54 protein-coding genes are annotated in these 52,560 nt (G+C 64.0%); 26 read left to right on the forward strand and 28 right to left on the reverse strand.

Annotation, left to right across the window (positions count from 1 at the left end; translation table 11 throughout):
* Window positions 1-123 precede the first annotated feature (123 nt).
* Entirely contained in the window at window positions 124-651 is a 528-nt protein-coding gene (locus D7S86_RS25060; RefSeq protein ID WP_121090572.1) for an NADPH-dependent FMN reductase, read from the forward strand.
* Between the two features lie 8 nt (window positions 652-659).
* Here the strand turns inward: D7S86_RS25060 and D7S86_RS25065 are convergent, their stop codons facing one another.
* Together D7S86_RS25065 and D7S86_RS25070 are read right to left on the reverse strand one after the other, a co-directional pair.
* Window positions 660-1,355 (reverse strand): P-loop NTPase family protein, encoded by a 696-nt coding sequence (locus tag D7S86_RS25065; protein ID WP_121090574.1) that lies wholly within the window; start codon window positions 1,353-1,355, stop codon window positions 660-662.
* Window positions 1,356-1,455: 100 nt separating this feature from the next.
* Window positions 1,456-2,055 (reverse strand): TetR/AcrR family transcriptional regulator, encoded by a 600-nt coding sequence (locus tag D7S86_RS25070; RefSeq protein ID WP_240648401.1) that lies wholly within the window; start codon window positions 2,053-2,055, stop codon window positions 1,456-1,458.
* Window positions 2,056-2,213: 158 nt separating this feature from the next.
* Between D7S86_RS25070 and D7S86_RS25075 the strand changes: the two genes are divergently transcribed.
* Window positions 2,214-3,119: an aldo/keto reductase family oxidoreductase gene (locus D7S86_RS25075; RefSeq protein WP_121090578.1), complete on the forward strand. Its 906-nt coding sequence runs from the start codon at window positions 2,214-2,216 to the stop codon at window positions 3,117-3,119.
* 24 nt (window positions 3,120-3,143) lie between these two features.
* Here D7S86_RS25075 and D7S86_RS25080 read toward each other — a convergent pair whose 3' ends face one another.
* Window positions 3,144-4,598 (reverse strand): CoA transferase, encoded by a 1,455-nt coding sequence (locus D7S86_RS25080; protein ID WP_121090580.1) that lies wholly within the window; start codon window positions 4,596-4,598, stop codon window positions 3,144-3,146.
* A gap of 103 nt (window positions 4,599-4,701) precedes the next feature.
* Here D7S86_RS25080 and D7S86_RS25085 point away from each other — a divergent pair, with 103 nt between their 5' ends.
* A complete protein-coding gene (locus tag D7S86_RS25085) occupies window positions 4,702-6,003 on the forward strand; it encodes a citrate synthase family protein (RefSeq protein WP_121090690.1) in 1,302 nt (433 codons plus the stop codon).
* Between the two features lie 279 nt (window positions 6,004-6,282).
* On the opposite strand, the gene D7S86_RS25090 is transcribed toward D7S86_RS25085, so the two are convergent.
* On the reverse strand, window positions 6,283-6,486 hold the full coding sequence (locus D7S86_RS25090; protein ID WP_121090582.1) for a cold-shock protein: 204 nt from the start codon (window positions 6,484-6,486) through the stop codon (window positions 6,283-6,285).
* A 147-nt stretch (window positions 6,487-6,633) separates the two neighbouring features.
* Complete coding sequence (gene infA, locus D7S86_RS25095) at window positions 6,634-6,900, reverse strand: translation initiation factor IF-1 (protein ID WP_121090584.1); 267 nt, start codon at window positions 6,898-6,900, stop codon at window positions 6,634-6,636.
* 179 nt (window positions 6,901-7,079) lie between these two features.
* Here infA and D7S86_RS30350 point away from each other — a divergent pair, with 179 nt between their 5' ends.
* On the forward strand, window positions 7,080-7,805 hold the full coding sequence (locus tag D7S86_RS30350) for a HigA family addiction module antitoxin (RefSeq protein ID WP_240648402.1): 726 nt from the start codon (window positions 7,080-7,082) through the stop codon (window positions 7,803-7,805).
* 97 nt (window positions 7,806-7,902) lie between these two features.
* On the opposite strand, the gene D7S86_RS25110 is transcribed toward D7S86_RS30350, so the two are convergent.
* The gene (locus tag D7S86_RS25110; RefSeq protein WP_121090588.1) at window positions 7,903-8,289 is read right to left on the reverse strand and encodes a VOC family protein; all 387 of its coding nucleotides are present in this window, start codon (window positions 8,287-8,289) and stop codon (window positions 7,903-7,905) included.
* Between the two features lie 334 nt (window positions 8,290-8,623).
* Between D7S86_RS25110 and D7S86_RS25115 the strand changes: the two genes are divergently transcribed.
* On the forward strand, window positions 8,624-9,049 hold the full coding sequence (locus D7S86_RS25115; protein WP_121090590.1) for a hypothetical protein: 426 nt from the start codon (window positions 8,624-8,626) through the stop codon (window positions 9,047-9,049).
* On the forward strand, window positions 9,016-9,726 hold the full coding sequence (locus tag D7S86_RS25120; protein WP_147432469.1) for a hypothetical protein: 711 nt from the start codon (window positions 9,016-9,018) through the stop codon (window positions 9,724-9,726). The genes D7S86_RS25115 and D7S86_RS25120 overlap by 34 nt, the downstream gene beginning before the upstream one ends.
* On the opposite strand, the gene D7S86_RS25125 is transcribed toward D7S86_RS25120, so the two are convergent.
* The 3 genes from D7S86_RS25125 to D7S86_RS25135 all read right to left on the reverse strand — a co-directional run bounded on the left by D7S86_RS25125 (window position 9,684) and on the right by D7S86_RS25135 (window position 12,150).
* Window positions 9,684-10,175, reverse strand: coding sequence for a hypothetical protein (locus D7S86_RS25125; protein WP_121090594.1), 492 nt, complete (start codon window positions 10,173-10,175; stop codon window positions 9,684-9,686). The two genes, D7S86_RS25120 and D7S86_RS25125, sit on opposite strands and share 43 nt — an antisense overlap.
* A gap of 368 nt (window positions 10,176-10,543) precedes the next feature.
* A complete protein-coding gene (locus tag D7S86_RS25130; RefSeq protein WP_121090596.1) occupies window positions 10,544-11,257 on the reverse strand; it encodes an SDR family oxidoreductase in 714 nt (237 codons plus the stop codon).
* A 161-nt stretch (window positions 11,258-11,418) separates the two neighbouring features.
* Window positions 11,419-12,150 (reverse strand): glutamine amidotransferase, encoded by a 732-nt coding sequence (locus D7S86_RS25135; RefSeq protein WP_121090598.1) that lies wholly within the window; start codon window positions 12,148-12,150, stop codon window positions 11,419-11,421.
* 349 nt (window positions 12,151-12,499) lie between these two features.
* Between D7S86_RS25135 and D7S86_RS25140 the strand changes: the two genes are divergently transcribed.
* Window positions 12,500-13,408, forward strand: a complete 909-nt coding sequence (locus D7S86_RS25140; protein WP_121090600.1) for a ketopantoate reductase family protein — start codon at window positions 12,500-12,502, stop codon at window positions 13,406-13,408.
* Between the two features lie 184 nt (window positions 13,409-13,592).
* The gene (gene surE, locus D7S86_RS25145) at window positions 13,593-14,381 is read left to right on the forward strand and encodes a 5'/3'-nucleotidase SurE (protein ID WP_121090602.1); all 789 of its coding nucleotides are present in this window, start codon (window positions 13,593-13,595) and stop codon (window positions 14,379-14,381) included.
* Window positions 14,382-14,390: 9 nt separating this feature from the next.
* Here surE and D7S86_RS25150 read toward each other — a convergent pair whose 3' ends face one another.
* The 6 genes from D7S86_RS25150 to D7S86_RS25175 all read right to left on the reverse strand — a co-directional run bounded on the left by D7S86_RS25150 (window position 14,391) and on the right by D7S86_RS25175 (window position 22,718).
* Complete coding sequence (locus D7S86_RS25150) at window positions 14,391-14,585, reverse strand: YqaE/Pmp3 family membrane protein (RefSeq protein ID WP_121090604.1); 195 nt, start codon at window positions 14,583-14,585, stop codon at window positions 14,391-14,393.
* Window positions 14,586-14,699: 114 nt separating this feature from the next.
* Entirely contained in the window at window positions 14,700-18,320 is a 3,621-nt protein-coding gene (locus D7S86_RS25155; RefSeq protein WP_121090606.1) for an AAA family ATPase, read from the reverse strand.
* Window positions 18,317-19,537: an exonuclease subunit SbcD gene (gene sbcD, locus D7S86_RS25160; RefSeq protein WP_121090608.1), complete on the reverse strand. Its 1,221-nt coding sequence runs from the start codon at window positions 19,535-19,537 to the stop codon at window positions 18,317-18,319. The genes D7S86_RS25155 and sbcD overlap by 4 nt, the downstream gene beginning before the upstream one ends.
* Window positions 19,538-19,756: 219 nt before the next feature.
* On the reverse strand, window positions 19,757-19,978 hold the full coding sequence (locus D7S86_RS25165; protein ID WP_121090610.1) for a hypothetical protein: 222 nt from the start codon (window positions 19,976-19,978) through the stop codon (window positions 19,757-19,759).
* 212 nt (window positions 19,979-20,190) lie between these two features.
* Window positions 20,191-21,309: a GGDEF domain-containing protein gene (locus D7S86_RS25170; protein WP_121090612.1), complete on the reverse strand. Its 1,119-nt coding sequence runs from the start codon at window positions 21,307-21,309 to the stop codon at window positions 20,191-20,193.
* 116 nt (window positions 21,310-21,425) lie between these two features.
* A complete protein-coding gene (locus D7S86_RS25175) occupies window positions 21,426-22,718 on the reverse strand; it encodes an NCS2 family permease (RefSeq protein WP_121090614.1) in 1,293 nt (430 codons plus the stop codon).
* Window positions 22,719-23,080: 362 nt separating this feature from the next.
* Between D7S86_RS25175 and D7S86_RS25180 the strand changes: the two genes are divergently transcribed.
* Window positions 23,081-24,067 carry a tyrosine-type recombinase/integrase gene (locus D7S86_RS25180; protein WP_121090616.1) on the forward strand — a complete coding sequence of 329 codons (987 nt, stop codon included), beginning with the start codon at window positions 23,081-23,083 and terminating at the stop codon, window positions 24,065-24,067.
* A 17-nt stretch (window positions 24,068-24,084) separates the two neighbouring features.
* Complete coding sequence (locus D7S86_RS25185) at window positions 24,085-24,801, forward strand: YceI family protein (RefSeq protein ID WP_121090618.1); 717 nt, start codon at window positions 24,085-24,087, stop codon at window positions 24,799-24,801.
* 32 nt (window positions 24,802-24,833) lie between these two features.
* Here the strand turns inward: D7S86_RS25185 and D7S86_RS25190 are convergent, their stop codons facing one another.
* A complete protein-coding gene (locus D7S86_RS25190) occupies window positions 24,834-25,091 on the reverse strand; it encodes a YgdI/YgdR family lipoprotein (protein ID WP_240648403.1) in 258 nt (85 codons plus the stop codon).
* Between the two features lie 324 nt (window positions 25,092-25,415).
* On the opposite strand from D7S86_RS25190, the gene trpS reads away from it, so the two are divergent.
* Window positions 25,416-26,447 carry a tryptophan--tRNA ligase gene (trpS, locus tag D7S86_RS25195; protein ID WP_121090620.1) on the forward strand — a complete coding sequence of 344 codons (1,032 nt, stop codon included), beginning with the start codon at window positions 25,416-25,418 and terminating at the stop codon, window positions 26,445-26,447.
* Window positions 26,448-26,677: 230 nt separating this feature from the next.
* Here the strand turns inward: trpS and D7S86_RS25200 are convergent, their stop codons facing one another.
* The gene (locus D7S86_RS25200) at window positions 26,678-26,881 is read right to left on the reverse strand and encodes a hypothetical protein (RefSeq protein ID WP_420813304.1); all 204 of its coding nucleotides are present in this window, start codon (window positions 26,879-26,881) and stop codon (window positions 26,678-26,680) included.
* Window positions 26,882-27,385: 504 nt separating this feature from the next.
* On the opposite strand from D7S86_RS25200, the gene D7S86_RS25205 reads away from it, so the two are divergent.
* The 3 genes from D7S86_RS25205 to D7S86_RS25215 all read left to right on the forward strand — a co-directional run bounded on the left by D7S86_RS25205 (window position 27,386) and on the right by D7S86_RS25215 (window position 29,270).
* The gene (locus D7S86_RS25205; RefSeq protein WP_121090631.1) at window positions 27,386-28,027 is read left to right on the forward strand and encodes a TIGR00645 family protein; all 642 of its coding nucleotides are present in this window, start codon (window positions 27,386-27,388) and stop codon (window positions 28,025-28,027) included.
* 112 nt (window positions 28,028-28,139) lie between these two features.
* Window positions 28,140-28,616, forward strand: coding sequence for a MarR family winged helix-turn-helix transcriptional regulator (locus D7S86_RS25210; RefSeq protein WP_121090633.1), 477 nt, complete (start codon window positions 28,140-28,142; stop codon window positions 28,614-28,616).
* A gap of 228 nt (window positions 28,617-28,844) precedes the next feature.
* Window positions 28,845-29,270, forward strand: coding sequence for an organic hydroperoxide resistance protein (locus D7S86_RS25215; protein WP_121090635.1), 426 nt, complete (start codon window positions 28,845-28,847; stop codon window positions 29,268-29,270).
* An 80-nt stretch (window positions 29,271-29,350) separates the two neighbouring features.
* Here D7S86_RS25215 and D7S86_RS25220 read toward each other — a convergent pair whose 3' ends face one another.
* Window positions 29,351-29,683 (reverse strand): hypothetical protein, encoded by a 333-nt coding sequence (locus D7S86_RS25220; RefSeq protein WP_147432470.1) that lies wholly within the window; start codon window positions 29,681-29,683, stop codon window positions 29,351-29,353.
* A gap of 430 nt (window positions 29,684-30,113) precedes the next feature.
* Here D7S86_RS25220 and D7S86_RS25225 point away from each other — a divergent pair, with 430 nt between their 5' ends.
* Complete coding sequence (locus D7S86_RS25225) at window positions 30,114-30,530, forward strand: hypothetical protein (RefSeq protein ID WP_147432471.1); 417 nt, start codon at window positions 30,114-30,116, stop codon at window positions 30,528-30,530.
* Between the two features lie 68 nt (window positions 30,531-30,598).
* Window positions 30,599-32,752, forward strand: a complete 2,154-nt coding sequence (locus D7S86_RS25230) for a phosphocholine-specific phospholipase C (RefSeq protein WP_121090641.1) — start codon at window positions 30,599-30,601, stop codon at window positions 32,750-32,752.
* Between the two features lie 190 nt (window positions 32,753-32,942).
* Here D7S86_RS25230 and D7S86_RS25235 read toward each other — a convergent pair whose 3' ends face one another.
* The gene (locus D7S86_RS25235; RefSeq protein WP_240648404.1) at window positions 32,943-35,093 is read right to left on the reverse strand and encodes a S46 family peptidase; all 2,151 of its coding nucleotides are present in this window, start codon (window positions 35,091-35,093) and stop codon (window positions 32,943-32,945) included.
* Between the two features lie 70 nt (window positions 35,094-35,163).
* Here D7S86_RS25235 and D7S86_RS25240 point away from each other — a divergent pair, with 70 nt between their 5' ends.
* The gene (locus D7S86_RS25240; RefSeq protein ID WP_121090643.1) at window positions 35,164-35,781 is read left to right on the forward strand and encodes a nucleoside/nucleotide kinase family protein; all 618 of its coding nucleotides are present in this window, start codon (window positions 35,164-35,166) and stop codon (window positions 35,779-35,781) included.
* A 65-nt stretch (window positions 35,782-35,846) separates the two neighbouring features.
* Here the strand turns inward: D7S86_RS25240 and D7S86_RS25245 are convergent, their stop codons facing one another.
* From D7S86_RS25245 to D7S86_RS25255, 3 genes are all read right to left on the reverse strand, one after another.
* Window positions 35,847-36,803 (reverse strand): NAD-dependent epimerase/dehydratase family protein, encoded by a 957-nt coding sequence (locus tag D7S86_RS25245; RefSeq protein WP_121090645.1) that lies wholly within the window; start codon window positions 36,801-36,803, stop codon window positions 35,847-35,849.
* Between the two features lie 125 nt (window positions 36,804-36,928).
* Window positions 36,929-37,564 (reverse strand): LysE family translocator, encoded by a 636-nt coding sequence (locus D7S86_RS25250; RefSeq protein WP_121090697.1) that lies wholly within the window; start codon window positions 37,562-37,564, stop codon window positions 36,929-36,931.
* Window positions 37,565-37,620: 56 nt separating this feature from the next.
* Window positions 37,621-39,405, reverse strand: coding sequence for a methyl-accepting chemotaxis protein (locus D7S86_RS25255; RefSeq protein WP_121090647.1), 1,785 nt, complete (start codon window positions 39,403-39,405; stop codon window positions 37,621-37,623).
* A gap of 440 nt (window positions 39,406-39,845) precedes the next feature.
* On the opposite strand from D7S86_RS25255, the gene D7S86_RS25265 reads away from it, so the two are divergent.
* From D7S86_RS25265 to D7S86_RS29660, 3 genes are all read left to right on the forward strand, one after another.
* Complete coding sequence (locus D7S86_RS25265) at window positions 39,846-40,556, forward strand: YceH family protein (RefSeq protein ID WP_121090650.1); 711 nt, start codon at window positions 39,846-39,848, stop codon at window positions 40,554-40,556.
* A 44-nt stretch (window positions 40,557-40,600) separates the two neighbouring features.
* The gene (locus tag D7S86_RS25270; protein ID WP_121090652.1) at window positions 40,601-41,020 is read left to right on the forward strand and encodes a TOBE domain-containing protein; all 420 of its coding nucleotides are present in this window, start codon (window positions 40,601-40,603) and stop codon (window positions 41,018-41,020) included.
* A gap of 98 nt (window positions 41,021-41,118) precedes the next feature.
* Window positions 41,119-41,256, forward strand: coding sequence for a hypothetical protein (locus tag D7S86_RS29660; RefSeq protein WP_158602088.1), 138 nt, complete (start codon window positions 41,119-41,121; stop codon window positions 41,254-41,256).
* A gap of 37 nt (window positions 41,257-41,293) precedes the next feature.
* Here D7S86_RS29660 and D7S86_RS25275 read toward each other — a convergent pair whose 3' ends face one another.
* Window positions 41,294-42,658: a sensor histidine kinase gene (locus D7S86_RS25275; protein WP_147432472.1), complete on the reverse strand. Its 1,365-nt coding sequence runs from the start codon at window positions 42,656-42,658 to the stop codon at window positions 41,294-41,296.
* 267 nt (window positions 42,659-42,925) lie between these two features.
* Here D7S86_RS25275 and D7S86_RS25280 point away from each other — a divergent pair, with 267 nt between their 5' ends.
* On the forward strand, window positions 42,926-43,600 hold the full coding sequence (locus D7S86_RS25280; RefSeq protein WP_121090656.1) for a response regulator transcription factor: 675 nt from the start codon (window positions 42,926-42,928) through the stop codon (window positions 43,598-43,600).
* Window positions 43,601-43,620: 20 nt separating this feature from the next.
* On the opposite strand, the gene D7S86_RS25285 is transcribed toward D7S86_RS25280, so the two are convergent.
* The 3 genes from D7S86_RS25285 to gabD form a co-directional block, all read right to left on the reverse strand.
* Entirely contained in the window at window positions 43,621-44,238 is a 618-nt protein-coding gene (locus D7S86_RS25285) for a cupin domain-containing protein (protein WP_205962893.1), read from the reverse strand.
* A 27-nt stretch (window positions 44,239-44,265) separates the two neighbouring features.
* Window positions 44,266-44,454 (reverse strand): hypothetical protein, encoded by a 189-nt coding sequence (locus D7S86_RS25290; RefSeq protein WP_147432473.1) that lies wholly within the window; start codon window positions 44,452-44,454, stop codon window positions 44,266-44,268.
* 342 nt (window positions 44,455-44,796) lie between these two features.
* Window positions 44,797-46,275 carry an NADP-dependent succinate-semialdehyde dehydrogenase gene (gene gabD / locus D7S86_RS25295; protein WP_121090660.1) on the reverse strand — a complete coding sequence of 493 codons (1,479 nt, stop codon included), beginning with the start codon at window positions 46,273-46,275 and terminating at the stop codon, window positions 44,797-44,799.
* 410 nt (window positions 46,276-46,685) lie between these two features.
* On the opposite strand from gabD, the gene D7S86_RS25300 reads away from it, so the two are divergent.
* The 5 genes from D7S86_RS25300 (at window position 46,686) to D7S86_RS25320 (ending at window position 50,359) form a co-directional block, all read left to right on the forward strand.
* Window positions 46,686-47,756, forward strand: a complete 1,071-nt coding sequence (locus D7S86_RS25300) for an alpha/beta fold hydrolase (protein ID WP_121090662.1) — start codon at window positions 46,686-46,688, stop codon at window positions 47,754-47,756.
* A 106-nt stretch (window positions 47,757-47,862) separates the two neighbouring features.
* On the forward strand, window positions 47,863-48,276 hold the full coding sequence (locus D7S86_RS25305; protein ID WP_121090664.1) for an organic hydroperoxide resistance protein: 414 nt from the start codon (window positions 47,863-47,865) through the stop codon (window positions 48,274-48,276).
* Between the two features lie 77 nt (window positions 48,277-48,353).
* Window positions 48,354-49,313, forward strand: a complete 960-nt coding sequence (locus D7S86_RS25310; protein ID WP_121090700.1) for a LysR family transcriptional regulator — start codon at window positions 48,354-48,356, stop codon at window positions 49,311-49,313.
* 316 nt (window positions 49,314-49,629) lie between these two features.
* Window positions 49,630-49,971, forward strand: a complete 342-nt coding sequence (locus D7S86_RS25315) for a BON domain-containing protein (protein WP_121090702.1) — start codon at window positions 49,630-49,632, stop codon at window positions 49,969-49,971.
* A gap of 184 nt (window positions 49,972-50,155) precedes the next feature.
* A complete protein-coding gene (locus tag D7S86_RS25320) occupies window positions 50,156-50,359 on the forward strand; it encodes a hypothetical protein (RefSeq protein WP_147432474.1) in 204 nt (67 codons plus the stop codon).
* A 98-nt stretch (window positions 50,360-50,457) separates the two neighbouring features.
* Here the strand turns inward: D7S86_RS25320 and D7S86_RS25325 are convergent, their stop codons facing one another.
* Window positions 50,458-51,246 carry a sulfite exporter TauE/SafE family protein gene (locus tag D7S86_RS25325; RefSeq protein ID WP_121090668.1) on the reverse strand — a complete coding sequence of 263 codons (789 nt, stop codon included), beginning with the start codon at window positions 51,244-51,246 and terminating at the stop codon, window positions 50,458-50,460.
* Window positions 51,247-51,416: 170 nt separating this feature from the next.
* A complete protein-coding gene (locus tag D7S86_RS25330; RefSeq protein ID WP_166444161.1) occupies window positions 51,417-52,349 on the reverse strand; it encodes a dienelactone hydrolase family protein in 933 nt (310 codons plus the stop codon).
* Window positions 52,350-52,560: the final 211 nt, after the last annotated feature.

A 52,560-nucleotide genomic window follows, 5' to 3' on the forward strand; every position in this document is an offset into this window, starting at 1 on the left:
GTATGCAAAACAGGGGGGCGGCTCGCTCGACGGATCGATAACGAACCCATGACGGACGATGACGGATAATGGCCCTCGATCCGCACGAACAAACCGTCGAACCCACGTAAGGACAGCGTCGCGATGCGTCTCTTGGCTATTTCCGGCAGCGCCCGGCAACGTTCGACCAACACGGCCCTGCTCGAAGCGATGAAGGCGCTCGCGCCCGACGGCATCGAGATCGTCGTGCTGCACCGGCTCGATCGTTTGCCGGTCTTCTCGCCCGACCTCGAACACGACACGCCGGCCGAGGTGAGCGCGTTCCTCGACCACGTATCGCGTGCCGACGGGCTCATCGTCGCGAGCCCCGAGTATGTGCATGCCGTGCCCGGCGGTCTCAAGAACGCGATCGACTGGCTGGTCTCACGATTCGAAATCATCGGAAAACCCGTCGTTCTCGCGCACGCGTCCCATCGCGGCGACGAGATGCTCGCCTCGCTCAGGCGGATCCTGTCGACGGTCAGCAGCCGGTTTTCGCAGGACCTGTTCCTGCGAATCCCGTTGATCGGCAAAACGCCCGAAGACATCGCGGCCTTGCTCCGCACGCCGCCCTATGCGGCTCAGATCGACACATTTCTACGCGATTTCGCGTCGGTCGTTGCGGATGCTTAGTGCACAACTTAGGGCGCAACCTTGTCGATCTGCTCATAGGCTCGACTGAGCCAGACCTTGACGCGTTGACGTTCGAGCATGCCGAGACCGACGCTCGCGCGATCCGGATGATGCGCGGCCGCCCAGAAGCTCAAACTGTTCTGGTCGATCTTCTGCATCGTCGTATCGGGAAGGTGGCGTAACGAAACGAACGCCGCGCCCAGCGCCTCCGCACGCTGACGCTCGCCCGACGCTTCGAGTAACTCGAAACGCTCGCCGCGAATTTCATTGAGCACGATGATCAAACGCATCGTCTCGCCGAACTGATCGAGCCACTGCCGCAGCAGATCGACGGAATCGCGGCCCGCATCCATCACGTGCCACCAGGTGAACGTCACGCCGCTTTCATGCGCGACACCGAGCACGTCGGCGTCGTCGAACCACTTCGAGACCGACTGCTGCGTCTGTGCCGCGAGATCGACGAGGATGCGGCGATCCGGCTGTTCGATGGCGGCTTCGAGTACGGGATCGAGGCTATCGTGGCCATCGAGCACGGCGGGCGCGGCGAATTCGCCGTAATAACGCAGGAGCGCGCCATGCGAGCGGTCGGTGTCAAAGCCGACGAACGGCAGGTTGCGGTCGATGAAGTACTGCGCCAGCACGCGGGCCACGAGCGACTTGCCGACACCACCCTTTTCCCCTCCGATCAAATGCACGATGCTCATCGCGTCGAATCCCCTTTGTGCGGACTGTGTCATCGCGCCCACGCGCGGTGTGCATATAGGTTAGCCGGGCAAAACGCCCGCGTGCATCTTTTTCTTCGTATCAGATCGCCACGGCCGCTCGGCGTTTCTGTGCCGCCTTCGGACGCGCTTCGCGTTCGAGATACCCAAGGCAAAGCGATTCGAGCTGACGCGAGAGTCCGTGCACCATCGATCGCGGCGACTTCGACTGAAGCAGCAAACGCAGGGGGCCGACCATCGCGCCCATGAACATGAAGGCCGTCGTGCCGATGTCGTCGAATCGCGCATCCGACGCCGTCTTGAGCATCGCTTCGAGCGCGGCGTGATTACGGGCCTCGACTTCGCGCACATAGGCACTCGAATCGAGTTGGTAGGACACGGCATACAGCGCGCGCGATTCGTCGAGACTATCCGTTTTCGCGCTGACGAATGCCGCGACGACCGTCTGCACCATCGTCTCCAACGACGCGCCGTGCACCGATGCGGCGGCCCGTTCGAGATCGCCGACGATCCGTTCGAGGTGCCGCTGCAGCACGGCGAACAACAACGCCTGTTTTTGCGGAAAGTATTGATAAAGCGTTCCGACGGACACGCCCGCGCGCTCCGCCACGCGTATCGTCGTCAGGCGCTCGAGGCCTTCGCCCAGCAAAACCTGAATAGTCGCGTCGAAAATGGCGTCCACGGTGGCGACGGAACGCGCCTGCCTGGGCTGTTTGCGGGCATCCAACCCGCCCGGGTGACTCGCGCGCATATGCGAATTTCCAATCTGAATAATTATTCGTATTCTACTCAGATGCCATCGCGGCCCACATGACACAGGACACAGGAAAAGGAACGGCAATGACCGACGCAACGCATGCGGCGACTTTCAAACTGGGCACACGGAGCGTCACGCGCATGGGATACGGCGCGATGCAGCTCGCGGGACCTCACGTCTTCGGTCCGCCGAAGGATCGCGCGGCCGCGGTGGCCGTATTGCGCGCCGCCGTCGAGCGCGGCATCACGCATATCGACACGAGCGACTTTTATGGCCCTCATGTGACAAATCAAATTATTCGCGAAGCGCTCGCCCCGTATCCCGATACGCTGACGATCGTCACGAAGGTCGGGGCAAAGCGCGGCGACGATGCATCGTGGAATGTCGCGTCGTCGGCGGCCGAGCTTGAATCGGCCGTCCACGACAATCTGCGCAATCTGGGCCGCGATGTGCTCGACGTCGTCAATTACCGCGCGATGTTCAATGTGAGCGGACCGGGCGAAGGCGATATCGAAGCGCCCTTGACGGCGCTCGCCGAACTCCAGGCGAAGGGTCTGATCCGCCATATCGGTCTGAGCAACGTGACCGCGCGGCAGATCGCACAGGGACGCACGATCACGGACATCGTCTGCGTGCAGAACCTCTACAACCTCGCGCATCGACACGACGAGGCGCTGATCGATCAACTGGCCGGCGACGGCGTCGCCTATGTCCCGTTCTTTCCGCTCGGCGGTTTCACGCCGCTGCAAGCCGACGCGTTGAGCCGAACCGCCGAGCAATGCGACGCGACGCCGATGCAGGTCGCCCTTGCATGGCTGTTGCAGCGCGCGCCGAACATGCTGCTGATCCCGGGCACCTCATCGGTCGCGCATCTCGAACAGAACATCGCAAGCGTGGATCTGCGCTTGCCGGACGATGCGCTTGCGGCGCTCGATACGATCGCCGCCGCGAACGCGCAGGGCAGCGGCGCATCGCACGAACGTCATTGAACCCGAGTCGAGCCGGATACACGCTCAGAGATCCGTATTCGACGCGAGCCACTGCGGTTCATACGAACCCAGGGCACGCGCCGGATACGACCACGCAAGCGGCGCGCCTTCGATCTCGAGCGGCGGCAACAGTCTGACGGCCGGTCCCCACGACGTCGACTCGACATGCAAGGCGCGATCCGTCGGGCCGTCCATGGCGAGCGCGACCACCTCGCTCATCGGTTCCGAACGCAGCTGCAATTCGGCCGCCGTGCGCGCGAGCGATGCACGCGCCTCGATGCCGACACCGTGCTTCAAGCGCGTCGTCAATCCGCGCACGGCGGCCGTCGCCATCAGGTAGCCCGTCGCATGATCGATGGCCTGAACGGGCAAGCTCACCGGTTCGTCGCTGCCCATCACGGACATGCCCGCTTCGGCGATGCCCGTGCTCATTTGAATGAGGCTATCGAAGCCGCGCCGCTCGCGCCACGGCCCGGTCCAGCCATACGCATCGAGCGACACGTCGATCAGCGACGGATTCAGCATACGCCGCTGTTCCGCATCGAAGCCGAGATGCGCGAGCGCGTCGGCTCGATATCCGTGGACCACGATATCCGCTTCGCGAAGCAAGCGTTTCAGCGTGTCGAGATCGGCGCGCTCCTTGAGATTGAGCCGCGCGCACCGTTTGCCGAGCACGACGTCGGGCACCGTGTTCGGCTCTTCCCAGCCATAGGGATCGATCCGCAGCACCTCGGCGCCCAGACCCGCGAGAAATCGCGTCGCGACAGGTCCCGCGAGAATGCGCGTCAGATCGAGCACGCGAATGCCGCGCAGAGGCCGATCCTTGGCCGGACGCCATGCATGCGCGGCGATGCCCGTCGCGCCCTGGGTCGCGTACGTCGCATCGCGAAGATGCAGCAGGGGCTCGGTCGCGACCGAGCGGCCTTGCGGATGTTCGGCCCATTCCTTCCTCGAATACATCATCGCCGCGCAGCCGCCCCGTTCGACGATCGCCGTTTCGAGCGCGCCCGCATCCCATCGGCTGACGGCTTGCGCGACCGACTCCGCGTCCGCCGCGCAACCGAGCACGGCCAATGCAGCCTCGCGATGATGCGGCGCGTTCGTGTGAAGCCGGATCCAGCGATCGCGCGCGCGATAGTTGCCCGCCACGACGTCCCAGATCGGCGGCAGCTTCCATCCTTGCGGACGCAGCGACACGCCGAACCAGAGCGACGTCAAACGCTGATCGACGCGAACCGGCGGCAATTCACCCGTCGCCGCGAGCAGCAATTCGGCGACGGCGGCGCCGGCCGCGCCCACTGCGGCGGTGGCGAAGTCCGTCACGCGAAACGGGGAGACGCGTTCGCCGATGCCGTGCACCCGAACGGCGTCGAGCAGCGGCGCATGACCGCCTGCGGCTTCCCAGAACGTATGCAGATGACGCGATACCGGACGCCGTTCGGCCGTGTCCTCGTTGGAGATGATCGAATCGCTGCGCATGCTGACCTCGACTGGATTGGGTCAGGCAAAGATCGTCTTGCTCGTATTGATTGTCAATGTTGATTATCCTGATCAACGTATCGAACGAAACGACCTCCATGCCATGTCGAACTACCTGAACTCGATCGAAGCGGCGGCGCGCCTCGGCGTATCGCGCCAGACGCTTTACGCGTATGTCAGCCGCGGTTTGCTTCGCGCGGAGCCCGGCGAACAGCAACGCGAAAGCCGCTATCTCGCCGCCGATGTCGATCGGCTCGCGGGGCAACGCGCACGCGGCCGGAAGCCGAAGGAAGTCGCGAAAGCCGCGCTGAACTGGGGCTCGCCGGTGCTCGAATCGAGCATCACGTTGATCGAAGCCGGGCGGCTCTGTTATCGCGGCATCGATGCGCTCGAACTCGCTCGTCACGCAAGCTTTGAAGACGTCGCCGCGCTGCTATGGCAATGCGATGCGAACCAGGCATTCGGCCATCGCGCGCCCACGATCCCCGCAGTATTGCGGCCGCTCTTCAAGCACTACGCCGATCAACGCGCCGAACAGGCGTTGCTGCCGCTGTTCGCGGTCGCGAGCGACGACGCGTCCACGGCGATCTGGCAGCGCGCGGCCGAACGTCAGGCGCAGGGATGCGGCGATCTCGTCCGCATTCTGGCCGCATGTCTGTTGCGCACGCGGCCCGATACGACACCGATCCATGAGCAATGCGCGCGCGCGTGGGGCGTGGGTCCGCAAGGCGCCGAGCTGATCCGCATGACGCTGATCCTCTGCGCCGATCATGAATTGAACGCATCGAGCTTCACGGGGCGATGCATCGCATCGACGGATGCCAGCCTGCGCGCGGTCGTCATCGGCGGACTCGCGGGTCTGTCGGGCGGCCGTCACGGCGCGACCACGGCACGCGGCGAGGCGCTTTGGGACGAACTCGGCAACACGCATATCGAACGCAAAATGCGCGATCGTCTCGCGCGCGGCGAAGATTTGCCGGGCTTTGGACATGCGCTCTATCCCGACGGCGATGTGCGGGCGGCGTTTCTGTTATCGCGCGTATTGCCGCGTCATCCCCAATGGAAGGCCATGATCGATACGGGAAGCGCGCTCGTCGGTCAGAAGCCGACCGTGGATCTCGCGCTCGTGGCCGTGCGCAGACACTTGCGGCTGCCGATCGGCGCGGCATTCGGTTTGTTCGCGCTCGGGCGATCGATCGGCTGGATTGCACATGGACTCGAACAACGTACGCATCCCGATCTGATCCGACCGCGTGCCGTCTATACGGGTATTCGCCCCGTCGGACTCGACGAGGACACGGCGTTGCACGAGTCAGGGTCGCGCAAGCGCTCGGGGCGAAGCATAACCGCCCCGCTTACGTCACCCGGCCACGATCTGTTTGCGACGTTTTTCAAGGCGCGATAGCGCGAAGCAAGGGGCCGTGGTCAGCGGTCGTCAGGGGTCGTCGGCGATACGGAAGTGCGGAAGTGCGGAAGTGCGGAAGTGCGGAAGTGCGGAAGTGCGGAAGTGCGGAAGTGCGGAAGTGCGGAAGTGCGGAAGTGCGGAGCAGTATCAAGACGCGGCGGAAAAGCGCAAGCGCTTTAGTTCGAAATATATGTGTGTATGTTCGACACATATTCATTCGCGCGCTCAAAACGTGCGCGAGCGCGATCTGTCGATCGGCTCGCGCGCTAAGCCGCGGCGTCAAATCACCTGAATATTGGCGGCTTGCTTGCCCTTCGGTCCTTGCTTGACTTCGAAGCTGACCTTCTGGTTCTCCTTGAGCGATTTGAAGCCTTCGCTCTTGATTTCCGAAAAGTGAGCGAACAGGTCTTCGCCCCCGCCGTCAGGCGTGATGAATCCGAAGCCCTTTTCGTCGTTGAACCACTTCACAGTGCCGGTAGCCATGATCTTGATCCTCAATACGGGGGTGCGTCGGATGGGGTCGTACGCTGCGCTCGACGCGTCGCGCGCTGATTTCGGAACGATGCCAAGTCGAACGGCCGCGTCACGCACTCGAAGCATAGCGCGCGCAAGCGGCAGCGCAAGGTCTCGTCAGCGTCTGCGCATCGGCGCGGGACGCGGCATGCTTGTGGCGCGTTCGTCCTTGTGACGAAAGTTGATACGCCCTTTCGTGAGATCGTAGACGGACAATTCGAGGGTCACGCGGTCTCCCGCGAGAATTCGAATATGGTTCTTGCGCATTCTGCCGGACGCATAGGCGGAGATGATCGCGCCGTTGTCGAGCGTGACCCGATAACGGCTATCGGGCAGGACTTCGTCAACAACGCCATCGAGTTCAATGAGTTCTTCTTTCGCCATGCAGGGCTCCAATTTGAAGGGCGGGAGTCCAGGGCGCCAGCGTATGCGTTCGTGCAATACGAGGTGCCCCTAGAGGACGCTTTGGGCGGGCGAATGACCAGTCGGCGACTGGCTTATCTAGCGCAACGACGTGGAGGTAGAGTGGCTTGGAGAGCCGAAACTGCGGATCACGGCGGGTAGTGGACGTATCCACCGAGGCGAAGTATGGGCTCTTCCGAGCCTTTTTGCCATCGACGATCTGCATCGCCTGCTGTTTCGGACGACCGGATCGCCCGCCTCAAGCGCATAAGCCGATCGATTCGGTCGAAATCGCCGATTTCGATGACCCCGCAATTTTTTCCGAATCGCGCGGCATGCATCGACAGATGTGGATGCAGGTACGGCTGCGGCTGCGGCTGCGGCTGCGGCTGCGGCTGCGGCTGCGGCTGCGGCTGCGGCTGCGGAATTATTGCAAAGCCCTCGCGTACGCGACGCCAATTTCGCGCAATCCGCCGCGTGAATTCCACCCTAAATCAACGCGTCAAAACGTGTCGATCGCCTATTCGACAAGCGTCGCTTGTCAATTGACGCATCCGAATTTGCCCGATATTGTCTCGTCCATGGCGAATTCCGAGTTCATTCATCCTGGCGTGATCGTTCGGCAGCACTGTCTAGAACGCTTCAACCTGTCCGTCACCGAGGCTGCGGCGGCGCTCGGCGTCAGCCGGCAAGCGCTGACCAATTTGCTTGGCGGAAAGGCATCCATTTCGCCGGAAATGGCGTTGCGGCTCGATAAAGCATTCGGCGGCGGCGCCGAAACCTGGCTCCAGCGCCAATTGCTTCACGACCTCGCGAAAGCCCGCCTCCGCCTCAACGAACTCAACGGCGTTCGCATGGTGACCGAACAACAATCCAGTTTGTTCTGAGGATGCGTCGGCATTCTTCGCGCTTCGCCCATCACGCCGAGCAAGACGCGCTTCGCCGACGGATCGGCTCGCAAACGCCTCTAAGCCGTCGCGAGACCTAAACCGCCGCGTGACACACCGCTTCGATATTGTGGCCATCGGGATCGCGCACGAACGCGCCGTAGTAATGCGGATGATAGTGCTCGCGCACACCTGGCCCGCCATTGTCACGGCCGCCCGCATCGATCGCCGCGCGATAGAACGCGTCGACCCGCGCGCGCGTGTCGACGCGAAACGCGATATGCACGGGCGGATCATTCGGCGTGCCGCGCGCCACCCAGAAATCGGCCTTGCCGTCCTCGCCATATCCCGCGACATCGGTATCGCCCGTCACCGCCGCCGGATATTCGGCAATCAACGCATAGCCGATCGCGCCCAATGCCGCCGAATAGAAAGCCTTGCTGCGTTCGAAATCGCTGACGACAACACCCGTGTGATCGATCATGCCCGCTCCTTGAGCCTGAAATCCGCTTGAATCCCGCTTGAAACCCGCCTGAATCGCACTCGCCCGTCTCTGCGCGTCGATACACGTATCCGCGTGACGCCGAATGCACGACATCGTCCGATTCGCCCGCCGAATCGGACCCGGGCGACGACCCTCGCGCGCGCCACGCACACGCCGTCGGCACGCGGCCAATCCCGCGCGGAATCTTCCGATCCTCTCGTAGCAAAACAAGCTCGCCGATCGAGCCTCGATGACCCGCCGGTGTCGCGCGGCGACATGCCACGATGTGTTCCATCCCAGTGCAACGGAACCCCTTTCGCGAGGCGCAACGAGTATGACCCATTCACGCTGGCCCCGGCCCAATACGACGCTTCGATATCGCAAGGGCGAACATCGCCGCAAGCATCGCGGCACATCGATGTCGCCGAGGATGGTGCTTCAAAAGGGCAACTATTGGATCGCGAAGTGTCCGCACACATTCTGCGAAGCGCACGCCGAGATGCTGCTTCAGCATGCGATCCCTGAATTCAGGCGCACGCTGCCCGATACGCCCTATCGCCTGTGGGCCTATTTCGACGGCGCGATCTACGCGGCCTGCTCGGACGACGGCGGCGCGACTTGGCACGGGTTTCCGCATGGTCCGCCCATGATGCCCCCGCCGAGACCGATCCTTCGCGAACTCGAATATCGAGCCGAATCCCTTGGAGAAACCGCAAGGCTGAACGCGTGGCTAAACACAACGTGGAAAACCCGACGCTGACGTTCGGCGCGCCCGACGGTCTGCATGGCGCGCTCCGATGGCGCAGCGGCTACGGGACGCAAGGTCCGGTCGGCAGGACTTGGGGCGATCTGTCGATCTCGATCGGCTCCGTCGATATCTGGGGTCGATCCGGCGCACACGCCGCATACGGCGCAACCGACACGATGACCTGGTGCTGGATCGATATGCTCGAATTCCTGCGCCGCGCATGGCCGTACCTGATCGAAGACGATACGTGTCCGATCCCCCTCGACCGCGACGATGCAAGGGCGGCGTCGCTCGTCGGACTCCGTACGCGCGCGTTCGAGCGCTGGCACGCGCAGCGCGACGCGATGACCGACGCGCAGATCGACGACGAAGACGCGCGGCTGCGCGACTTCATGGTGGTTCACGACCTCGGCGAAGCGCTCGCGGGCGCGTGCGCACCGCCGTTGATCCTGCTTAGGGATGGCGAGCGCATGCATGTGGCTTCGTCGAAGCAAGCGTGGTCGTTGCCTTTCGGCAGCACGATGTCGACGCTCGCGCAGCTCGGCGACGTCATCGCCGCACGCGTGCGCACGCTCATCGATCCAAGGTCGATACGCCTCTGCGCGCAATGGGATGCGCGCGGCACGCGAACGCGCGCGCCGTCGAGTCAATGCTCGCCGTCGCCGCCGAGCCAGACTTCAGGCAAATAAACGAAGGTGTCGGCGAGAAAGCCGGAATGGAAAAAGCCGCTCATCGCGTAGGTCACCGCGCGATCGAGCTGCGCATCGGCGGGACGTACCTCACGACTCGAGCGGCTTCGTGTGCCGGGCGCCGCGCCAGCGGCGCGGAATGTACAAACGGTCGTGGTTTCCAAGGCCGATGCGGCAGGCGATCCGACGACGCGATCGATCCCGGCCGATGCATCGGAGCCGTCGCCCGCCCGCATACCCGACAAGGCAGCGGCCGGCGCGCTCGATGCCTTGCGCATCTTCGCGGCCTCTTTGGCGGCGAGCTGTTTGGCGCGCGCTTCGGCGCCCGCGCGTTCGATACGGGCCGCCACCGCGCATGGGCATTCGGACGCCCCGTCATCATCCAGGCCGAGCCAGCGCTGGACGCGCGCGAGCAACGATATCGACTGGGGCGAGACGGGTGTCGGCATGGCAAATGCCCTCCACAACGGATATGGCTAATCTAGTCGCCCTAAATTAAAACTACAAACAAGGAATTCGAAATTCCATTCCTTGAATCCGACCCGAACGGTGTTTTCGTCGCGATGCATGGGGTTCGTTCGTTCATTTCGCCTCAAAACCCCATGCCGCACTCGCAATTTCACCCGATACCGCCGTATTCACATCCCTCCAATATCCGTGCCATTGCTTCGGATGAGGTTCACCGCGCTTGAATACCTCGGTCTTGCGGGGCGACTTTCAATGCGGGTCGGCATGCGCCGCGACGGGCCGCGAATCAGGGTCCCGACTCCGGGACACCGACTCAACATCACGGCTCGACCTTTCGTATCAGCGACCGCTAGATAATCGCGCCGCCGCCGTCGATCAGCACGGTGGAACCCGTCGCGAACGGCGTCGATGCGAGATAGACCACCGCGTTCGCGACATCCTCGGGTTCACCGACACGCTGAGCGGGCAAGCGCGCCGCGGCGCTCTCGTACATCGCCTTGCGCGCATCGTCGTTGAGCTTTTCCCAGAGCGGCGTCGCGATCAGTCCCGGCGAGACGGTGTTGACGCGTACGGGCGCAAGCTCGAGCGCCAGGCCGCGCGCGAGCGCCTCGACGGCCGCGTTGATCGCGCCTTGCAGCACCGATGTCTTGCTCGGCCGTATGCTCAGGAAGCCCGACACGAACGTCAGCGACGCGCCCTCGTTGAATCGCGCGGCGCGCGCGATCCGGTACGCGCCCCAGAATTTGCTCTCCATCGACGCATGCGCTTCGTCGAGCGTCAATTGCCGGATCGGTCCGGTCGACGTCTGCGCGGCCGAAATCACGATATGGTCGAACGCGCCCGCGCTTGCGAAAAACGCGTCGATCGCGCCCGCATCGACGGTATCGAGCACCACGGTCTGCGTGTTCGCGCCGATGCGCGCAGCCGCATCCTTGAGCTTCGCGGCACTGCGCGACGCAATGGTCACGTTCGCGCCTTGCGTGGCGAATGCCTTCGCCGTCGCTTCACCAATCCCCGAACTTCCGCCGACGACGAGCACTTTCTTGCCGGAAAACTGAGCCATATTCGACTGACCTCGTTCAAAGCGGTGCGCCCGATTGCGTACCGATGCAGAAAAGTACGCGAAATTCGATCACGGCGTGCGAACGCGATGTAGCAGTCATTTCACCGGCTGCAAGTACTCACTCACATCTTTGAAACCGCGCCGAGCGATACCCGAGCCGGCTAGCGCGTGGACTGCACCTCGCCGTCGAACGCGGCGGTCAGCCATTGCTGCCATAGCAGTTGGGCGGCGGTTTCGAGCACGGGCGCAAACGCATGGCTCTGCGAGCGCAGCGCATGAATATCGGTCCGCGCCTGCGCGAGTTCGCTTGCATGACCGACAAGCCAGCGTTCGAGGCGCTGCGCGGTGACCTCGGGATGAAATTGCAACCCGAGCGCGTAATCCCCGACCGCAAAAGCCTGATTCCGATATTGAGCGGTCGAAGCGAGCAACGTGGCCCCATCGGGAAGATCGAACGTATCGCCATGCCAATGCAGCACGCGCAAGCCGGGTTCGAGCACCGAATCGAACCACGGCGGCGCGACGACGCCCGGCACCGCTTGCACGGGCGCCCAGCCGATTTCCTTGCCCGCCGTCCCCGGATACACCTTCGCATCGAGCGCGGCGGCGAGCAGTTGTGCCCCGAGACAGATGCCGAGCGTCGGCAGACGCGCGGCAAGACGTTCACGGATCAATTCGATTTCTGGTCCGATAAACGGATAGGTTTCGCGCTCGTAGACGCCGATCGGACCGCCGAGCACGACGAGCAGATCCGCTTCCTCGGGATCGATCGCACGCAAATCGGCGGTACACGCATCGATCGACTCGATATCGAATCCCGCTTCGAGTAACGCGGGTTCGAGCGAACCGAGATCCTCGAACGCAACATGAGTAATGGCCAGGGCTCTGCGCATGATCGTGGAAATAGAAAGAGGTTCGATCCAGTGTAGGACCGATAAGCGAGCAAATATATTCGAATCGACGATTCCGCCAAATTTGCCGGACATTCGTTTTTTACGGGATGTCACACATCGCGACGCGACGTGAGACACCATGCGGTCCAAACCCGGACCCGATCTCAGTGTTCTGCGAAAACCCGCTTGGGTCGCGTACGATAGATTCGGGACGGCTTCGCGTTTTGCATAAACCGGTTTCGTGCGGACCTCATGCGAAGCCGACGGCGGCGTATCGCGCAGACGGACACGGTCCGCTTCGAATCCGATGCACCGCCGTCGAATACACCGAACAACAAAAGGAATCACCATGAAAATAGCGGTCATGGGCGCCGGCGCGGTCGGGTGCTACTACGGAGGCATGCTGGCGCGCGCGGGACACGAGGTCGTACTGATCGGCCGGCTCGAACACGTGATGGCCATCTCGAACGAAGGACTGCGGCTCCAGACGCAGACGTTCGACGAGCGCATCGGCGTCGCGGCCAGCACGCACGCGAGCGCGGCGCACGGTGCGGAACTCGTGCTGTTCTGCGTGAAATCGACCGATACCGAAGCGGCCGCGTGCGAACTCGAACCCCACCTGTCCGACACCACCCTCGTGCTCACGTTGCAGAACGGCGTCGAGAATGCCGAGCGCCTGCGCACGATCCTCAGGCAACCTGTCGCGGCCGCCGTGGTCTATGTCGCAACCGAAATGGCGGGCCCCGGTCACGTCCGGCATCATGGCCGCGGCGAACTCGTGATCGAGCCCTCGGAAAAAAGCGAAGCCGTCGCGCAGATGCTCACGGCCGCGCACGTGCCGACCACGATCTCGACGAACGTACGCGGCGAGCTCTGGGCGAAACTCGTGCTCAACTGCGCGTATAACGCGCTGTCGGCGATCACGCAAATGCCCTATGGCCAGCTCGCGCATCTGCCCGGCGTCGCGGCGTCGATGAACGATGTCGTCGCCGAATGTCTGGCCGTCGCGCAGGCCGACGGGGTGGTCATTCCAGGCGACGTCAACGCGGCCGTGCGCGGCATCGCCGAAACGATGCCCTCTCAGTATTCTTCGACGGCGCAGGATCTCGCGCGCGGCAAGCATTCGGAGATCGACCATTTGAACGGCCTCGTCGTGCGTCGCGGCGATGCGCTCGGCGTGCCGGTCACGGCAAACCGTCTGCTCCATACGATCGTCAAGGCGATCGAACGCAAGCACGAACGGGATGCGCGTCGTTAAGCGATGCAGCGGCTGCCGTTCACGGTTGAACCGGTTGCCGCTCACTGCGCCTACGCCGTGATCGTGACCACGTTGCACGGCCCGGCTTCGAAGCGCACACGGCCATCCGCTTTCATCGTGTCGGCAGTGTGCGCCCGCTTACTTCTGCAATAATCGCCGCTTACCCCTACCAGGAGTCCTTCGAATGTCCGCTCGTGACCGTATCGTTTCGCGTGTGCTGTTGACCAACGACGACGGCATCGACGCGCCGGGTCTCGCGGCGCTCGAAGCCGTCGCCGCGGACATCGCGGACGAAGTCTGGGTCGTCGCGCCCGAACACGATCAGAGCGGCACCTCGCATTCGATCAGTCTGCATTCGCCGCTGCGCGTAAGTCAGCAGGGCGAACGTCGCTTCGGCGTGGCCGGCACGCCCGGCGATTGCGTCGTGATGGGCGTGCGTCACCTGATGCTCGACGCCCCGCCGACGCTGATCCTCTCGGGGATCAATCGCGGCGGCAACCTCGGTGTCGAGACGATGTTTTCGGGGACCGTGGGCGCCGCGATGACGGGGCTGCTGCTCGGCCTCCCGTCGATTGCATTGAGCCAGACGTATCGCGACCCCGATCGCGTGCGCTGGGACACGGCCCGCGCGCTTGCGCCCGATGTCATCCGGACCTTGCTCGCGATCGCGCACGATGCGCCGACGTGCCTGAACGTCAATTTCCCCGATATCGACGCGGCCGACGCAGGCCCGTTGACGCCGACCCGGCAAGGCACGGGCCTGATCAAAGGCGTCAACGTGCTGCGCGAGGTCGACCCGCGCGGCATTCCGTATCACTGGCTCCAGTTCGAACGTGAACGGCGCGAGAACGCGCCCGATAGCGAGACCGCCGTCGTGGCCTCGGGACGCATCTCCGTCACGCCGCTGCACTTCGACCGCACGGCCGGCGACACCTTCGACGCGCTGCGCAGCGCCCTCAAGCGCGGCGACTAAAGCGCCTCGTCAATCGCGCCGCTCGAACGCGCGCTCGATCTTCTTGTCGGTCGTGTACTGGCTCAGCGCATAGACGGACCAGATGGCCGCCGGAATCCAGCCGATCACGGTCAGTTGGAGCACGAGGCAGATGAGTCCGGAAATCGGCCGGCCGATCGTGAAGAACTGCAGCCAGGGCACAATCAGAGCAAGCAAAAGTCGCATAAGGGTCCTTGGTGTCGCGAGGGCCGCCTCGATCGTGTCGCGGCGTCCTCGGTCGGATGAGCCATCAAAAGGTATGTGTGACGGATACAGACCATCCGTCTCATTCGCGCCGCGTCAACCGCTGACCTCGATATCGGAGAATCCCACGCCCGCGCGCTTGCGCACCTTGATCTGCACGGGGATCCGTTCCTTGAGGGCTTCGACATGACTGATCACGCCGATCATCTTGCCGCTCGCGTTCAGTGCATCGAGCGCATCGAGCGCGATGTCGAGCGTTTCGCCGTCGAGTGTACCGAAACCTTCATCGAGAAACAGCGAATCGATCGACGTCTTGTGACTCACAAGATCCGATAGCGCGAGCGCGAGTGCAAGACTCACGAGAAAACTCTCGCCGCCCGACAACGTTCGCGTATCGCGCGCGATATCGCCCTGCCAGGTATCGACGACTTCGAGCTCGAGTTCGCCGCCGAGCTTGCGATTCAACGCATACCGTCCATGCAACCGCACGAGCTGGCGATTCGCGAGATGAATCAAGTGATCGAGTGTGAGGCCCTGTGCAAACTTCCGGTATTTCGCGCCATCGGACGATCCGATCAGGCTATTGAGCCGCTGCCAGCCATCGACCGACACGCGCCGCGCGGCAAGCTGCTCGAACAAGGTCTTTCTCGCCTCGCGCTGTTGGTCGTCGGCCTGCAGTTGGGCCTTGATCTCGCCCTGGCGCTCCGTCAGATGACGTATCGCGGCCGTCAATGTGTCGCGTTCGCCCGACAGCGCATCGAGCGCAGCCTCGGTCTTCGCCTCGGCGCGCAATGCGTCGAGACGCCGGATCGCTGCCTGCCGGACGGCCTGGGTGTTGGAGACCGCCTCGTCGACACGTTTGCGCAATTGCTGGAGACGATCGCGCGCATCCGGCTCGATCAACGCCTGCGCGAACGCCGCTTCGTCGGCAAACGGACTCGCGGTCAACGCGCCGTCCCATTGCCGACGCGCCGATTCGTGCTCGCGCGCAAGCGCCTCGACACGCGCCGCCAGGCTTTGCACGGTGCCCGCGCACTCGCTGGCTCGACCCTGTGCGCGATCGAGCGCCACTTCGGCTTCGCCGAATGCGGCACGCGGATCGTCGACAGGCTCGATCGCATTGAAAACACGTGGGATCGCATCGGCACGCGCCTCATCGCCCAGAGCGTGCGAATCCAGCGTCGTTTCGCGCACCGATACGGCATCTTCATTGACAGCCGGCGTGTCCCGCGCGTCGTCGAGCCACAACGATCCCTGACCGTGTTCGTCGACGGCGATCTCGCGCCGCGCACTCGCGGATTCGCGCCGCACGCGTTCGGTGTCTCGCTCGGAGACGAACGCGTCCCAGCGCGCGCGCCATTTCTGCGCGCTCTGCCGCGCATCGTCGAGGCGTTGCGCGAGCACGTCCGCTTGACGCACGATCGACTGGCGCCGCTCGACGCGTTGCTGCCACGCGCTCCATTCAGCCTCGCGCTCCGCGAGCCATGCACGGGAATCGCTCCAGTCGTCGCGCTCGGCATACCCCGCCACGCCGACCGATGCGTTGAGCGCATGGGTGCGTGCATCGAGTTCAGTTCGGATCGCGGCCAGATTCGACATCGTCAACGTGTGCTGGTCGACAGCGCCCGAGCGCGCTTGCTCGATCAACTGAACCGCGTGGCGCGCATCGCCATCGGCCTTCTCCGCGGCAACGCGCGTGCGCGCCGCGACTTCCACCGCATTGCGCAGCGTCTCGATCTGCTTGAGCGTGGCCGCGATGTCGTCCACCGCGCGCGCATTGACGTCAATCGCCGCGATCAGACTCGCGCGGTCCGCGAGTTCGATACCCGATGTCTCGCGAAGCGCGGCCGCGCTCGTCGTATGGTCGGCATCCTCTTTGGCAAGCGATGCGCGACGCTGTCCGGTCGCTTCGATTTCGCCTTTCAACGCGGCAATCGCCTGCACGAGCGCGCGCACCCGCGCCTCGATCTCGGCAAGCTTGCCCCGCCGTTCATCGAGTTCGCGCTGCGTTTTCGACAGATCGAGCGCGTCGTATTCGGTGATCGCCGGATGCTCGGTCGAGCCGCAGAGCTCGCACGGCTCACCGGGCCGAAGCCATGCGCGGTACGCCGAAAGCTCGTGAATCCGGCGCTCCTGCTCGATGAGCTTTTCCTTGTCGCGTATCTGTTCCGCGATGCCGCGCCATTGCACGTCGGCCTGCTGATGCGCGTGCGTCTTGTCCGCCAATTCGCGTTCACGTCTCGCGAGCAGCGTATCGACTTCGGCGAGCGTGCGACGGATTTCTTCTTGTTTCGTCTCGATCTGTAACACTTGCTGCAACACACCGCGCCGCGTCTGAAGCGCTTGCCATTGCTCGCGCAGCGACGCCTCGTCGCGGCCCGCAAGCACCGCATTCAACGCGCTTTGCTGCTCGGCCTCGGCGTGGTGCGCGGCATCGCGTGCCTTCGACGCATCGGCCAGCGCCGACTGCGTCTGCTTGAGCTTCTCGTCGAGCGTGACGATCTGCGCGCCCTGTGCGCGCGCGCGCGCATCGCCGGCCTCGGCCTCCGCGATCCGCTGGCGGCGCAGATCGAGTTGCGCGCGCCAATCGGCGAGCGCCTCCCCGAGTTTCGCGCGCGCCGGATGTGCCGCGAGACTCGCGTCGATCGATGCGATATCGCGCCGCGCGTCGCTCACGTCGCGTTCGGCCTGCGTCGCGATCTGTCCGCGCAACTCGGCCGCGCGCCAGAGCGTGGCGGCCACGGTATCGATGGCTTCGCGCCGCTCGCGCCGAGCCTGTGCAAGTGCATCGACGGCCGACGTATGCGCACGCGACGCGCTCTGCCACGCCGCATGCACGGCGCGCAACTGCTCGGCGGGCTCGCTCGCCGCGAGTCGGTCGAGATCGGGCCGCGCCTCGGCAAGCGCCGTACGTGCGCGTTGTTCGGCATCGGCGGCCTGCCGATGTTCGAGGTCGGCTTTCGCGAGATCGTCGCGCCACTGAATCAGCGCCTGTACGGTCTGAAGCCTCGCGGTCTGCTGCGCCTCGGCCTTGCCGAGCTCGCCCGCCTCGTTCATCAGCGCGGCGCGTTGCGTGTCGTCGAGCAGGACGACGCCTTCGACGCGCGCCTGCAATGCATCGAGCGCCGACTTCTCTTCTCTTGCGCGCTCGAACACGCGCGTGGAAATCTGGCCGTAGATATCCGTACCGGTCAGCTCTTCGAGCAACTCGGCGCGTTCATTGGCCTTCGCATCGAGAAACGCGGCAAAGCCGCCTTGCGCGAGCATCATCGATTTCGTGAACCGGCCGAAATCGAGCCCCGTGATCGACTCGATCGAACGCAGCTTTTCCTGGATCTTGTCGGTGACGATCGTGCCGTCGAGATACGCAAGCTCGACCTTCGGCGCCTGCAGATTGCCGTCGGCCTTGTCGCGCGCGCGACGCTGGCTCCAGAACGCGCGATAACCACGGCCCTTGACCTCGAATTCGACCTCGGCCAGACACTCGAACGCGTGCCGCGTCATCAGCTCGTTGCCGCCCGCCGACACCGTTTCCATGCGCGGCGTGCGGTGATAGAGCGCGAGGCAGATCGCATCGAGCAGCGTCGTCTTGCCCGCGCCCGTGGGTCCAGTGATCGCAAACAGGCCATTACCCCGGAACGGTTCGCGCGTGAAGTCGATCTTCCACTCGCCTCTGAGCGAGTTCAGGTTCCGCAAACGCAATGTGAGGATTTTCATGCGCGCGGCGCCCCCGCCTCAGCGACGATTTCGCGGTAAAGCGCGGTCAATTGCGCGCGCACGGCATCGTCGAGCGTCTCGGTGTCGAGCCGCCGCGCAAACACGTCGTCGGGCGAAAGTTCGTCGAGCGTTTCTTTCGCATCGCCGCGCAGCGCCGCGACACTCGCGCCACGATCGCGCCGGATGCGCAGCACTTCGATCGGCAAGCCGTCGGTCAGCGCATCGATTCGCGCCTGCAGATCGCTCAGGTAATCGTCTTCGGCGACCACGACTTCGAGCCAGGCCGAACGACCCTCGCCCGCTTGTGCAGCCACCGACGGAAGCTGTTCCGCGAGCTGTTTCAAGGAGCCGCGAATCGACGCGAGCGGCTGGAAACACGGCACCGCGAGTGGCGTCACCGCGCGCAACGCGCCGTCCGCGAGTTCGACGATCAGCATTTCCTTTTGCTGGCGGGCCTCGTCGAAGCCGAGCGGAATCGGCGAACCGCTATAGCGGATATGGTCAAGGCCGCCGACGCGCTGAGGACGATGAATATGGCCGAGCGCGATGTAGTCGGCCGGCGGAAACGCGGTCGTGGGAAACGCTTCGAGCGAGCCGACGTAGATCTCGCGCACCGATTCGCTCGCGCTCGCGCCGACCGTGGTCAGATGCCCGGTCGCGACGATCGGCACGTGCACGCCGAGCGATTCGCGCTTGCGCACCGCCGACGCGAAAACGGCCTCGTAGTGGGCACGAATCGCTTCCTGCAGCGAGACCTGCTTGTCTTGCGCGGATTGCCCCGCGACGCTGAGCAAGACGTCGCGCGGCCGAATAAACGGAATCGCGCAGAGGATCGCGCCGGGATTGCCGTCACGATCGGCGAGCAGATGGACTTCGCGCGCGGGATCGTCCTCGACGGCCGGCACCACGACGGTATTCAGACGCTCGAGCAGCGCCCGCGATTCATGCATCGTCGCGACAGAGTCGTGATTTCCGGCGAGGATCGTGAGGCTCACGTGCGCATCGCGCAGCGCAACGATGAGCCGGTTATAGAGCTCGCGCGCATAGCTCGGCGGCGCGCCCGTATCGAAGATATCGCCCGCGATCAGCACCGCGTCGATATCGTGCGCGCCGACTTGCTCGACCAGCCATGCGATCAGCGACTCGTGCTCGGGCTGGCGGGACTTGCCCATGAAGTACTGACCGAAATGCCAGTCGGAGGTGTGCAGGATGCGCATCGATCGAGACTCAAGCGAAAACGAAGCAGAAATAAAGCGGAAAACATGAAGCGGCGAATGCGGCGCGCAAGCGATGCACCGATGTCCGGCGCGTCAGTGTCTCATTTCCGGTGCGCTCGATGAAGCCTTCACGATTTTCGCGCGCGCGGCCCCGCCTGCCGACAGCTCGAAGCCGGCATCGAATACGGCGACACGACATGAAAAACAGCGCGCGGACGGCTAAAGCTCGATCTCGCCGAGAATCCGGTGCGCGAGCGCCTTCGCTTCCTCGAACGCCTCGTTCTCCGACGCCGAGGTGCCCTCGACCTCGTAGACGGTATCGTCGGGATCTTCGCCGTCGTCACGGCTCAACTGGACCCACCCTTGATAGAGACCGTGGTCGAGCACCCGTACGTCGGCCTGTGCTTTGAACAGGCCCTTGATGTAGGTAACGGTTGACATCGCGCCTCCTGAAGGCAACAACAGGCCACCGCAATGGCCGCCTGTTCGACGCTTCGATTCGGGCCGCGACGGCGAGTTCATCGGCATGGAAAATATCGGAGCCGCGGCATTTCCAAAGCGCAGACACCACGCCAAAACGTCGAAAACGCCCGGCACCGAGCCGCGATCCCGCACACGATCGGTCATGCGCAACGCGCATGCCGCTCACGCATTTATTCCGGTGCTTGAAAAAACTCGACGCGGTTGCGTCCGGCCGCTTTCGCGGCGAGCAATGCGACGTCGGCATCGTCGAGCAGGCCGATCAGACCGAATGCCGAGTCGCGCATTTCGGCAACGCCGACGCTGATCGTCAATTGCCCGGCCGGCGAATCGAGGCCCGCGACGGCGGCGCGCAGGCGCTGCGCGACCTGCATGGCCGTGTGCGCGCGGCAATTCGGCAGCACGACCGCGAATTCATCGCCGCCGAGCCGCCCGAACACATCGATCGGACGCAGCCGATCCTGCAACGCGGTCGCGACGAGCACGAGCGCCGCATCGCCGACCAAGTGTCCGAACGCATCGTTGATGCTCTTGAATCGGTCGACGTCGATAAACAAGGCCGAGACGGCTTCGCCGCGATGCTGCGCGCGGCGCACGGCAAGATCGGCGAGCTCGTGGAACCGTTGCCGGACAAAAATACCGGTCAGATCGTCGGTGTGGGCCTGTTCGAGCAGCTTGCGTTCGAGCTGGTAGTGCGCATGCTGCAGGCGCGAAAAATAGACGTGAATGACCGCGGACGTGATCGTCGCGGTGAACACGTAGGTCAGCAGCTCGTAGAGGTCGATCTTCGACGCATGCAGCAACGCGAACGTCACGAACGGCGCGGTGACGGTGATGACGGTCGCCGCCGCGAAATGCCGATACGACATCCAGGCCGTACTCGTGACGACGGGCATCATCGCGAACGCGGGGATCACCCACGCGACGCCGAGCGTATTGGCCGACGCAAACACGCCGATGCCGATCTCGTAGACGCACAGAAACATGAACGCATACGCGACCCAGCCCTGCTGGGCGCGCTCGCGTTCGAGCGCGGCCGCGCTTGCGCCGATCGCCAGCGCGACGACGATCACGCGCCAAAGCAGTGAAATCTCGATCACGTCCGCGGCGAGCCCGATCAGGATCGCCGCGGCGTAGGCCACGCATCCGGCGCGCGTGATGCCGCGCACGATGGGGAGAAGGTGGCGTGTCTGGTAGTCCGCGAACGACCGGTCAGCCGAGTTGATGCTCGCGGCTGCATGCGATGCGGGCGCTTGCGCGCGCGCCCGGTCGTCGTTGACGGTCGTGCTCATCAGAACTAACCCCGTAGTCTGCTTGTACGAGCCGCCATTGTAGGGGGAATTCGGGCCCCGCTCTGTCTGGGACACCGCATCCCGCTACGACCGGAAAAAACCGGCCGACAACGGACTTAGCTCGGAAAAAATATATACCGCGTGACGAAAAGCACCGCGACGACCCACGCCGCGGGATGCACTTCCTTCGCGCGTCCCGTGAACAGCTTGAGCACGGCGTAAGAAATAAAGCCAAACGCCAGACCCGTTGCAATCGAGTACGTGAACGGCATCGCCAGCGCGGTCAGCGCGGCCGGCGTCGCTTCGGTCACGTCGCTCCAGTCGACGTCGAGCAATTCGCGCAACATCAGACCTGCCACGTATAGCAAAGCGGGTGCCACGGCATACGCGGGCACGGCCCCCGCGAACGGACTCACGAGCAGCGCAAGGAGAAACAGCACGCCGACCGTCAACGCGGTCAGACCCGTACGGCCGCCTGCCTGCACGCCCGACGCGCTTTCGACGTAGGCGGTCGTGCTGCTCGTACCGAGCAGCGAGCCGCAGAAAATCGCGATCGAATCGGCGAATAGCGCGCGGCCGAGGCCCTTGTAACGATCGCCTTCGAGCAAGCCCGCGCGGCGTGCGACACCCATCAGCGTACCGGTCGCGTCAAACACCTCGACGAGCACGAACACGAGGATCACATGCGCGAAGCCGCCGTGCAGCGCACCCGCGATATCGAGCTTGAAGAGCGTCGGCGCAATCGACGGCGGCGCCGCGACGATGCCGTGGAACGGGCTCAGGCCGAGCGCGATCGAAACGACCGTCACGGCCAGAATGCCGATCAGGATTGCGCCGCGCACACGCAGCGCATCGAGCACGGCAATCAGCAGAAAGCCGAACACCGCGAGCAATGCGTGCGGCGAATGGAGATTGCCGAGCGTGACCTTCGTGGCCTGACTCGCGACGACGACCTCCGCATTGCTCAGTGCGATGATCGCGAGGAACAGACCGATCCCCGCGCCGATCGCGCAGCGCAGCGATTTGGGCACGCCCGCGATAAGCCAGCTCCGGATGCCCGTGACGGTCAGCACGATGAAAATGCAGCCCGAAATAAATACCGCGCCGAGCGCCTGTTGCCACGTGTAGCCCATCGCGCCGACGACGGTAAACGCGAAGAAGGCGTTCAGGCCCATGCCGGGCGCCATGCCGATCGGATAGTTCGCGACAAAGGCCATCACGAACGATCCGATCGCCGCGGCGAGGCAGGTCGCGACAAAGACGGCCCCGTGATCCATGCCGGTGGTCGACAGAATCGCGGGGTTCACGAAAATGATGTACGACATCGTCAAAAACGTCGTCAGGCCGGCAATGATTTCCGTGCGGACATTGCTGCCGTTTTCGTCGAGACGAAACAGCGAGTTGAGCATCGAGGTCACTCCTTGCGCAATCAGCGGTGCAAAAGCGGCCCGAAGGACGCGCCTTGCTTGTTGTTATGAAAAAAATCGGTGGAGCGCGGGCCATGTCGGACGGCCACACGTGGAACGCACCGGCCACGCTGCACTAAAATGTGCGCTGCGTCATGCCATGCGATCTTCGGGCGAACGTGGCGCGTGCCTGGCACTCGCCTGGCACGTGCGTAACACGCTCAAGGCGCGCCGGGCGCGATACGGTGTCCGAGGACACGCATACCGGCCGCCACGCGAACCCGCGCGCGACAACCGTCGCGCGTTACCGCTGAAATCCGGCCGCTGGCGCCGGGCGCGACACGCGCCAAGCATTCCGTACAGCCATGACATCACACTCCCCCACGCGATCCGCGCCGTCACCGACCGATCTGTTCGATCAGCGCCACGACGACTGGACGCGCGACCCCCGCCGCGCCTTTGACGCATGGCTCGTCAAACAGGCGTTCCGGCGTTCGTCGGCCGAAGTCTATCAGGCGCAGTGGAACCATTTCATCGATTGGCTCGAATTGCGCGGCCGTTCGATGGCGAACATCGATGCCGGGCTCGTCGGCGAGTTCCTTGACAGCCTTGCGACGCGCAAGCAGCAACGCACGCGGTATTTGAGGCTCATTGAACGTGTTTACGACCATCTTGCTAAACATGTCGCCGAACTCCCGAACCCCGCGCGCGGAGCGGCGCTCAAACCCGCGCCCGATACGCATTGGCAATTGGCCAGCGAGAACGAACCGACGGGCTTCCTGAATGCCGACGAACGCGCGGCGCTTGCGGCGCGCATGCACGCGCCCTTGCCCCGGAGCCCGGGCGCGCGCTGGCGCGCCTTGCGCGATCGCGCGCTCGTCGGCGTGTTTCTCGGCGCCGGGCTCAAGACCGGCGAGGCGCAGGCGCTGCCCGAGCACAGCCTCGCGCGGGCCGACGGCTGGCTCGAAATCGGCAACGCCGATCCGCGCCTGACGCGACGGATCTGTCCGGCGCCGTTCGCACGCGCCGCATTCGAGGCGTGGCTCGCCGTACGCGCGGAGATGCGCACGCGCGGCGCGCTCGCGTTTCCGTCCGGCATCGACGGCCGGCCGATGCACAAGGCCACCGTGTTGCGCGCGATCGATGCCGAAGTCGAAGCCGCAGGCATCACGGCGTCGAGGACGCAGCGCGCAAGCCCGCAGACGATGCGCAATGCATTCGCGGCGAGCCTGTTCGAAAGCGGCACGCCGCCCGAGCAGGTCGCGCAGTGGCTCGGCATGGAACAGCTCGAGTCCGCCGTGCGTTTACAGATGCAATGGCAAGCCTGGCGGCGCAACGAGACGGACGCATGATCGACACGAGGACGCGTATGACGCAACCCCGACACCCAACGCCGCGTGTCACGCAACGCGCACGCGCATACGCGAAGTTCGGCCGCGCGTGCGTCGTGTCGGCGGCGCTCGCGAGTCTCGCCGCATGCACGGCCGTGCGCGTGGTCACGCACACGGTCGATACCACATTGGCGCAAGCGCCCGCGGGCACTTACCAGATGGATGCCGACCACTGGAGCATCGTCTTCGATGTCGAGCATCTCAAGTATTCGCGCTTCGTCATGCGCTTCGACCGCGCGAAAGCGACGCTGCAGCTCGATCCGAATGCGCCCGGCAACAACTCGGTCAAGGTCGCGATCGACGCGACGAGCCTCGACACGAACGTCAAGGCGCTCGACAAGATCGTCATGGGAGACAGCCTGCTCGACGCCGCGCGCGCGCCGTCGATCACGTTCGAGTCGACGCGTTTCATACCGACGGGCCCCGGGACGGGCAAACTGACCGGCAATCTGACGATCCGCGGCAAAACCGCGCCTGTCGAACTCGATGTCGTGTTCAATGGCTCGGCGCCGAATCCGTTGACGCGCGCGCCAACGGTCGGCTTCGCGGCGACGGGCGCGTTCGACCGGTCCGCGTTCGGCCTCACCGCATGGTATCCGGCCGTCGGCAACGATATTCATGTCCGGATCCAGGCCGAATTCGAGCAGCCGGCGCCGGGCGCCGCGCGTGACGCAAGCGACGCGACTGCGAATTGACGGGCGGCTTTCAAGCCCATCGCGCGTCCCGCTTATTGCACGGACGCTTTCGGCCCCTTGCAGGCCACGAGCAGGCCGCGGCCGTCGCTGCCGTCACGCCGATCGATCACGTCGTATTGCGAAGCGGGACACAGCGCCTGAGCGCGCTGCTGGCACAGGCTCCAGTCGGCGCCCGAGCAATCGACCATCGTCGTCGGACGGCCGTCCGACGTGAACAGCGGATAGGATGAACTGCACGCCGCAAGCGTAGCGAGCGCGGCCATCGATGCGAGCCACAGGCTGACCTTCATGTTATGTGTGCGTCCCGAGGTGTGTTGGCACGCATGGTAGCGTGAGTGCGCGCCGATCAGAATTGCAATCCGTTACACCGTGGGGTCGAGGCCCCGGAGCGCTTGCCTCGTCCCGGCACGCGCCTTGCACGCGCGCACGCATTCATGGCATCCTCGCGGGATGGACCACACGCCCGACACCCTTAGCCGTTATTGGTGGCGCTCCTGAGCGAGCGGCGCGTCGTCACATCCCCAACACGACTCTGTCCGCTGCACATCGGCTGACAGGGTGCGCATCGAGCGTCCGGTCTGCCGGATGCAGCGGTTTTCAAAGGAAAATCGCGCATGTCCCAAGCCCCGCAAACGGCACAGCAGCCCGTGATCCTGACGGGCGATCGTCCGACAGGGCCGCTTCACCTCGGTCACTTCGTCGGTTCGCTGCGCAGCCGGGTCGAACTCCAGCACACGCATCGCCAGCACGTCCTGCTTGCCGACACGCAAGCCATGACCGACAACGCGCACGATCCCGACAAGGTCCGCCGCAACGTGCTCGAAGTCGCGCTCGACTATCTGGCCGTCGGCATCGACCCGGCGCTCACGACGATCGCCGTGCAATCGCATCTGCCCGCGCTCGCGGAACTGACGCTGCTCTACCTGAATTTCGTGACCGTCGCGCGCCTCGAACGCAATCCGACGATCAAGGAAGAAATCCACGCGCGCGGCTTCGGTCGCGATATTCCCGCGGGGTTTCTCTGCTACCCCGTCGCGCAAGCGGCCGACATTACCGGCTTCAAGGCGCAAGTCGTGCCGGTCGGCGAGGATCAGGCCCCGCTCATCGAACAGACGAACGAGATCGTCCGCCGCATCAATCGCCAGGTCGACGCCGAATTGCTGCCCGAAGCGCAGGCGCTGATTCCCGAAATGGGTCGTCTGCCCGGGATCGACGGCAAGGCGAAGATGAGCAAGTCGCTCGGCAATTCGATCCCGCTGTCGTCGACGGCCGACGAAATCACGCATGCCGTCAAGCAGATGTACACGGATCCGAACCATCTGCGCGCGTCCGATCCGGGCACGGTCGAAGGCAATGTTGTATTCACGTACCTCGACGTGTTCGATCCGCGCAAGGAAGAAGTCGAAGCGCTCAAGGACCATTACCGGCGCGGCGGCCTCGGCGACATGGTCGTCAAGCGTCGACTCGAGGAAGTACTGCAAAACCTGCTGGCCCCGATCCGCGAACGCCGCACACAACTCGCGGCCGATCCCGGCTATGTCTTCGGCATCCTGCGCGAGGGCACGCGCAAGTCGCAGGACATCACGCAAGCGACGCTCGACGAAGTACGCGGCGCGCTCGGCACGTTCTCGTTCGACCGGAGCTGAACGCATCGAACCACGCGCTTCGCGAACGGCCGTCGTTCGTGAAGCGCGCGGCATTCGCGCCGGCCATGCGCGCGCGACATCCTCGCGTTCAAGCGCGATCGCCGGCCATGGCCTTGCAAAATGGAATCGACAGGGAAGATCGGTCTACCCGAATCCGCTGAACCGTCATCGAATTCGGAAATCGACATGCATCGACGCGCGACAAGGCGTCGTAAGGCCTAACCGGATAATTACGAACGCTTGAAGAAATCAGGCGTCTGTCCTGCGCGCACGGCCCGCAACAACCATTCGGGCATCGGCCCTGAACCATCCCACGAATTGCCCGACGCATCCGCGTATTGAACGACGCCCGGCGTCGGCTTCGGCATGGCCGGCATACCGGCCTTCGGCAATGCGGGCTCGGGCTCCGCGACCGTTTCTTCTTCGGCGGGCATCAAATGCTCAGCCGTAATTCCGTACTCATCCATTCGTCGCCGGATGTACTTGATAATGCGCTCGCGCACGAGTTCGTCCATGATGCTCCTTCATTCACGCCATGCGCCAACGGATGGCGTTTCATTGTATCGAGTCGTTCTGATTCGACAAAGTTCTAAACAGCCTGACACCGACGGTTCGCGGGTCTCGCGCCGTTCTCGTGCGTCATCTCCGAAACATGCGCAGGCGCGTCACGCCTCGCGATCGAATGGCGTGGCCGTGCGCCGCGCCGATCGCACCCACATCGCGTGCGACCTCATTCAGCGCTCATTGTGCCGCGTCATTATTTAAAAATAGCGGAACTCGCGGGCCCGGTAAGGGGTCATCCTTTCATGATGTTTACAATACTTCGACATCGGATCCGATAGCGCACATCCCGCGTCATTTCATATGCGACAGCCGACGAATATCACGATGCACGCGCCGAAAAAACACCCTCAACACCGCACTCTTCGATATCGCACATGACTGTTATCGCTCCGACCCCGTCTCCGCGCCGCAAGCGCACGCTGCCCACGATCGTGTTCATGTCGCGCTGGCTTCAGGTCCCGCTTTATCTGGGCCTCATTGTCGCGCAAGCGCTCTATGTCTTTTTATTTCTCAAGGAAGTCTGGCACCTGACTGTGACGATCGGTACGCTCAATGAAACGACAATCATGCTGTCGGTACTTGGACTGATCGACGTCGTGATGATTTCGAATCTGCTGATCATGGTCATTATCGGCGGATACGAAACGTTCGTGTCGCGACTCGGCATCGAGGGCCATCCCGATGAGCCCGAATGGCTCGATCACGTGAATGCAGGCGTGCTCAAGGTCAAGTTGTCGATGGCGCTGATCAGCATCTCGTCCATCCATCTGCTCAAGACTTTCATCGATGTCGACAATCGTAGCAGTACGGCGGTCATGTGGCAGGTCATGATTCACGTTGCATTCCTGGTCTCGGCCATCGCGATGGCGTGGGTCGATCGGATTACGACGCACGCGAACGTCAAGCATCACGATGCGCTTGCGCACGACCTCCATCACGGGTCCGAGCACGAGGCGGTCGCGCATCGACGTGTGTCGAAGATCGAGCCGCTCGGCGACACGCGCATGCAGTCGTAGCCCGCTTCGGCATTCGCGTCCTCCGCACGCCCTGATGCCGCGCGCACTGATCCGTAGCGCGCTCGATAAAAATCGCTTGCTATTACATCGCACACGACCTAATATCCTTTCCATGAAACAGCCAGCCACACCCCTCTCGATCGATCCGAAGACGGCTCTGCTGCTCGACCAGCAGATCTGCTTCGCGCTGTACTCGACGTCGCTCGCGATGACGAAGATCTATCGCAAGGTGTTGGCCGAGCTCGGACTGACGTACCCGCAGTATCTGGTTATGATGGTTTTGTGGGAAAGAGATGAGATCACGGTATCGGAAATCGGCGAGCGCCTGTTTCTCGATTCCGCGACGCTGACCCCGCTGCTCAAGCGCATCGAAGCGCTCGGCCTGATCACACGTGCGCGTGCCATCAAGGACGAACGTCAGGTGATCGTGACGTTGACGAGCGCGGGCAAGAAATTGCGCAAGCAGGCCGAAAGCATTCCGCTGTCGATCCTCTGCGCAACGGGCTGCGCGCCCGCGGAACTCGTCGAAATCCGCGACAGCCTCGGCAAGCTGCGCAGCAAACTCATCGATGCGGAGCAAGGCAGTTAGTCAGGCAAATCGACGGGTCGATCGGGCGTCGCAAACCTGGCGAACCCGATAACCCGGTGACATTCGGATGGAACATCACCCGAGTGTCGTGCAGCAAATATGTCGCACGCGATTTAATCGCCTACGACAGCAGGATGGGACAGGCGGTCGAACCCGTTCGAAAGGATCGGGCGGACCCGTGTCCTCCGTGTGAAGCAGTCCCTTTATCCGACCTTATGGAGTTTGAAAATGGCACTCGAAAAAGTTCTCTACACCGCACATGCAAAGTCGACCGGCGGCCGTGACGGCAAATCGGTTTCGTCGGACGGCGTCCTCGACGTCAAGCTCACGACCCCGAAGGAACTCGGCGGCGCGGGCGGCGTAGGCACGAACCCCGAACAACTGTTCGCGGCCGGCTACTCGGCGTGCTTCATCGGTGCAATCAAGTTCGTCGGCGCGCGCGACAAGATCGCGATTCCGGCCGACGCATCGATCGACGCGAGCGTCGGCATCGGTCAAATCCCGAACGGCTTCGGCATCCAGGTCGAACTCAAGGTCTCGTTGCCGGGCCTCGACCGCGCGACGGCCGAAGACGTCGTGAAGAAGGCACACATCGTGTGCCCGTATTCGAACGCGACGCGCGGCAATATCGACGTCAACCTCGTCGTTCTTTAAGCGGCAATGCCTCCGATGCGCGACGCGATAGCGTCACGCATCGCGTGCGACATCAAGGGCGATCGGATGCTTCGATCGCCCTAGTTCTTTTCGGCGGGCGGCGTCGCGTGCGTCGCATAGTCTTCGAAGCGGCCCTTGCAAAGCGCAAAGCCGTCGTTCCATCCCTGCAGATAATCGGCATCGGGCCGCTGCGGCGCATCCTTCGCGAACGAGTAATCGGGGTTACCCGCCGACTTGTTGCCTGACGCGCACCCGTCGACGTGCCCGTCGATATACTCGTTCGAGAAGCCCTTGCCCTGCAGCGACGCGCGGTCGGCCTTGAGCTCGGGCGATTCGAAATCGGACACCGGAATCTGCGGCAACGTGCACGCGGCCAGGCTGGCAAGAACGGAAACGGCAAGAACAGCACGCATACGGAACGGCATGGCGATCAAATTCCCCGTAGAGATCGGAAGCGGATTCCGCGATTGTATTCGACCTGCGCAAATGCCCGAATTCCACACGTTGGACACACGGTCTCGCGTGTTCGTCAAACGCGTGTCGCCGACGCCACGAAAGCGATCAGTCGGCATCCCTACACAGTTTCGACATGCTCGGCACGATGTGCCGTCATCCATGCCAACCGCGTTCTCGACGCGCGTAGTTTCTACCTGAAATTGGCGGAAAAAAGCGATACCCAATTGCGATGCACACGAATCATTTGTGTGTAAGTGCGCCGAAGACAGTTTCAAACGCGAGCCCGCCATCGACGTCGTGCGACACCATCGATTCGTATAGCCGGTTTCACACAATTGCCTCGCCTGCTCTCCATGATGTCCGCACACAAAGCAGCAGGGGACAACAATGAGAATGTCTTTTCCGCTGTGCGCCGCGATCCTCGTATCCGGCGCGCTGGCGGGCTGTGGCGATGGCGCGTCGGTCGCGACATCGCAGATCGCGCCGAGTGCCGCGGCGCCCTCGCAGCCCGCTCCCAACGCAAGCACGAATAGCATGGCGCGCGCATCGATCAACGATCCCGCGCCGGCGCTGTCCGCATCGCACGATACCGATCCGCGTTCCGCGTTGGCGACGAACGCGCCGATCGATCCGCCGTCCTCCCCGACGACGATGTCACCGGGTGTCGTCGCGAGCGTCGATCCCTCGCCGCTCGTCGCGCATCGCGCGAACTTCACGGTGTTCGCCGCGCAGTCCGCGGACAACCCCGAAGTGCAGGTCCAACCCGTCGTCCATTACGCGCCGGATACGTCCGACACGCCTTGAACGCCGGGCTGTCTCGCAGCCCTTGCAAGTCCCCCACACTCCACCGATCTCTAACGAGAGGGTTACTCATGTCTTCTTTCGACCGTCGCCGTTTCCTCAAGACGAGTGCGTCGTCCGCCGGCGCTGCCGCCGCGCTCGCGATGATGCCCGAATCCATTCGCCGCGCGCTCGCGATCCCCGCGAACAACCAGACCGGCACGATCCGAGACGTCGAGCACATCGTCGTCTTCATGCAGGAGAACCGCTCGTTCGACCACTACTACGGGCACCTGCGCGGCGTGCGCGGTTACAACGACCGCTTCCCCATCACGCTGCCCAACGGCAACCCGGTCTGGTTCCAGCCGTCGAAGGAGAACACCGCGACGCCGGTCCTGCCGTTCCGCCTCAACACGCAAACGACAAGCGCGATGTGCGTGGGCGATCTCGACCATAGCTGGTATCCGACCCACTATGCGATCAACGGCGGCAAGTACGATCAGTGGCCCGCGAACAAGACGGACATGACGATGGGCTATTACGTCCGCGAAGACATTCCGTTCCACTACGCGCTCGCCGATGCGTTCACCGTCTGCGATCACTACTTCTGCTCGCTGCCCGGCCCGACGCACCCGAACCGCATGTATCTGATGACGGGCTGGGTCGATCCGACGGGCAAGTACGGCGGCCCGCTGCTCGACAACAACGATGCGGTCGACGGCGACGTGCCGCCGACCTGGGCCCTGCTCTCGTGGACGACGTATCCCGAGCGCCTGCAGGCCGCGGGCATTTCGTGGCAGGTCTATCAGCAAGGCGTCAACGGCAACGATCCGGTCAACGGCAACTACGGCACGAATGCGTTACCGAACTTCGTGCAGTTCATCAATGCACCGGCAACGTCGCCGCTGACGCTGCGCGGCAATTCGGTCCGCACGATCGCGCAACTCAAGGCCGACGTGCAGGCGAATCAACTGCCGCAGGTCTCGTGGCTGCTGCCGCCGGCCGTTTATTCGGAGCATCCGAAGTACACGCCGGCCTACGGCGCCGAATACACGTCGCAAATCCTCGATGCGCTGACGTCGAACCCCGAGGTCTGGAGCAAGACCGTGCTCTTCATCATGTATGACGAGAACGACGGCTTCTTCGATCACCTCGTGCCGCCCCAACCGCCGCTGTCGTCGACGCAAGGCGCATCGACGGTCGGGTTCAGCGACGAAATCCACACGGTCGTCAATCCGCTGCGCGGCGGCTCCTACACGGACGACGGTCTGCCGTACGGCCTCGGACCGCGTGTGCCGATGACCGTCGTCTCGCCGTGGAGCAAGGGCGGCTTCGTCAATTCGCAGGTGTTCGATCACACGTCGGTGATCCGCTTCATCGAAGCGCGTTTCGGCGTCGGCGAGCCGAATATCTCGAACTGGCGTCGCACGGTGAGCGGCGATCTGACCTCGGCGTTTGACTTCCGCTCGCCCGACGCGAGCTTCCCGACGCTGCCCGACACGAGCAACTATCTGACGGAGTCCGACGCATCGTGCCTGCTGCCCGCGCCGACCGTGCCCGCCACGCCGAGCACGACGACGATCGAAGCGCAGGAACCCGGCATTCGGCCCGCGCGTCCGCTGCCTTATGAACTGCATGCAAACGGTCAAGTCGAGGAAAGCCAGAAGTTCGCGATCCAGCTCGCCAATACCGGCGAATGGGGCGCTCACTTCTATATCTACTCGACCAATCGTACCGACGGTCCGTGGAGCTACACGGTCGGCGCCGGCAAGAAGCTCAAGGCTGAATTCGACGTGTCGAGCACGAGCGGCGTCTACGCATTCACGGTCCATGGCCCGAACGGCTTCGTGCGTCAGTTCGAAGGGACGGTACCGGCAAACGGCACGAGCCAGAAGACGGCACAGCCCGAAGTCAAGGTCGGCTACGACGTCGCGAACGGCAACCTGTACCTGACGATCACGAATGCGGGCCGCGCATCGGTCAAGCTCACGGTCACCGACAACGCATACGGTGCAGCCGCGCGCCATTTCGTGCTGCCGTCGGAAGGTTTCGTCGAAGCGCCGTGGCAATTGCAGTCGAGCTATCACTGGTACGACCTCACGGTCAGCGACGGCAATGGCTTCGTGCGCCGGGTCGCGGGTCACGTCGAGAACGGCCGCGCGAGCTATTCGGATCCTGCCGCGACGCAGCCTGTCACGACCGAAGTCGCAAGCGTCGAGACGGCAGCCGAAACGCTGCGCGTCTGACGTTGAGACGCGTCGCGAGACACCGATTCTCACGCGAGTGAATGCTGTGTAGAGGCCGTCCAAGCATCGCGATGGACGGCAGCTTGCGCGGCGACGCCGGTACGGGCGGGGCCCTCCGTCAAGGAGGGCCCCGCCTTTTTTATCCACGACCGAGCTGAACGCGCGCGATACGTGGTGCGCGCATCGACGGTCAGGGCTCGGCCGGCACGCTCATTTCCTTGAGCAGCGTGTCCGCATGGTCAAGCCGATGCATGACCCAGAGCATGTAGCGGACATCGACCTGAATCGAACGCGTGCGCTCGGGATCGAACACCCATCCTGAACTCACACCTTCCCAGACGCCGTCGAACGCGAGGCCGACGAGGTGCCCGTCCTTGTCGAGCACGGGCGAACCCGAGTTGCCGCCCGTGATGTCGAGGTCCGCGAGAAAGTTAACGGGCAACGTGCCGAGCGTCGGCGATGCATAGCCGTCATACGCCTTGTCCTCGATCGCCTTGAGTTCTGCGGGCGGCGCATCGAACGGCGCCGTGCCCGTGTTTTTCCGTACGATGCCTTCGGCCGTCGTGAACGGTGCTTCGCCGACATCGTCGTCATGCCGTGCGTAACCCTGCACCGTGCCGAAGGTCACACGCAGCGAACCGTTCGCATCGAAATAGACAGGCTTGCCCTGTGCCGACGCGAATGCCGTCACCGCGGCCATATAGCGCGGACGCAGCGATGCGAATTCACCGGCCACCGTTTTGTCGTGGCGCTCAAGCGCGAGGAGATCGGGCATCAGCGCGACCATGAGCTTGAGCCACGCGTCGTCGCTCGCGCGGACCTGCTCGTCGGTCGCGTCGAGCCACTTGACGCGCGTCGCGGTGTCGGCGAGCTTCGATCCCGCATAGAGCGCGGCGACGCGCCGTTCAAGCGCCGCCGCGTCGTTCGCACCGGCGAGCCACGTATCGAGCGCGGGCAAACGCTGATCGGCCGGCAGCTTCAGATAGCGTTCGAGAACATAGACGACAAGCTGTCGATCGAGTGCGGGATCCATCTGGCGTTCGAGCCGTTGTTGAGCGTTGAGGATCCGGACTTCGTCGCGCTGCTGATAACCGTCTTCGCGGTCGAGATTCGACTTCTGTTTCTCCTGTGCGAGACGCACGATCTGATACGCCGCGTGAAACATGCCGCCGCGCGCAAGCTGACTCACGACGAGATCGCGTTCGCGAAGCAGCGTCTGGTCGTCGACGAGCTTGCGCAGCCGCTGAACGCCGGTCGCGAGTGCCGCGCCGTTGACCTTGCCGCCGTCGGACATCGATTGATGCGAAAGCCACTTGTCGAGCGCAGCCTCCTGGGTCCGTTTGGTCTCGAGCGCGCGGCTATGCGCAAGTCCGTCGAGATTGCCCTGGAAATTCTTGAGCGCGTTCTTGTACGACGCGACCGTCGCCGCGTATTTGACCGCGACATCGGGGTTCGACTGACCCGCGGCTTCGATCATGCCGAGCTCGTCGGTCAGCAGCGCGATCATGGTCGGGTAGTACCAGTCGATCGCGTTTTGCAGCTCACTCGCCAGGCGATAGCGATCGGTATGGCCCGGATATCCCGCGACCATCACGAAGTCGCCGGCTTCGACGCCCTTCGGATTCAGCGTGAGCCAATGCGTCGGGCGATACGGGACGTTGTCCTTCGCATAGGGCGCCGCGCTGCCGTCCTTCGCGACATAGGCGCGCAGAAAGCTGAAATCGCCGGTATGACGCGGCCACACCCAGTTGTCGATGTCGCCGCCGAACTTGCCGATCGATCGCGGCGGCGCATAGACGAGCCGTACGTCCTGGATCTCGCGCTGCTTGACGAGCTGATATCGGTATCCGCCGCCGAACGTGTAGACGTCGCAGCGATAGCCGGGTTGCTCGCAGCCTTGCACGATCGATTTTCTGGCCTGGTCGATCGCGACATAGCGCGCATACGCGTCCATGCCGGGCTTGACGGCCTCGTTGATACGCGGCGTGACATCGCTGATCTGCTCGGTCACGTAGACGCGTTGCGTCGGTTCCGCGCGCAGTTCTTCGTCGAACGTATGCGCGAGAAAGCCGTCGTCGATTCGATTCTGTTGCGGCGTCGAGTTGTACTGGAGCGCGCCGTATGCGCAATGATGATTCGTCACGATGAGCCCGTCAGGCGAGACGAATGACGCCGTGCATCCGCCGAGACTCACGATCGCGTCCATCGGATACGACGTGAGGTTCGTCAACGTGTTCGGGTCGAGCGCGAGGCCGCGCGCCTTGAGCGTCGAACTCAAGGCGGGGAGCTGCGACGGCTGCCACATGCCCTCGTCGGCAGACGCGGAGGTGGCAGCGAGCATGGTCAGTGCGACAATCACGACACTCGCATGCGACACTCTGTGCCGACCGTCCCTGCCTCCGGGTTCCACCATGATTGCCGATTCCTATATCGAACGCGTCGAAAACCTGATCTTAAACGGCGGCCGCCGGATCCTCGGGATCGCGGGCGCGCCGGGCTCGGGCAAATCGACGCTGGCCCAGGCGCTCGTCGAGGCGCTGCCGGGCCGGGCCGTCGTCGTTCCGATGGATGGCTTTCATCTCGCCAATGTCGAACTCGCGCGGCTTGGCCGCGCTTCGCGCAAGGGTGCCGAGGATACCTTCGACAGCGCCGGATTCGTCGCGCTGCTGCGCCGCCTGCGCGAGCAACGTCCCGACGAAACCGTCTACGCGCCCGCGTTCCGGCGCGAGATCGAGGAACCGATCGCCGGCGCGATCCCCGTGTTTCCCGACATACCGCTCGTCATCACGGAAGGCAACTATCTGCTGCTCGATCGCGGCCACTGGGCGAAGGTCCGGGGTCTGCTCGACGAAGCATGGTATGTCGATATCGATCCGGCCTTGCGGTACGACCGGCTCGTCGCGCGCCATATCGCGTTCGGGCGCGACGAGCGCGCGGCCCGCGAATGGGTCGCGAACACGGACGAACCGAACGCGCTGCTTATCGATTCGACGCGCCCGCGCGCGAACGTCCTGTTCGAGTGGGCATGACGCAGCGCGCACAGCCGACGGGAACGGGCGAGAACCGACGGGCAGCGACGGGCAGCGTCTGACGATTACCGCGTGACCTGTCCGTCCGCGATCAGCCACGTCAGCGCTTCTTCGACAGCCTGAAGCGACGTATAGCGCGGCGCATAGCCGAGCAGACGCCGCGCCTTGTCGATCGAGCAATTCGGGCTGCGCGCGATGTGTTCCCACGAGGCTTCGGCATCCTTCGGGTCCTGGGTCCGCGCCCAGGCATCGAACGGCGCGAACGTCAGCTTGGGCTCATGACCGAACCAGCGCGAGATCGACTCGGCATAGCCGCGCAGCGTCACCGCGCCGGCCGAGACCGCATGAAACGCCTCGCCGGTCGACGCGCGCCAGTTTGCGATCGCGCCCATAAACATCTGCGCGACGTCATCGGCATGCACGTGGTGCACGGTTTCGAGCCCGAAATTGGGCAAGGCCAGCGTTTCGCCGCGTGCAAGCGTCGTGAAGACGGCCGCATTGAAATGCCCCGCGGGATTCAGCGGCAACCATCCGGGTCCGACGATATGGCCCGGATGAATCAGCGTCGCCGGAAACGCGCGTGTGCGCGCCTGTTCGAGCAGATAGGTCTCGATCGCGGCTTTTTGCGTGCCGTATTCGCCGAACGGGCGTTTCGGCGCGTCTTCGGGCGTCGGGACGACGGTCGGATACCCATGCGTCCAGATCGTGCCCGTATGGAGGAAATGCGCGACATGGCCCGACAAGGCCTCGACGATCTGCTTCGCGCTATCGAGCGTGAAACAGATCATGTCGATCACGATATCGGCGCCGATCGCGCGGATCGCCGCGCCGAAACTGCCGTCGCGCTCCATCGCGTCGCGGTCCATCTGGCGATGCTCGACCGCCGCCCATGCGCGGTTGTCCGCGTAAGGCCGGGCCTGTCCGCGGCTCACCGCGATGACCTGATGCCCCGCTTCGACCAGTCTCGGCACCAGGTACGTGCCGACGTGTCCCGTCGCTCCAATCACCACTACGCGCGCCATATTCGTCTCGCTGTCTCGTCATTTCGTTGTTGATCGCCGGTCTGCCCGGTCGAGACGACTTATATATCAAATCGGACGGCGATGTGGCGTGACGAAATCCGCTTGGCGTCGGATTTTTTTACGCGTCAGAGGCCGACGCGATGCGCGGTCGCGATCAGACGCACGCCCAACGCGGCGATCGCGCCGGCCGCGGCGCGGTCGATCCAGCGTTTCGCGCGCAGATACACCTCACGGGGTTTGCGCGTCGAAAAGCCGAGCGCGACGATCGTGTACCAGCCGGTCTCGATCGCGAAAATCGCGGGCGGCAACACGAAATAGGCCCACTCGGGCGGATGCTGCGGCAACAGCGCGGCGAAAATGCTGCCGTAGTAGACGGCGGTTTTCGGATTGCTGAGCTGGGTCGTCAGGCCGATCCAGAACGACTTGCGCGGGTTGCCCGCGCTGCGCGCGAACGCATCGACATCGAGCGGCGTCTTCGCGCCGCGCCAGATCCGCGAGGCGAGATAGATCAGGTAAAGGCCGCCGGCCACCTTGAGCATCAGGTAGAGCCAGCCGACCGCCGCGAGCAGCGAGTAGAGGCCGACCAACGCGACACCGCTGAACAACACCGCGCCGACGCCCATGCCGAGCGCGCTCGCGAGACCATCGCGCCGCGACAGGCCGATCGCGTGACGCACGACGATCAGGAAGCTGGGCCCCGGACTCATGGCGCCGATCAACAACGCCACGAGAATCGTGACGATCGCGGTAGATGCATGCACGGAGGCCTCGCCGAAAGAATTCACAAGGCCTCTACCCTACACCGATCGATCGCGCGTCAGAATGTCTCCCAGCTCGCATCGCCGTCCGACGCAAGCGCGGGTGCCGGCGCGGGTGCGGGCTTGCGCTCCTTCGATACCGCGGGCGCCGGACGTTGAGCGGCACGCGCAGGCGCGGGCTCGCGCGGGCGCTCGACCTTGGGCGACCGTGCGGACGGCGCGACGGCCGCACGCGGTGCGGATGGGCGCGGCGCATCGCCACCGGCCATCCGCGACGCAGACGCGCGCGTCGCGTCCGCGTGATCGTTGACGCGGAACACGGCGACCGCCGTCTTCAGGTTATTGGCCTGCTCATCGAGCGACTGCGCGGCCGCGGCGGCCTGTTCGACAAGCGCCGCGTTCTGCTGCGTGACGTCGTCCATCTGATTGATCGCCTGATTGACCTGCTCGATGCCGCGGCTCTGCTCGTCCGAGGCGGCCGTGATCTCGGCGACGATGTCGGCGACGCGCTGGATCGACCGCTTGACCTCGTCCATCGTGGTACCGACCTCGACGGCTTGCTGCGAACCGTCCTGGATCATCGAAACCGAGGTGCCGATCAATTCCTTGATTTCCTTCGCCGCCGCCGCCGAACGCTGCGCGAGGCTGCGCACTTCGCTCGCGACCACCGCGAAGCCCCGTCCCTGCTCGCCCGCGCGCGCGGCCTCGACCGCGGCATTGAGCGCGAGGATGTTCGTCTGGAACGCGATCCCCTCGATCAGCCCCGTGATCTCCGAGATCTTCGTCGAGCTGTCGCTGATCTTGCCGATCGTCTCGACCATCGTGCGGACCGCCTCGTTGCCCGTCGCCGCCTTGGTCTTCGCTTCGTCCGCCATCGAGTTCGCCTGACGCGCGTTTTCGGCGTTCTGGCGTACCGTCTCGGTCAGTTCCGTCATGCTCGACGCCGTCTCTTCGAGCGAAGCGGCCTGCTCTTCCGTGCGCGAGGACAGATCGAGATTGCCCGACGCGATTTCCTTCGACGCATGCGAGACCGAATCGGTCGAACGCTTGATGCCGCGCACGGTTTCGCTCAGACGCTGGTCCATCTTCTGGAGCGCACCGAGCAGCATGCCGAACTCGTCGCGCGAGGCGATCGCGATCGTATTGTCGAGATGACCGTCGGCGATCTCGTTGGCGACCGTCACGGCCTCGTCGAGCGGACGCGTGATCGCGCGCATCAGATAGATCGCGGCCCCCGCCAGTATCGCGGCGCCGAACGCCACGAGCCCGATCGCAACCCAGCGAAGCGTCTGGAAGATCGATTCGCTATCGTCGACGACATCCTTGGCTTCCTTCACGTTGATGATCTCGTCGTCGCGCAGACCGCTGATCAATTGGTTCGAGGTCGCCGCCGTCTGCTCGACGGCTTGCGTCGCCTTGTCGAAATCGCCCGATGCGAACAACGCGAGCTGGTCGCGCGTTTCCTTCGCGAGTTGGGTCAGGCCCGCATCGTCCGCGTCCGCGACGCGCCGCTCCTCGGCCGACAGGACGGACGCCGGATAGTAGGCGTGCCAAGACTTGTCGATATCCGCAAGATCGCCTTGAATCTCGGGCGTCAGTTGCGTGACGACTTCGGCGTTCGGCTTGAGCTGCAGACGACGCAATTCGAGCCGGAGTTTCGAGGTCGCGGCACGCGTCTCCGATATATCGGAGATCGGCAATATGATTTGTGAGTAAACGTTCGCGACATTGTCATTGATGCGCGACAGGCCATAAATACCGAATAGCCCGATCACAAGCGCAATTATTGCGCACAAGCTCAGTACGCCAATGATCTTGATTCGGATTGATGAAAGAGCGCTCATGCGACTGTCCTTAGGATTCTGAAACACGTATGGAATGACATCGGCACCTCCCCAAGCGCCGGAAAGCGCGAATCCATAGCCCTCGCGCCTCCTTGCCTGGGACAACGACCGCGCCGCGCGGTCCTGAAGGTCTCTCTCGAAAATATTTATGTGCGAAATCCGCACATTTGTTTTGCAAGCGATTTCAAAGTGCAATTACCTTACGACGCCGATCGATCGCGATTCGTTTTGAAAGGAATCGGAATAACACAAACGATTGCGGGGAATGAGACGCATGAAAAACCGGCGGCGCCGAGCGATTCGGTACCGGCTGCGCGGCGTTGGTCAGCGCCGACGTGCTGTGAGAGAATTTTTCCGACGCGCGAGCGGCGCGCATGCGTCGCGCGCAAGACCGGCACGCCAGCGTGTGCGGCCCCTTTTTCCCGACCCCTTCGTTCGGCATGAACCAGACTCAAGAAGACGCTCCCCGTCCCGCCCTGCGCGCGCTGACCGCACTCGAAGCACGCGTGCTCGGCGTGCTCCTCGAAAAGGAGCGCACGGTGCCCGACACCTATCCGCTCTCGCTCAACGCGCTGACGGCGGGCTGCAACCAGAAGACGGCCCGCCTGCCGGTCATGTCGGCGTCCGAAGCCGACGTGCAGGACGCCGTCGACGGCCTCAAGCAACGCAGCCTCGTCTTCGATGCGAGCAGCAGCCGCGTCGCGCGATACGAACATAATATGACCCGCGTGCTCGGCATCCCGAGCCAGGCCGCGGCGCTGCTTGTCACGCTGATCCTGCGCGGTCCCCAGACCGCGGCCGAACTGCGTCTGAACTCGGCGCGTCTGCACGGTTTCGCGGACGTCTCGTCGGTCGAAGCGTTTCTCGACGAACTCGCGCAGCGCGAGCCGTCCTACGTGGTCAAGCTCGCCCGCGCGCCCGGCGAACGCGAAAGTCGATGGGCCCATCTGCTCTGCGGCGAAGTCGATGTCGCGGACATTGCGCGCGACGCCTCGGGTGACGGCGCATCGGCGGACGTCGACGCGCTCAGATCGGAGTGGCGCGCCGAACACGAGCGGCTGACCCGCGAAGTGGCCGAACTCCGCGCGATCGTCGAACACCTCGCGGCCCAACTCGGCGTGTCGGTCGACGCGATCGTCCGACCGTCCTGATCGACGCGGACCGCGCATTCGTTTCTTCCAACCGGAGACCTTCGATGAAAACCAGCGCACGCAATTTCCTGACCGGCACGATCACCGCGATCAAGACCGGCGCGGTCAATGACGAAGTGGTCCTCAAGGTCGGCAACGCCGAAATCGTCGCGATCGTGACGTCGGAGAGCACGAAAGTGCTCGGGCTCGCGGCGGGCGGCACCGCCTATGCGTTGATCAAGGCGTCCTCGGTCATCCTGATGACCGACACGGCGCCCGACAAGATCTCCGCGCGCAACGTGTTCAACGGCACCGTGAAGTCCGTCAAGACGGGGGCCGTCAATGCGGAAGTCGTGGTGTCGGCAGCAGGGCTCGATGTGACCGCGATCATCACGAACGAAAGCGCATCGCGTCTCGATCTTGCGCCGGGCAAGCCCGCCAGCGCCGTGATCAAGGCGTCGAACGTGATCCTCGCGGTCGACTGAACCGCGCGCTCATTCAGCGCTCATTCTCGACGTTCAATCTGTGTGCATGCGCTCCGATCGATTCCCGATCCGAGGAACGCAAGTCCGGAGACACACAGATGAACACGCTCACCTCGGCAACCGCCAACGAACATCGTCCTGCCGCCTCGAACGCCGATCCGCTCACGGCCGACGATCTCGAACCGGTCTCGTACGAAGACCTGCTCCCGTATCTGCTGCTTCCCGTCGCCTGGTGAGCGGCGCGGCGCGCACCGGGCAGGTTCGCGCCTGGCGCTATGCGCCGGCAAGACGGCGGAGCTCGCGCGGGAACGTCACGCGCGCGACGAGGCCCGCGCGAGCGTCGGTCCGATTTTCGAGGACCGCCCGGCCGCGATAACGGTCCATCGTCGCGCGCACGATCGCCAGACCCAGTCCCGTGCCATCGGTCCTCGACGGATCGACGCGCACGAACCGCTCGAATACGCGTTCGAGCATATCGGCCGGCACGCCGGGGCCTTCGTCGACGACTTCGATGCTGACGCTGTCGCGCCCGCGCACGACACGCACGTCGACGACGCTGCTCTCGGGGCTGTAGCGCATCGCGTTCTCGACGAGATTCCTGACGACGGCCGCGACATCGGCCTCGATCGCATGGACGTCGGTGTCGTCGTCGATCCGCTCGACGCCGAGATCGATCGCGCGTTGCGACGCGAACGGAAGGCAATCCGCGATCACCTGCGTGACGACCTTGCGCACTTCGACGTCGACAAACGTACTTTCAGCCACGCGCGCATCGGCGCGCGCGAGACTCAAGAGCTGCTTGACGAGATTGCCGCCGCGCAGGATGCCGTCGCGGAGTTCGTCGAAACGCGGGCGGTTTTCGGGGTAGATCGAGTCGCGCAGATTGTCGGCCTGGATCTGAAGCGCCGTGATCGGCGAGCGCAGTTCATGCGCGGCGTCGGAGATGAATTTCTTTTCGGTCTCGATCATCCGCGCGAGCCGGTCAATCAGCATATTCGTCGACTCGACGAACGGCAACAGATCGAGCGCGACGCCCTGCGAGTCGATCGGTTCGAGCCGATTCAGATCGACCGACCGGACCTCGACGGCCAGCGTGCCGACCTGCTTCATCGCCCTGCGGACCACGAGCATGACGGCGAACCCCATCAACGGCATCAGCAGCGCCGTCGGCCAGAGCGTCGTCAGCGCGGCGCGGCGGGCCACCTGCTGACGCACGCGCTCGCGCTGCGCGACCTGAATCCGATGATGCGCGGTAACGAGCGCGAAAATGCGCCAGGGCTCGCCCCCCACGATCTGATCCGAGAATCCGAGCGGAATCTCGCGCGAGAAATGGAGTTCGGGATTCGTCGTCTCAGACGGCTGGGCCTCGTCTTCCGTGAAGATCTGGATCTCGAGGTCTTCAGGCCGCTGGAACGCGGGCTCGGTCGACGGCAACACGAGATTCGCCAGGCTGGCCGAGAGCCGGATCGCCACATCGCGCAGCCGTGCATCGAGAATCGCATGCGTCGAATTGCGCGCAAGCACATAGGATCCGAGCCCATGCATGACGGCGACGATCATGACGACCGCGCTCAGTGCGACGATCAATTGCGTGCTCAGCGAGCGGTTTCGAGTCGGGATGCGCCGTTTGATCTGCATGAGCCTGTTCAGTACGACGTTCGCCAAGCGGGGGCCAACGTGCGGGTCCGGCGAGCTGCCGACCGTGTCGGCTATCATTCTAGCGTTCGATACGGGCGTTCATGGCCGAGGCTCCACACGCGCCGCGCCGGCGCCGCATGGTGTGCAACGCGCGTGCCGCGCGTACCGTCGTGGCGGCAACGTATTCGAACCCAGCACATATGCGTGTTCCGACGGGCCTGGCCCAGGGCACGGACCTATCGCGGTTCATTCAGGTATCGAGGGATCATGCGAGTCCTTTTGGTCGAAGACGATCTGCAAATTGGCCAGAGCCTGCTCCGCGCACTCGAAGACGCGGATTACAGCGTCGACTGGGTGCGCGACGGCGTCGCGGGCAGCCGCGCGCTCGAAGCCGCCGAGTACACGGTCGTGCTGCTCGACCTGGGCCTGCCGGGCATGGGCGGCATCGACGTGCTCAAGCGCGCGCGCGACGCGGGCAACCCGGTGCCCGTCGTGATTCTGACGGCGCGCGACGACCTCGAAACGCGCGTCGAGGGTCTCGACGTCGGCGCCGACGACTACGTGCTCAAGCCCTTTCTCGTGCCCGAACTCCTCGCGCGCATACGCGCGGTGCTGCGCCGTAAAGCCGGCTACGCGGTCTCGCGGCTCGGCGACGACACGCTGAGTCTCGATCTCGACAAGCGCACGCTCACGTGCAACGGCAACACAGGCGCGCTGTCGGCGCGCGAATTCGCGCTGATGCTCGCGCTGCTCGAACGCCCCGGAACGATACTCTCGCGCGATCAGCTCGAAGACCGGCTCTATGGCTGGGGCAAGGAAGTCGAGAGCAACGCCGTCGACGTCCTCATTCATTCGGTCCGCAAGAAATTCGGCAACGCGGTGATTCGCAACGTCCGAGGCCTGGGTTGGACCATCATGCTCGGCGGACAAACGCCAAGCTGACGGAGCCGAAGGATGCGAAGTCACGCGTTCAGGCGCCGCTTCGCGGGCCGCGACGGCCGGCAGTCCCATGACATGCGCAACGGCGCCCCGACGAATTCGACGCCCCACAGAAATCCGAACGCGCGCAGCAACTTCGGGTCGATCGCGTCATCGCGAATCGTCTGCGCGAGTTCGGTGAAAAAGCCGACCGCGTCGAGCCCCGGTAAAAACAGAATGCTTTGGCTCGCGGGCGCATCGCTGATGTTCACGAAACCGTGCACGACACCGCCGGGCACGGTCACGACATCGCCAGGTTCCGCGACAAAGCGCTCGCCGTCGACCTCGAACAGATAGCGTCCGTTTTCAACGCGGAAAACCTCCGTCTCGCGATGGCGATGCACGGGCGGACCGAAACCGGGTGCGTTGACGGTCTCGATCAACGTCACCCCGCCTTGGCGTGTATGCATCGGCGCGTGGACCTCGAGTTCGAGCCCCATCGCGGGCACGACGATCGCCCGACGTTCGGCGCTCGCTTCGAGGGCCACAGATCGCAAGACTTCAAAACGCACGGTACCGGGCTTGCATACGTGACCCGCAAACCGCTCGGCATACGGCGTGCCCAATCGATGGGACGTCGCGGTCAAGTGTTCGATATTCATCTGATGCTCCTTCAATGGGCGTCGTACTCAGAAAACGGATTGGTCCATCGATTCACCGCGCGGCGCGTAATGGGGCTGCATGCGAGGCTGCACTCGGGGCTGCATGCGGTAGTCGTCGAAACGCGCGTGCGTATGCGCGTAACGGTCGTCGAACGGAAGATGATTCGCCGCGAATACAACGGTCAGGCGGCCGAACAAGCTACGAATCGCATTCATGGTGAGCTCCAACAGGGTGTCGCACCGGAATCGCCGAGCGAGCTTCAACGTCCGTGTCCGATGCCGAGGAGCGCTCGCCGTATGCGATGCGTACTCCTTCGATGACGCCTATTGTGGAGACCGATTCTGAGAGAAGAATGAGCGATGCCGGCTTAGCGAAACGCACGCGCAGGCATGCGATTTGAAGGGAGTGTTGCAAACAATGCGCGAAACATCGTGGAAAAAGCGCGGGCGCCGAAGCGCCCGATCAGCATGCGTCCGATACACATCGGGCGTGACGCTGCGCATCGAGCGTCACGCGGACCGCGTTACGTCAGATCAAGCAAATGTCCGGCAACGCGTCTAGCGATCGAGGCCGCCGAGGCACAGATATTTGACGACGAGATAGTCTTCAATGCCGTAGTGCGAGCCTTCGCGCCCGACGCCCGACTGCTTGACGCCGCCGAATGGCGCGACCTCGTTCGAGATCAAGCCTGTATTGATGCCGACCATGCCGTATTCGAGCGCCTCGGCGACACGCCAGATGCGGCCGATATCACGGCTGTAGAAATACGAGGCGAGTCCGAACTCGGTGTCGTTCGCCATCTGAATGACTTCGGCGTCCGAGTGAAAGCGGAACAGCGGCGCGAGCGGACCGAATGTTTCCTCCTTCGCGACGCGCATCGTTTGTGTAACACCAGTGAGTACAGTTGGCTCGAAAAAGCCATGACCGAGCGCATGCCGCTTGCCGCCCGTGACGATGCGCGCGCCTTGGGCGAGCGCATCGTCGATATGCGATTCGACCTTGCGCACCGCGGCTTCGTTGATCAGCGGCCCCTGGACCACGCCCGCGTCCGTGCCGTTCCCGACTTTGAGCGCCGCGACGGCGCGCGCGAGCTTTTCGGCGAACGCATCGTAAACGGCGTCGTGCACATAGATCCGGTTCGCGCACACGCATGTCTGGCCGACGTTGCGGAATTTCGAGGCGATCGCGCCGTCCACCGCCGCATCGAGATCCGCATCGTCGAAGACGATGAACGGCGCGTTGCCGCCGAGTTCGAGCGAGAGCTTCTTGATCGTCGGCGCGCATTGCTCCATCAGGATGCGACCCGTCTGCGTGGAACCCGTGAACGTCAGCTTGCGTACGTCGGGGTTCGATGTGAGCTCGCGTCCGATCTCGCGCGGATCGCCCGTCACGAGGTTCAACACCCCGGCGGGCAGGCCGACGCGCTCGGCAAGCACGGCCAGCGCGAGCGCGGTCAACGGCGTCGCCTCGGCAGGCTTGACGACCATCGTGCAACCGGCCGCGAGCGCGGGACCGACCTTGCGCGTGATCATCGCGGCCGGGAAATTCCACGGCGTGATGGCCGCGCAGACCCCGATGGGCTCCTTGACGACGATGATGCGGCGGTCATTCGCGGGCGTCGGGATCGTATCGCCATAGGTCCGCTTGCCTTCCTCGGCGAACCACTCGATAAACGACGCCGCATAGACGATCTCGCCCTTGGCCTCGGCCAGGGGCTTGCCCTGCTCGCTCGTCATGATGCGGGCGAGGTCGTCGGCGTGTTCGATGAGCGCATCGAACCAACGACGCAGGATGACGGCACGCTCTCGCGCGGTCTTCGCGCGCCAAGCGGGCCACGCGTCGCGCGCTGCATCGATCGCTGCACGCGTTTCTGCGGCACCCATCAATGGCACGGTGCCGACGCGCTGTCCGTCTGCGGGATTCACGACTTCAATGACCCGCCGATCGTTCGCGTCGATCCAGCGGCCGTTGACGTAGGCCTGCGCGCGCAGCAGGTCGGGATCCTTGAGCACAAGGGCGGAGGCGGCTCTATCCATGGTGTCGGGTATGGGCGTCAGATAAATTCGGGCTCACGCGCCGATATTCGCGATCGGCGCATCCGTACGACATTCGCGTGCCGCGTCGGTCTGATTCACGGATTCACCGATCCATCGTTCGATCGTTCCATCGGCATGGCGAACCGAGACGGGCATTGAATCATAGCCCCGTCCGCTCGCTGCGTCCGCGTCACCGCCTGGCGGCAGCAGCTTGCGTTCCCGCCGCGCGTCGCCCCGACGTCACTCGTCGCATCCGATATCCGATCTGCGCTTTCGTTGCTCAAAAGGCAACGAAACGTGACTATAGTTGCTCTTGTTGAGAGGGGTGTTGCTCTGAGAGCATCACATCCATGCCACAACGCATTGCGGTTCGAACGCTGGATATCCCACCCCTTTCTAGGAGTCTTGCCATGTCGGAGTTCATCAACCTGAGTCGGCGCGGTTTCCTCGGCACGACAGCGCTGGCGCTGGCCGCCGCGCCTTTCGCGAGCTGGCCGTCCTCCGCCGCGGCCGCCGAGACGGCACGTGCCCAAGCCGATTCGGCCTCGTCGATCGTGTCGTCGATCCGGCGCGGCGCGCATACCTCGATGGGCACGATCAAGCAGATCGACGCGGGCCTGCTCAATGTCGGCTATGCCGAAGCGGGCCCCGCGAACGGGCCGGTCGTAATCCTGCTGCATGGCTGGCCGTACGACATCCATAGCTATGTCGACGTGATGCCCGCGCTTGCGGCTGCGGGATTTCGCGTGATCGTCCCGCACACACGCGGACACGGCACCACGCGCTTTCTGTCGGACAGCACGCCGCGCAACGGCCAACAAAGCGCGGTCGCGCTCGACACGATCGCGCTGATGGACGCGCTCAAGATCGATACCGCGATTCTCGCGGGTTACGACTGGGGTTCGCGAACCGCGTGCTCGATCGCCGCGCTCTGGCCCGAGCGCTGCCGCGCGATCGTCTCGGCGAACGGCTACATCATCAATAGCCTCGAGGCCAACAAGAAGCCGCTGCCGCCCAAGGCCGAACTCGGCTGGTGGTACCAGTACTACTTCGCGACCGAGCGCGGCCGCGCGGGCCTCGAAGCGAACCGGCACGACTTCGCGAAGTTGATCTGGCAAGACAACTCGCCCGCCTGGCATTTCGACGACGCGACATTCGATCGTTCGGCCGCGTCGTTCGACAACCCCGACTATGTGGCCGTCGTAATTCACAACTATCGCTGGCGCCTGAGTCTCGCCGAGGGCGAGCCGCGCTACGACACGTTCGAGCAGCGCCTGCAGCGCGCACCGACGATCGACGTGCCCGCGATCACGCTCGACGGCGATGCCAACGGCGTGGCGCCCGCCAGCGACGGATCGTCGTATCGCAAGAAGTTCACCGGCGAATACGTGCATCGGATCGTCGCGGGTGCGGGTCACAACCTGCCGCAGGAAGCGCCGGATGCGTTCACGCAGGCGGTGCTCGACGTCGCGCGTATGTAGTCAATGGATCGCGCGGATTACGCGCATTAAACGTATCAAACCGACCAAGTCGACCAAGTCGACCAAGTCAGCCAAACCGACTCACCCCCCCATCGAGGACCTCATCATGACCACGATCGAAAACGTGCTTTACACCGGCAAGACGCATACGACGGGCGGCCGCAACGGCGCCGCGCGCAGCAGCGACGGACGACTCGACATCGCGCTGTCGTCGCCGGGCACGGGCACCGGTACGAATCCCGAGCAGTTGTTCGCGGCAGGCTGGTCCGCATGCTTTATCGGCGCGATGGGCCATGCCGCCCGACGCCTGAGCATCACGTTGCCGGCCGATCTCGCCGTCGACGCCGAAGTCGATCTCGGCAAGACAGGCGAAGGCTTCCTGCTCGGTGCGCGCCTGAACGTCAGCTTGCCGGGCCTCGCACGTGAAGTCGCGCAAACGCTCGTCGACGCCGCGCATCAGACCTGCCCGTATTCGAAAGCCACGCGCGGCAATATTGCGGTCGAGATTCAACTCGTCTAAACACGCAGCCGGGGCCGACATGGCGCGCGACACGGGCTCGCGCGCCATGTCGGCCCCAAACGAAGGAGATGCCGCACATGAGGGAAATCAATCAGCAGCGCCTGCGCTATTTCCACGAAGTGCTCCAGAGCGGGTCGATCCGCGGCGCGGCGGAGAATTTGAACACCGCGGCGTCCGTCATCACGCGGCAGATCAAGTTGCTCGAGGAAGAACTCGGCACGATGCTCTTCGAACGTCAGGCGCGCGGCGTGCGGCCCACCGAAGCCGCGGCCCATTTGCTCGAATTCTGGCGCGGTTACCGCTCGCATCAGGAGCATCTCGAAGACCGGCTCCAGGCGCTCAAGGGGCTCCAGGAAGGGCGTGTCCAGATCGCGTTCAGCGAAGGCTATGTCGACGCGCTCATGGACGAGGTGCTCGGTGCGTTCTGCCTCGCGTATCCGAAACTCGAGATCGGCATGGACATGCTGCCTGTCGAAGACGTCGTCGCGGCCGTGGCCGAAGGGCGCGCGCATATCGGCCTCGCGTATAACCCGCCTCCGCATCCGCGTGTCGACTATCGCGCGAGTTCGGCCCAGCCGATCGTACTGCTGGTGCGCAACGATCATCCGCTCGCGCGGCGCGGCGGACCCGCGACCGTGCACGAGATGCTCGACTATCCGCTTGCGTTGATGCCGTTGAGCTATGGGATCGGACAAGCGGTGAACATGCTCGCGTTCGGCGAGAACATCGCGTTGCGGCCCACGCTGACGACGAATTCATTGACCGCGCTCAAGCGCTTTGTCGGCTTCGGGAACGGCATGACGTTGATCGGCGCGTTCGCCGCGTATCAGGAACTCGCATCGGGCCAATTCGCGGTCGTACCGATCGCGCATCCGTTGTTCGAGGGCATCAAGGCGCGGTTGCTCGTGAAAACCGATCGTCCATTGACGGCCGCGGCGCGCGAACTGCTCGACTGGATCCTTCGACGCATGACGATGTTTGCCGACGCGCCCGTCAAAAAAGCGCATACCAAGCGCTCCGCGCGCGCTCGCGGGTGATCCGTCGCGTGTCCGTGCGTCGACGTGTCGCTTAAACGGACGTTTGTGTGCCGGCGATCGCATCGGCTGACGCGACGCTTGCATGCGGGATCGTAAAAAATACACACACCGACGCATCAGCATGCGTGCCGAGTCTTCGCGCCCGAATGCGCGGTTCGAAGCGTGGGTCGCGTCGTTCCAAACCGTTCATTCATCGCACGCGCCGATGCGCCCGACGCGCGTCGTGCATGATCGTTTGCGCAGCCGTACAAGGGGTGGACCACGATTTGCGCATCACCTGGCAGCAGGACCCACTTTCAACAACCAGGAATACGCGATGAAGACAATCCAGCTCCTGAAGACCGCAAGCGGTATCGCGTGCGTCGCCTTCGCCCTGCACGTCAATGCGCAGACCAACTCGGCCGCGCCGTCGTCGGCGTCGGAAACGCTCGGTCAGCACGTCGACGACGGCACGATCACGACCAAGGTCAAAGCGGATTTGCTCGCGGCAAAAGACGTCAAATCGACCCATATCCACGTGAAAACGCGCAAGGGCGTCGTGTGGCTTACGGGTACGGTACCGTCGAGCGACGACAAGGCCGCGGCGGAAAAGGTGGTGCTCAACGTCTCGGGCGTCGATTCGGTCAAGAACCGCCTGAAGATCCAGGCCGACGAATGATCGGTACGTAGGCGTTCAAATGCAGGCCGCGTGACGCGTGTCGCTTGTTCCGGCACGCCGCGCGGCGTGTGACGGTTTCATCAACCTTGTTTCGTCATCCTGTCGAACCGGGCCGCGCGTTGACGCGCATCGCTCTATACTGCCCCGTGCATGAACTCGGACGACCCTGTCCATGGAGAACATCATGACGACTTCTCGCCATCCCACGAAGCGCGCGCCCTCGGACACGACCGCCACGCAGCCGCTCGACGAAGCGCTCGAAGAAACATTCCCGGCGAGCGATCCGATCGCGATCCCGCCCGATGCATCCGAAGCGCAACGCAAGCCGCGGTCGGCCACGATCAAGCGCGACACGCGGCACGCGCCGTCGTCGCGCACGCGCCACTAGTCATAGGCACTCGACACGCGCGACTCAGTACGCACGAGATGCGCGATAAGCACGGTATGTACGACGTGCACGTTGCCGCATGCACGCGATCCGTGTGATCAGGCGAAGACGAGCCGTCCGCCGACGAGCACGAGCGTCGCCGCGAGAATCTTGCGCAGCAACGCTTCAGGGGCGCGCGACGACAGATAGCTGCCGATGAGGATGCCGGGCAGCGATCCGATCAGAAGCGACACTAGCATGCCGGTGTCGACCGAACCGAGTATCCAGTGGCCGATGCCGGCGACGAGCGTCAAGGGCACCGCATGGGCGATATCCGAGCCGACGATGCGCGACGTCGGCAATGAGGGATAAAGCAGCAGCAGCGCCGTCACGCCGATTGCGCCCGCGCCGACCGACGTCATCGACACGAGCACGCCGAGCACGACGCCGACGAGCACGGTCAGCACGCGCGCCTGCCGATCGCTGAGTTCACCGGCATGGCGCGCGGCGAATGCCGCGAGTTGGGGACGGAAGATCAGCGACACGGCGGTGATCAACAGCGCGACGCCGAGCACCGCCTGAATCACGCCGCCGCTGCCGGGTTGATGGACGCCGTAGTGATGCAGCGCGATGAGCGTTGCGATCGTCGCGGGCAGGCTGCCTGCCGCGAGTCGTCCGGTGATTCTCCAGTCGACCGAACCCTGCGCGCCGTGCGCGAGCGTGCCGGCCGTCTTCGTGACGGCCGCGTAGAGCAGGTCCGTGCCGACCGCCGTCGCGGGATGGACGCCGAACAGCAGCACGAGCAGGGGTGTCATCAACGAGCCGCCGCCGACCCCCGTCAGACCGACGAGGAGGCCGACGCAGAGCCCGGAAACCGAATACAACCAATCAATATGAGGAAGAACCATCTTGGCCTGGGGGCGATGAGCGAAGCTCGCAACGAGCGACCGCGGCGCGCGTCGGAAGGGCGCACCGGGCTGCGCGCACGGGCTTCGCGGCGCTGCGCAGCCCGGTATTGTCGCAAATCCTGGCGAAGCGCGTCTGGAACGTCGCGCCCCGGGCCTCGATCGCGTGACGCTCAGGCTGCGCCGGGTACGCCGTTCTGCTTGAACCACGCGAGCATGTGCTGCCAGCCGTCCTTGGCGTCGGCTTCGTTGTAGCTCGGGCGATAGTCGGCATTGAAGCCGTGACCCGCGTCGGGATAGACGATGATCTGCGACTTCGAGTGGACCTTGGCGAGCGCCTCGCGCATCTGTGCGACGTGTTCCTGTTTGATGTTCGGATCTTGTCCGCCGTAGAGGCCGAGCACCGGCACCTTGAGTTCGCCCGCGAAGTCGACGGGGAAGCGCGGCGTATTCGCCGTGGGCTGACCGACGAGCGGGCCGTACCATGCGACCGCGGCCTTCAGATGCGGGTTGTGCGTCGCGTAGAGCCAGGTGATGCGGCCGCCCCAGCAAAAGCCCGTGATCGCGAGATGTTTCGCGTCGCCGCCGTGCGACGTGGCCCATGCGGCTGTTGCATCGAGATCCGACATGACTTGGCTGTCAGGGACCTTGCTGACGATCTTGTCGACCAGCTCGGGGATCGACGTGTATTGACGCGGATCGCCCTGACGGAAATACAGTTCGGGGGCCACGGCGAAATACCCGAGCTTCGCGAGACGCCGGCAGAGGTCTTGAATATGCTCGTGAACGCCGAAGATTTCCTGCACGACGAGCACGACGGGCAGCGCGTGCGTGGCGCCTTTCGGCTTCGCGTAGTACGCGGGCAGGGCTTCGTTCTTGTCGCCGGGCAGATCGATGCTGGTCGGGCCGACGTCGAGTCCGTCGTCGCTCGTGTGAATGACATCCGCCACGACGGGCTGCACGGCGAGCGCGAAACCCGACGCCATCATGCGCGCGAGAAAGGCACGACGCGCGGGCGTGGGGGTCTGGAGATCGGTTTCGGAGACTTCGGCCAGGTCAGAAGCACGCGCCGCATCGGACGCGGTAAAACGATCATCAACGGACATCGCTCACTCCTCGGAAGAATCGTGCCCGGCAGCATAGCGCAAGCGGCTCGATATTGCGTGAATCTTGGTGGAGCGCGATTTTTCGAACTATTTAGCTTTGGGCGGCCATGGCTATGGCGGTGTATCCGGTCGGGTCGGGTCGAGTCGAGTCGAGTCGGGTCGGGTCGGGTCGGGTCGGGTCGGGTCGGGTCGGGTCGGGTCGGGTCGGGTC

This window comes from Pararobbsia silviterrae (assembly GCF_003628125.1).
GTDB classification, from domain to species: domain Bacteria; phylum Pseudomonadota; class Gammaproteobacteria; order Burkholderiales; family Burkholderiaceae; genus Pararobbsia; species Pararobbsia silviterrae.

Excerpts from the sequence above, each read along its gene's own strand:
- D7S86_RS25270 (WP_121090652.1), top strand. The coding sequence starts at position 40,601 with ATGAAAACCAGCGCACGCAATTTCCTGACCGGCACGATCACCGCGATC.
- D7S86_RS25175 (WP_121090614.1), bottom strand. The coding sequence starts at position 22,718 with ATGCTCAACTCGCTGTTTCGTCTCGACGAAAACGGCAGCAATGTCCGC.
- D7S86_RS25310 (WP_121090700.1), top strand. The coding sequence starts at position 48,354 with ATGAGGGAAATCAATCAGCAGCGCCTGCGCTATTTCCACGAAGTGCTC.
- D7S86_RS25215 (WP_121090635.1), top strand. The coding sequence starts at position 28,845 with ATGGCACTCGAAAAAGTTCTCTACACCGCACATGCAAAGTCGACCGGC.
- D7S86_RS25220 (WP_147432470.1), bottom strand. The coding sequence starts at position 29,683 with ATGCGTGCTGTTCTTGCCGTTTCCGTTCTTGCCAGCCTGGCCGCGTGC.
- D7S86_RS25150 (WP_121090604.1), bottom strand. The coding sequence starts at position 14,585 with ATGCGACTTTTGCTTGCTCTGATTGTGCCCTGGCTGCAGTTCTTCACG.
- sbcD (WP_121090608.1), bottom strand. The coding sequence starts at position 19,537 with ATGCGCATCCTGCACACCTCCGACTGGCATTTCGGTCAGTACTTCATG.
- D7S86_RS29660 (WP_158602088.1), top strand. The coding sequence starts at position 41,119 with ATGAACACGCTCACCTCGGCAACCGCCAACGAACATCGTCCTGCCGCC.
- D7S86_RS25075 (WP_121090578.1), top strand. The coding sequence starts at position 2,214 with ATGACCGACGCAACGCATGCGGCGACTTTCAAACTGGGCACACGGAGC.
- D7S86_RS25110 (WP_121090588.1), bottom strand. The coding sequence starts at position 8,289 with ATGATCGATCACACGGGTGTTGTCGTCAGCGATTTCGAACGCAGCAAG.
- D7S86_RS25190 (WP_240648403.1), bottom strand. The coding sequence starts at position 25,091 with ATGAAGGTCAGCCTGTGGCTCGCATCGATGGCCGCGCTCGCTACGCTT.
- D7S86_RS25255 (WP_121090647.1), bottom strand. The coding sequence starts at position 39,405 with ATGAGCGCTCTTTCATCAATCCGAATCAAGATCATTGGCGTACTGAGC.
- D7S86_RS25080 (WP_121090580.1), bottom strand. The coding sequence starts at position 4,598 with ATGCGCAGCGATTCGATCATCTCCAACGAGGACACGGCCGAACGGCGT.
- D7S86_RS25305 (WP_121090664.1), top strand. The coding sequence starts at position 47,863 with ATGACCACGATCGAAAACGTGCTTTACACCGGCAAGACGCATACGACG.
- D7S86_RS25185 (WP_121090618.1), top strand. The coding sequence starts at position 24,085 with ATGACGCAACCCCGACACCCAACGCCGCGTGTCACGCAACGCGCACGC.
- trpS (WP_121090620.1), top strand. The coding sequence starts at position 25,416 with ATGTCCCAAGCCCCGCAAACGGCACAGCAGCCCGTGATCCTGACGGGC.
- D7S86_RS25125 (WP_121090594.1), bottom strand. The coding sequence starts at position 10,175 with ATGCCGACACCCGTCTCGCCCCAGTCGATATCGTTGCTCGCGCGCGTC.
- infA (WP_121090584.1), bottom strand. The coding sequence starts at position 6,900 with ATGGCGAAAGAAGAACTCATTGAACTCGATGGCGTTGTTGACGAAGTC.
- D7S86_RS25330 (WP_166444161.1), bottom strand. The coding sequence starts at position 52,349 with ATGTCCGTTGATGATCGTTTTACCGCGTCCGATGCGGCGCGTGCTTCT.
- D7S86_RS25280 (WP_121090656.1), top strand. The coding sequence starts at position 42,926 with ATGCGAGTCCTTTTGGTCGAAGACGATCTGCAAATTGGCCAGAGCCTG.
- D7S86_RS25290 (WP_147432473.1), bottom strand. The coding sequence starts at position 44,454 with ATGAATGCGATTCGTAGCTTGTTCGGCCGCCTGACCGTTGTATTCGCG.
- D7S86_RS25085 (WP_121090690.1), top strand. The coding sequence starts at position 4,702 with ATGTCGAACTACCTGAACTCGATCGAAGCGGCGGCGCGCCTCGGCGTA.
- D7S86_RS25170 (WP_121090612.1), bottom strand. The coding sequence starts at position 21,309 with ATGAGCACGACCGTCAACGACGACCGGGCGCGCGCGCAAGCGCCCGCA.
- gabD (WP_121090660.1), bottom strand. The coding sequence starts at position 46,275 with ATGGATAGAGCCGCCTCCGCCCTTGTGCTCAAGGATCCCGACCTGCTG.
- D7S86_RS25315 (WP_121090702.1), top strand. The coding sequence starts at position 49,630 with ATGAAGACAATCCAGCTCCTGAAGACCGCAAGCGGTATCGCGTGCGTC.
- D7S86_RS25230 (WP_121090641.1), top strand. The coding sequence starts at position 30,599 with ATGTCTTCTTTCGACCGTCGCCGTTTCCTCAAGACGAGTGCGTCGTCC.
- D7S86_RS25285 (WP_205962893.1), bottom strand. The coding sequence starts at position 44,238 with ATGAATATCGAACACTTGACCGCGACGTCCCATCGATTGGGCACGCCG.
- D7S86_RS25325 (WP_121090668.1), bottom strand. The coding sequence starts at position 51,246 with ATGGTTCTTCCTCATATTGATTGGTTGTATTCGGTTTCCGGGCTCTGC.
- D7S86_RS25225 (WP_147432471.1), top strand. The coding sequence starts at position 30,114 with ATGAGAATGTCTTTTCCGCTGTGCGCCGCGATCCTCGTATCCGGCGCG.
- D7S86_RS25140 (WP_121090600.1), top strand. The coding sequence starts at position 12,500 with ATGAAAATAGCGGTCATGGGCGCCGGCGCGGTCGGGTGCTACTACGGA.
- D7S86_RS25205 (WP_121090631.1), top strand. The coding sequence starts at position 27,386 with ATGACTGTTATCGCTCCGACCCCGTCTCCGCGCCGCAAGCGCACGCTG.
- surE (WP_121090602.1), top strand. The coding sequence starts at position 13,593 with ATGTCCGCTCGTGACCGTATCGTTTCGCGTGTGCTGTTGACCAACGAC.
- D7S86_RS25300 (WP_121090662.1), top strand. The coding sequence starts at position 46,686 with ATGTCGGAGTTCATCAACCTGAGTCGGCGCGGTTTCCTCGGCACGACA.
- D7S86_RS25210 (WP_121090633.1), top strand. The coding sequence starts at position 28,140 with ATGAAACAGCCAGCCACACCCCTCTCGATCGATCCGAAGACGGCTCTG.
- D7S86_RS25165 (WP_121090610.1), bottom strand. The coding sequence starts at position 19,978 with ATGTCAACCGTTACCTACATCAAGGGCCTGTTCAAAGCACAGGCCGAC.
- D7S86_RS25065 (WP_121090574.1), bottom strand. The coding sequence starts at position 1,355 with ATGAGCATCGTGCATTTGATCGGAGGGGAAAAGGGTGGTGTCGGCAAG.
- D7S86_RS25180 (WP_121090616.1), top strand. The coding sequence starts at position 23,081 with ATGACATCACACTCCCCCACGCGATCCGCGCCGTCACCGACCGATCTG.
- D7S86_RS25060 (WP_121090572.1), top strand. The coding sequence starts at position 124 with ATGCGTCTCTTGGCTATTTCCGGCAGCGCCCGGCAACGTTCGACCAAC.
- D7S86_RS25240 (WP_121090643.1), top strand. The coding sequence starts at position 35,164 with ATGATTGCCGATTCCTATATCGAACGCGTCGAAAACCTGATCTTAAAC.
- D7S86_RS25265 (WP_121090650.1), top strand. The coding sequence starts at position 39,846 with ATGAACCAGACTCAAGAAGACGCTCCCCGTCCCGCCCTGCGCGCGCTG.
- D7S86_RS25155 (WP_121090606.1), bottom strand. The coding sequence starts at position 18,320 with ATGAAAATCCTCACATTGCGTTTGCGGAACCTGAACTCGCTCAGAGGC.
- D7S86_RS25245 (WP_121090645.1), bottom strand. The coding sequence starts at position 36,803 with ATGGCGCGCGTAGTGGTGATTGGAGCGACGGGACACGTCGGCACGTAC.
- D7S86_RS25115 (WP_121090590.1), top strand. The coding sequence starts at position 8,624 with ATGACCCATTCACGCTGGCCCCGGCCCAATACGACGCTTCGATATCGC.
- D7S86_RS25235 (WP_240648404.1), bottom strand. The coding sequence starts at position 35,093 with ATGCTCGCTGCCACCTCCGCGTCTGCCGACGAGGGCATGTGGCAGCCG.
- D7S86_RS25320 (WP_147432474.1), top strand. The coding sequence starts at position 50,156 with ATGACGACTTCTCGCCATCCCACGAAGCGCGCGCCCTCGGACACGACC.
- D7S86_RS25090 (WP_121090582.1), bottom strand. The coding sequence starts at position 6,486 with ATGGCTACCGGCACTGTGAAGTGGTTCAACGACGAAAAGGGCTTCGGA.
- D7S86_RS25200 (WP_420813304.1), bottom strand. The coding sequence starts at position 26,881 with ATGCCCGCCGAAGAAGAAACGGTCGCGGAGCCCGAGCCCGCATTGCCG.
- D7S86_RS25275 (WP_147432472.1), bottom strand. The coding sequence starts at position 42,658 with ATGCAGATCAAACGGCGCATCCCGACTCGAAACCGCTCGCTGAGCACG.
- D7S86_RS25130 (WP_121090596.1), bottom strand. The coding sequence starts at position 11,257 with ATGGCTCAGTTTTCCGGCAAGAAAGTGCTCGTCGTCGGCGGAAGTTCG.
- D7S86_RS25135 (WP_121090598.1), bottom strand. The coding sequence starts at position 12,150 with ATGCGCAGAGCCCTGGCCATTACTCATGTTGCGTTCGAGGATCTCGGT.